The sequence below is a fragment of the Acinetobacter gandensis genome, from assembly GCF_001678755.1.
GTDB lineage: Bacteria > Pseudomonadota > Gammaproteobacteria > Pseudomonadales > Moraxellaceae > Acinetobacter > Acinetobacter gandensis.
Genome location: NZ_LZDS01000012.1, coordinates 170130 through 227800, shown reverse-complemented (window position 1 = coordinate 227800; position 57671 = coordinate 170130). Strand labels below are relative to the sequence as shown.

50 protein-coding genes, 7 tRNA genes and 1 riboswitch (2 of these 58 cut by a window edge) are annotated in these 57671 nt (G+C 40.8%); of the genes, 29 read left to right on the top strand and 28 right to left on the bottom strand.

Annotated features, from left to right (window positions below; all coding sequences use genetic code 11):
* On the bottom strand, positions 1-1216 hold the 5' portion of the coding sequence (gene thiC, locus A9J31_RS06150; protein ID WP_067763110.1) for a phosphomethylpyrimidine synthase ThiC. The gene continues 680 nt to the left of window position 1, outside the view; the window shows 1216 of its 1896 coding nt (coding positions 1-1216); its start codon is at positions 1214-1216; its stop codon lies beyond the left edge, outside the window.
* A 94-nt stretch (positions 1217-1310) separates the two neighbouring features.
* A riboswitch (TPP riboswitch) is annotated at positions 1311-1437 on the bottom strand.
* 151 nt (positions 1438-1588) lie between these two features.
* A complete protein-coding gene (locus A9J31_RS06145) occupies positions 1589-2542 on the bottom strand; it encodes a hypothetical protein (protein ID WP_067763108.1) in 954 nt (317 codons plus the stop codon).
* A gap of 332 nt (positions 2543-2874) precedes the next feature.
* Here A9J31_RS06145 and abuO point away from each other — a divergent pair, with 332 nt between their 5' ends.
* Entirely contained in the window at positions 2875-4230 is a 1356-nt protein-coding gene (gene abuO, locus A9J31_RS06140; protein ID WP_067763106.1) for a multidrug efflux outer membrane protein AbuO, read from the top strand.
* Positions 4231-4313: 83 nt separating this feature from the next.
* Complete coding sequence (gene phoU, locus A9J31_RS06135; protein ID WP_067763104.1) at positions 4314-5030, top strand: phosphate signaling complex protein PhoU; 717 nt, start codon at positions 4314-4316, stop codon at positions 5028-5030.
* 71 nt (positions 5031-5101) lie between these two features.
* Here phoU and A9J31_RS06130 read toward each other — a convergent pair whose 3' ends face one another.
* On the bottom strand, positions 5102-6898 hold the full coding sequence (locus tag A9J31_RS06130; RefSeq protein WP_067763101.1) for an ABC transporter ATP-binding protein: 1797 nt from the start codon (positions 6896-6898) through the stop codon (positions 5102-5104).
* Positions 6899-7056: 158 nt separating this feature from the next.
* Between A9J31_RS06130 and A9J31_RS06125 the strand changes: the two genes are divergently transcribed.
* A complete protein-coding gene (locus A9J31_RS06125) occupies positions 7057-7677 on the top strand; it encodes an alpha-ketoglutarate-dependent dioxygenase AlkB family protein (protein WP_067763099.1) in 621 nt (206 codons plus the stop codon).
* Positions 7678-7927: 250 nt separating this feature from the next.
* Here the strand turns inward: A9J31_RS06125 and A9J31_RS06120 are convergent, their stop codons facing one another.
* Complete coding sequence (locus A9J31_RS06120) at positions 7928-8704, bottom strand: IclR family transcriptional regulator (protein WP_067763097.1); 777 nt, start codon at positions 8702-8704, stop codon at positions 7928-7930.
* 457 nt (positions 8705-9161) lie between these two features.
* Between A9J31_RS06120 and A9J31_RS06115 the strand changes: the two genes are divergently transcribed.
* Genes A9J31_RS06115 through A9J31_RS06105 form a run of 3 tightly spaced genes read left to right on the top strand, consistent with a single transcriptional unit; the run spans position 9162 to position 12493 of the window.
* The gene (locus A9J31_RS06115) at positions 9162-11258 is read left to right on the top strand and encodes an FUSC family protein (protein ID WP_067763095.1); all 2097 of its coding nucleotides are present in this window, start codon (positions 9162-9164) and stop codon (positions 11256-11258) included.
* Entirely contained in the window at positions 11251-11457 is a 207-nt protein-coding gene (locus tag A9J31_RS06110; protein WP_067763093.1) for a DUF1656 domain-containing protein, read from the top strand. The genes A9J31_RS06115 and A9J31_RS06110 overlap by 8 nt, the downstream gene beginning before the upstream one ends.
* A gap of 31 nt (positions 11458-11488) precedes the next feature.
* A complete protein-coding gene (locus tag A9J31_RS06105) occupies positions 11489-12493 on the top strand; it encodes an HlyD family secretion protein (RefSeq protein WP_067763092.1) in 1005 nt (334 codons plus the stop codon).
* A 109-nt stretch (positions 12494-12602) separates the two neighbouring features.
* On the opposite strand, the gene ruvX is transcribed toward A9J31_RS06105, so the two are convergent.
* On the bottom strand, positions 12603-13046 hold the full coding sequence (gene ruvX / locus A9J31_RS06100) for a Holliday junction resolvase RuvX (RefSeq protein ID WP_067763090.1): 444 nt from the start codon (positions 13044-13046) through the stop codon (positions 12603-12605).
* Positions 13039-13593, bottom strand: coding sequence for a YqgE/AlgH family protein (locus tag A9J31_RS06095; RefSeq protein ID WP_067763263.1), 555 nt, complete (start codon positions 13591-13593; stop codon positions 13039-13041). The genes ruvX and A9J31_RS06095 overlap by 8 nt, the downstream gene beginning before the upstream one ends.
* A 281-nt stretch (positions 13594-13874) precedes the next feature.
* Between A9J31_RS06095 and A9J31_RS06090 the strand changes: the two genes are divergently transcribed.
* Entirely contained in the window at positions 13875-14600 is a 726-nt protein-coding gene (locus A9J31_RS06090; protein ID WP_081410280.1) for a hypothetical protein, read from the top strand.
* A gap of 84 nt (positions 14601-14684) precedes the next feature.
* Here the strand turns inward: A9J31_RS06090 and recN are convergent, their stop codons facing one another.
* Positions 14685-16346 (bottom strand): DNA repair protein RecN, encoded by a 1662-nt coding sequence (gene recN, locus A9J31_RS06085; protein ID WP_067763088.1) that lies wholly within the window; start codon positions 16344-16346, stop codon positions 14685-14687.
* A gap of 696 nt (positions 16347-17042) precedes the next feature.
* On the opposite strand from recN, the gene ppnP reads away from it, so the two are divergent.
* From ppnP to A9J31_RS06070, 3 genes are all read left to right on the top strand, one after another.
* On the top strand, positions 17043-17366 hold the full coding sequence (gene ppnP / locus A9J31_RS06080) for a pyrimidine/purine nucleoside phosphorylase (protein ID WP_067763086.1): 324 nt from the start codon (positions 17043-17045) through the stop codon (positions 17364-17366).
* A 175-nt stretch (positions 17367-17541) separates the two neighbouring features.
* The gene (gene rlmB / locus A9J31_RS06075) at positions 17542-18291 is read left to right on the top strand and encodes a 23S rRNA (guanosine(2251)-2'-O)-methyltransferase RlmB (RefSeq protein ID WP_067763084.1); all 750 of its coding nucleotides are present in this window, start codon (positions 17542-17544) and stop codon (positions 18289-18291) included.
* 23 nt (positions 18292-18314) lie between these two features.
* Entirely contained in the window at positions 18315-19235 is a 921-nt protein-coding gene (locus tag A9J31_RS06070) for a DMT family transporter (RefSeq protein ID WP_067763082.1), read from the top strand.
* Positions 19236-19250: 15 nt separating this feature from the next.
* On the opposite strand, the gene coaE is transcribed toward A9J31_RS06070, so the two are convergent.
* From coaE to pilB, 4 genes are read right to left on the bottom strand one after another with little or no spacing between them, the layout of a single operon-like run.
* Positions 19251-19853: a dephospho-CoA kinase gene (gene coaE / locus A9J31_RS06065; RefSeq protein ID WP_067763080.1), complete on the bottom strand. Its 603-nt coding sequence runs from the start codon at positions 19851-19853 to the stop codon at positions 19251-19253.
* 9 nt (positions 19854-19862) lie between these two features.
* Positions 19863-20723, bottom strand: a complete 861-nt coding sequence (locus A9J31_RS06060) for a prepilin peptidase (RefSeq protein ID WP_067763078.1) — start codon at positions 20721-20723, stop codon at positions 19863-19865.
* Complete coding sequence (locus tag A9J31_RS06055; protein WP_067763076.1) at positions 20723-21949, bottom strand: type II secretion system F family protein; 1227 nt, start codon at positions 21947-21949, stop codon at positions 20723-20725. Before A9J31_RS06055 ends, A9J31_RS06060 begins: the two co-directional genes overlap by 1 nt.
* 32 nt (positions 21950-21981) lie before the next feature.
* Positions 21982-23691 carry a type IV-A pilus assembly ATPase PilB gene (gene pilB, locus A9J31_RS06050; protein WP_067763074.1) on the bottom strand — a complete coding sequence of 570 codons (1710 nt, stop codon included), beginning with the start codon at positions 23689-23691 and terminating at the stop codon, positions 21982-21984.
* A gap of 275 nt (positions 23692-23966) precedes the next feature.
* Here pilB and tpiA point away from each other — a divergent pair, with 275 nt between their 5' ends.
* From tpiA to A9J31_RS05990, 12 genes are all read left to right on the top strand, one after another.
* Positions 23967-24758 carry a triose-phosphate isomerase gene (gene tpiA / locus A9J31_RS06045; RefSeq protein WP_067763072.1) on the top strand — a complete coding sequence of 264 codons (792 nt, stop codon included), beginning with the start codon at positions 23967-23969 and terminating at the stop codon, positions 24756-24758.
* Positions 24759-24771: 13 nt separating this feature from the next.
* The gene (gene secG, locus A9J31_RS06040) at positions 24772-25101 is read left to right on the top strand and encodes a preprotein translocase subunit SecG (protein ID WP_067763070.1); all 330 of its coding nucleotides are present in this window, start codon (positions 24772-24774) and stop codon (positions 25099-25101) included.
* A gap of 52 nt (positions 25102-25153) precedes the next feature.
* Positions 25154-25238: transfer RNA gene (locus A9J31_RS06035), tRNA-Leu, on the top strand.
* Between the two features lie 48 nt (positions 25239-25286).
* Positions 25287-25363: transfer RNA gene (locus tag A9J31_RS06030), tRNA-Met, on the top strand.
* 75 nt (positions 25364-25438) lie between these two features.
* Positions 25439-25515, top strand: a tRNA-Met gene (locus A9J31_RS06025).
* A gap of 59 nt (positions 25516-25574) precedes the next feature.
* Positions 25575-25651: transfer RNA gene (locus tag A9J31_RS06020), tRNA-Met, on the top strand.
* A 59-nt stretch (positions 25652-25710) separates the two neighbouring features.
* Positions 25711-25787, top strand: a tRNA-Met gene (locus tag A9J31_RS06015).
* A 90-nt stretch (positions 25788-25877) separates the two neighbouring features.
* Positions 25878-25954: transfer RNA gene (locus tag A9J31_RS06010), tRNA-Met, on the top strand.
* 215 nt (positions 25955-26169) lie between these two features.
* Positions 26170-26694, top strand: coding sequence for a ribosome maturation factor RimP (rimP, locus tag A9J31_RS06005; protein ID WP_067763068.1), 525 nt, complete (start codon positions 26170-26172; stop codon positions 26692-26694).
* Positions 26695-26729: 35 nt separating this feature from the next.
* On the top strand, positions 26730-28214 hold the full coding sequence (gene nusA, locus A9J31_RS06000) for a transcription termination factor NusA (protein ID WP_067763062.1): 1485 nt from the start codon (positions 26730-26732) through the stop codon (positions 28212-28214).
* 10 nt (positions 28215-28224) lie between these two features.
* A complete protein-coding gene (infB, locus tag A9J31_RS05995; protein WP_067763061.1) occupies positions 28225-30918 on the top strand; it encodes a translation initiation factor IF-2 in 2694 nt (897 codons plus the stop codon).
* Positions 30918-31325, top strand: a complete 408-nt coding sequence (locus A9J31_RS05990; protein WP_067763059.1) for a ribosome-binding factor A — start codon at positions 30918-30920, stop codon at positions 31323-31325. Before infB ends, A9J31_RS05990 begins: the two co-directional genes overlap by 1 nt.
* Before the next feature lie 228 nt (positions 31326-31553).
* Here the strand turns inward: A9J31_RS05990 and A9J31_RS05985 are convergent, their stop codons facing one another.
* From A9J31_RS05985 to A9J31_RS05925, 12 genes are all read right to left on the bottom strand, one after another.
* Positions 31554-31955, bottom strand: a complete 402-nt coding sequence (locus tag A9J31_RS05985) for a Na+/H+ antiporter subunit G (RefSeq protein WP_067763057.1) — start codon at positions 31953-31955, stop codon at positions 31554-31556.
* A 12-nt stretch (positions 31956-31967) separates the two neighbouring features.
* Entirely contained in the window at positions 31968-32243 is a 276-nt protein-coding gene (locus A9J31_RS05980) for a monovalent cation/H+ antiporter subunit F (protein ID WP_067763056.1), read from the bottom strand.
* Positions 32240-32761: a Na+/H+ antiporter subunit E gene (locus tag A9J31_RS05975; RefSeq protein ID WP_067763055.1), complete on the bottom strand. Its 522-nt coding sequence runs from the start codon at positions 32759-32761 to the stop codon at positions 32240-32242. The genes A9J31_RS05980 and A9J31_RS05975 overlap by 4 nt, the downstream gene beginning before the upstream one ends.
* A gap of 1 nt (position 32762) precedes the next feature.
* Complete coding sequence (locus tag A9J31_RS05970; RefSeq protein ID WP_067763053.1) at positions 32763-34571, bottom strand: monovalent cation/H+ antiporter subunit D; 1809 nt, start codon at positions 34569-34571, stop codon at positions 32763-32765.
* Positions 34571-34936: a Na+/H+ antiporter subunit C gene (locus A9J31_RS05965; RefSeq protein WP_067763051.1), complete on the bottom strand. Its 366-nt coding sequence runs from the start codon at positions 34934-34936 to the stop codon at positions 34571-34573. The genes A9J31_RS05970 and A9J31_RS05965 overlap by 1 nt, the downstream gene beginning before the upstream one ends.
* A 1-nt stretch (position 34937) precedes the next feature.
* Positions 34938-37778: a monovalent cation/H+ antiporter subunit A gene (locus A9J31_RS05960; protein ID WP_067763049.1), complete on the bottom strand. Its 2841-nt coding sequence runs from the start codon at positions 37776-37778 to the stop codon at positions 34938-34940.
* 349 nt (positions 37779-38127) lie between these two features.
* Complete coding sequence (locus A9J31_RS05950; protein ID WP_067763045.1) at positions 38128-39540, bottom strand: AAA family ATPase; 1413 nt, start codon at positions 39538-39540, stop codon at positions 38128-38130.
* Positions 39541-39589: 49 nt separating this feature from the next.
* Complete coding sequence (locus A9J31_RS05945) at positions 39590-41092, bottom strand: UvrD-helicase domain-containing protein (RefSeq protein WP_067763259.1); 1503 nt, start codon at positions 41090-41092, stop codon at positions 39590-39592.
* A 9-nt stretch (positions 41093-41101) separates the two neighbouring features.
* Positions 41102-41884, bottom strand: coding sequence for a bifunctional phosphoribosyl-AMP cyclohydrolase/phosphoribosyl-ATP diphosphatase HisIE (gene hisIE / locus A9J31_RS05940; protein WP_067763043.1), 783 nt, complete (start codon positions 41882-41884; stop codon positions 41102-41104).
* Between the two features lie 97 nt (positions 41885-41981).
* Positions 41982-43292 (bottom strand): FAD-dependent oxidoreductase, encoded by a 1311-nt coding sequence (locus A9J31_RS05935; RefSeq protein ID WP_067763041.1) that lies wholly within the window; start codon positions 43290-43292, stop codon positions 41982-41984.
* Positions 43293-43413: 121 nt separating this feature from the next.
* Positions 43414-44301: an SDR family NAD(P)-dependent oxidoreductase gene (locus A9J31_RS05930; protein ID WP_067763039.1), complete on the bottom strand. Its 888-nt coding sequence runs from the start codon at positions 44299-44301 to the stop codon at positions 43414-43416.
* A gap of 418 nt (positions 44302-44719) precedes the next feature.
* Positions 44720-45997, bottom strand: a complete 1278-nt coding sequence (locus A9J31_RS05925; RefSeq protein WP_067763037.1) for an O-acetylhomoserine aminocarboxypropyltransferase/cysteine synthase family protein — start codon at positions 45995-45997, stop codon at positions 44720-44722.
* 318 nt (positions 45998-46315) lie between these two features.
* Between A9J31_RS05925 and ettA the strand changes: the two genes are divergently transcribed.
* Complete coding sequence (ettA, locus tag A9J31_RS05920; protein ID WP_067763035.1) at positions 46316-47977, top strand: energy-dependent translational throttle protein EttA; 1662 nt, start codon at positions 46316-46318, stop codon at positions 47975-47977.
* Between the two features lie 62 nt (positions 47978-48039).
* Here the strand turns inward: ettA and A9J31_RS05915 are convergent, their stop codons facing one another.
* Positions 48040-48450 carry a tetratricopeptide repeat protein gene (locus A9J31_RS05915; RefSeq protein WP_067763031.1) on the bottom strand — a complete coding sequence of 137 codons (411 nt, stop codon included), beginning with the start codon at positions 48448-48450 and terminating at the stop codon, positions 48040-48042.
* 349 nt (positions 48451-48799) lie between these two features.
* Here A9J31_RS05915 and A9J31_RS05910 point away from each other — a divergent pair, with 349 nt between their 5' ends.
* Positions 48800-49771, top strand: a complete 972-nt coding sequence (locus tag A9J31_RS05910) for a cation diffusion facilitator family transporter (protein ID WP_067763029.1) — start codon at positions 48800-48802, stop codon at positions 49769-49771.
* Positions 49772-49801: 30 nt separating this feature from the next.
* On the opposite strand, the gene A9J31_RS05905 is transcribed toward A9J31_RS05910, so the two are convergent.
* The 4 genes from A9J31_RS05905 to A9J31_RS05890 form a co-directional block, all read right to left on the bottom strand.
* The gene (locus A9J31_RS05905) at positions 49802-50143 is read right to left on the bottom strand and encodes a zinc-ribbon domain-containing protein (RefSeq protein ID WP_067763027.1); all 342 of its coding nucleotides are present in this window, start codon (positions 50141-50143) and stop codon (positions 49802-49804) included.
* 161 nt (positions 50144-50304) lie between these two features.
* Positions 50305-50380 (bottom strand) — tRNA-Glu (locus tag A9J31_RS05900).
* 90 nt (positions 50381-50470) lie between these two features.
* The gene (gene gltX, locus A9J31_RS05895; RefSeq protein WP_067763024.1) at positions 50471-51979 is read right to left on the bottom strand and encodes a glutamate--tRNA ligase; all 1509 of its coding nucleotides are present in this window, start codon (positions 51977-51979) and stop codon (positions 50471-50473) included.
* Positions 51980-52150: 171 nt separating this feature from the next.
* Positions 52151-52441, bottom strand: coding sequence for a hypothetical protein (locus A9J31_RS05890; protein WP_067763022.1), 291 nt, complete (start codon positions 52439-52441; stop codon positions 52151-52153).
* A gap of 382 nt (positions 52442-52823) precedes the next feature.
* Between A9J31_RS05890 and A9J31_RS05885 the strand changes: the two genes are divergently transcribed.
* The 5 genes from A9J31_RS05885 to ftsI form a co-directional block, all read left to right on the top strand.
* The gene (locus A9J31_RS05885; protein WP_067763257.1) at positions 52824-53825 is read left to right on the top strand and encodes a sulfate ABC transporter substrate-binding protein; all 1002 of its coding nucleotides are present in this window, start codon (positions 52824-52826) and stop codon (positions 53823-53825) included.
* 262 nt (positions 53826-54087) lie between these two features.
* Positions 54088-55107 (top strand): sulfate ABC transporter substrate-binding protein, encoded by a 1020-nt coding sequence (locus A9J31_RS05880; protein WP_067763255.1) that lies wholly within the window; start codon positions 54088-54090, stop codon positions 55105-55107.
* A 187-nt stretch (positions 55108-55294) separates the two neighbouring features.
* On the top strand, positions 55295-56206 hold the full coding sequence (rsmH, locus tag A9J31_RS05875; RefSeq protein WP_067763018.1) for a 16S rRNA (cytosine(1402)-N(4))-methyltransferase RsmH: 912 nt from the start codon (positions 55295-55297) through the stop codon (positions 56204-56206).
* A 10-nt stretch (positions 56207-56216) separates the two neighbouring features.
* Positions 56217-56549, top strand: coding sequence for a cell division protein FtsL (gene ftsL / locus A9J31_RS05870; protein WP_067763016.1), 333 nt, complete (start codon positions 56217-56219; stop codon positions 56547-56549).
* Positions 56550-56561: 12 nt separating this feature from the next.
* A protein-coding gene (gene ftsI / locus A9J31_RS05865; protein ID WP_067763014.1) for a penicillin-binding protein PBP3 crosses the window boundary here: on the top strand, positions 56562-57671 show its 5' portion. 720 nt of this gene lie beyond the right edge of the window; only the first 1110 of its 1830 coding nucleotides appear in the window; the start codon lies at positions 56562-56564; its stop codon lies off the right edge, out of view.

Here is a 57671-nt window from a genome sequence, read left to right as displayed (position 1 = left end):
GTAATTCGCTAAATTGAGCTTCATCGTTGGCATCTTGAATACAGCCTGGTCGTAAGCCATCTCCTAGACTAAATGAAACGTCATAGGCTTTCATGATTTCGCAGATTTCATCGAAATGCGTATACAAGAAGTTTTCTTCATGATGTGCTAAACACCACTGCGCCATGATTGAACCGCCACGCGATACAATCCCAGTGAGTCGATTGGCTGTTAGAGGGACATAACGCAGTAGTACACCTGCATGGATGGTGAAGTAATCGACCCCTTGTTCTGCTTGCTCAATTAAGGTGTCTTTAAAGATGTCCCAAGTCAGGTCTTCAGCAACACCATCAACTTTTTCTAAAGCTTGGTAGATGGGTACGGTGCCAATCGGTACCGGAGAGTTTCGTATAATCCATTCACGGGTTTCGTGAATATTTTTACCCGTTGACAGGTCCATGATGGTGTCTGCGCCCCAACGCGTTGCCCAAGTCATTTTTGACACTTCTTCATCAATGCTCGAACCGAGTGCTGAGTTACCAATGTTGGCATTGATTTTCACTAAGAAATTACGGCCAATGATCATTGGCTCACACTCAGGATGGTTGATGTTGGCAGGAATAATGGCACGACCTTCAGCCACTTCCTGACGCACAAATTCAGGGGTAATTTCAGTTAAGTTTTTTGCCCCGAAGTTTTGTCCGGCATGTTGACGTGCATCGACACCGTCACGTTGACGCTGATTTTCACGAATCGCGATGTATTCCATTTCAGGAGTGATGATACCTTGTTTGGCATAATGCATTTGTGTGACATTGTGTCCGCGCTTCGCTCGGCGTGGTTTTGAAATATGAGCAAAACGGATGTTGGCCGTACGAATATCGCGTAAGCGTTCTTGACCAAATGTTGAGGTTAGGGTGTCAAGGATTTCAGTATCGTTACGCGATTCAATCCAGTTTTCACGGACATTCGGTAAACCTTGATTCAGATCAATCTGTACCGCTGGGTCGGTATAAACGCCAGAAGTGTCATAGACCATAAGCGGCAAGTTTTTTTCGCCGCCTAGACCTGTTGGCGTGTCCGTTAATGCAATTTCACGCATTGGTACCTGAATATCAGGGCGTGAACCTTCAATATAGACTTTACGAGATGCGGGTAAAATTCGTGTCAGATCTTTGGCATCTTGCTCATGTTGAGCAGCGCGATCAGCAGCGGTGAGATTCGTTAATTGGTTCATTGCAATGATCCTTATGAAATGACATCAACGAATCAAGCACGACCAAAAACGTGGCGGTTTTTCCCTGGCAGTACAGGTTAAAATTGTGGCTTCAGTTTTCAGATGGCTTGATTCCTACGCAGGTATTAACCTGATCAGGTTCAACGGTACTCATCCTCAAATTTGGTAAGCCAAATTTAGATGATCTCAGCAGGAAATTACCTGCGCTCCGTCAAGCTTTGGGCGGATATTAGCATGAAGAATCGGCAAATACAGTGTCATTTTTAACAGTTCTTAAACAACAGGACAGTTGCCCAGTTAATTTAATGCTGGCAGCAAGGCAGGCTTAACAACAAAATGGCCTTAAGGTGATATGAATATTGTCTGATGAGATTAAGAAGATGAACTGAGGCACAGCGCATCTTTAAAGCAATCTTTTTTATAATTCGGGGATGGATTTTTTAGTCCAATCGCTGCCTGTACTTGTTGAGCACTATGAGTGGTATTTTGCTCAAGTAGTTTCAGGAATTGGCGTGATTGATCCGCTAAACGTGATTGATTCAGTTTAGCCAGCTTTTCGATTTCTTCTAAGGAGCTGGCTTGAATACTGAGGCGATCTGAAAAATCGTTTGATACCGGTGTATCTTGCATACCAGTAAACAAAAATTGACTGTACAGGTACAACAATTGTTGAGCATCTTTTTGATAAGGACTTTCTGGATACTGCTTGAGATAGTCTTCCCAAAATAAAGCACGTGTTGCAATTTCTTGCGGTTCAATCATGAGGGTTTGTTGTAAAAAGACGGGTTGTAGGTTTTGTTCCGCCAGTTTTTCAATAAAGGCTTGCTCGGCATCACTCATATAAGGTGCAAAGACTTTGGCCAAATATTCAGGGCTGCGACGATACTGTAATTGTCCTGCACCGGCATCGAATAATTCCACATAGGCTTGACCTTTATGTTTGAGAAGGTATTGATCGCGAAGAGTCAATTGCTCGTAATGGCTTTGCTGAATGGTCGGGTGCTGTGCCATATCAAAAGCAAATTGTTCAAAAGCCATTTGCTGCTGTGCAGTGCGTTCAACGTGTAAAAAATTACGATACATTTGGTTAGATAAAACTAATAATTTTTTTTGTTGATCAGCTTCTAATAAAGGTAAACAAACTTTTAAATCTTGGTTAATTTGTTCAAGTGCAAAAGTGGTGCGTTGATCGTCAATTTCTTGCATATTCTTTTCAAGCTTCTGACACAGTAAAGACAAATCCACTGCTTCATTTTGAACAGTTTTTTTGTTCGGAAATTCTTGTGCTGGCTGGGGTTCAGGCTGTTGTTGGCATCCAAGCAACATGCTGAAAGACAGGCAGAGTACGCTGAATTTTACTGGCAGATTAAAAAGTTTTGACACAATGACCCGATGCGATAGAGATGAAGTTTGTCCGATGGAATGCCGACTATTTTATAGATGAAACGGGCGCATTATGTGTACTATTATGCAGTTGTTTGTTACAGCGTTGTGAGTAATGTCGAAAAACACCTAAAAACGCGATAAATTGTCTAAGTTGATGTAAAAAATTAATAAAAATCATACGCAAGTTTGCAGATTTATGATTAGTATCTGCTTAGTTTTAAATTTAAATATTCAGCCTCGGGTATTTGAATGTTAGGAATTTACGAAAAAAAATGAACAAAAAATTGGTTTTAAGTGCCTGTTTACTTTTGACGAGTCCATGGAGTTTTGCATTGGATCTTGTCGAGGCTTACGAACGTGCAAAACAAGCAGATCCCAATTGGCAGGCCAATAAACTGCAATATGAAGCAGATAAACTCAATTTAGGTATTGCGAACGGCAACTTACTGCCGACGGTCACAGTCTCAGGTAATGTTACACGTAAAAATCAAAATGCCAATCAAAGTGGAGCTCAAGCCGGCTTGTTCATGCCTGATAGTACGACGTCCAAACAAATCGCGTTGACTGCGCGCCAACCTTTGTTTCGTTGGGATGCGTGGGAAGGTTTAAAACAGGTTAAAACATCAATCAATCTCAGTGAAATTAATTTAAAAATTCAAAAACAACAGCATTTATTAAATGTTTCAGAAGCGTATTTTAATGTGTTGCGACAACAAGCGCTTACAGTTGCAAATTTACAAGAAGAACAAGCGCTGTCTGAACAATTGCGTATGATGAATGCGAAGTTGAAAGAAGGTTTGGTGGCAAAAAGTGATGTTAGTGAAGCCAATGCACAGTATCAAAATGCGCGTGCCAATCGTATGGCGACCAATGTTCAATTGGTTTTGGCGCAGGAGCAACTACAACAGTTTATTGGGCCATATCGTGAAAATTTAGCCGTATTACGTGAAGATTTTGAATTTCAAAAACCTGTACCGAATAATGTGCAAGCATGGGAAGAATTAGCGCAAGGCCAGAATCTTGGCATTTTACAAGCGCGTTTGCAAAAGCGTTATGCTGAAGATGGCAAGCGCGTGGAAAAGGCTGCACTTTACCCACAGATTGAAGCGGTGGGGACTTATGGCTATAACAAGCAAAGTCCTGAATCGATCATGTCGCAAGACGGTCAATTTGATCAAATTGGCATTGAAATGAATTGGAATGTGTTTAATGGTGGCCGTACACAAAAATCCATACGGCAAGCGGCAGTCAACGTTGAGAAAAGCCAAGCACAAGTCGATGCTGCAATACGTAATGCAGAAACGGATGTAAAAAAAGCATATATGCAGGTTGAAACAGATCAGGCTAAGCTACAAGCTCGTAAAGCTGCAATGCAGTCTTCATCTCAGGTGTCTTTGGCTTCACAAGCACAGTATCAAGAAGGTTTAAAAACCATGGTGGATGTGTTGTTGGCTCAGCGCAATGCATTTTCAGCTCGACAAGATTATTTAAACTCTAAGTATGATTATTTGCTACATGTACTTGAATTGAAAGCATCTGTAGGGAAATTGACTGAAGCTGATTTAGTTGAAATGAATGCATGGCTAGTTGATCAATCTAATCAACCTTCAATTTTGTTAAAGAAATGACTTTCGTCATAAAAGTTTCATAATGAATATGCTTTAATATTGCACGCAATTCTGCCGATTCATATTGCTGTGGAGATCATCCTTTGCCAAATAATCCTGTTTTAAATCATCATATTTCTTCACAATTTAATGAAGAGCTACAGGATGTTCATACCAAATTTATGACCATGGGTGGTTTGGTTGAGCAGCAAGTGGCAAATGCCATTCATGCACTTTTGGACACAGATGCATCTATGGCAATTGATGTGCAGTTTCAAGACAATGCTGTTAACCGTATGGAAACAGAAATTGATGAAGCATTGACGTTGATTTTAGCTCGTCGTCATCCAGCTGCAATTGATTTGCGTATGGTGATCGCTATGTCAAAAGCCAATACCGACTTAGAGCGTATTGGTGATGAAGCTGCAAAAATTGCTCGTATTGCCCAAAGTTTATGTGAAGAGGGTGGTTCACCGCGTGGCTACATGGAAACACGTCATATTGGTAACCAAGTCCGTGTCATGATACATGATGCACTAGATGCGTTTGCTCGTTTAGATGTTGATCAAGCTTTACGTGTGTTACTGGCGGATGCCGATATTGATCGTGAGTATCAGTCTGCGACGCGTACATTAATGACTTATATGATTGAAGATCCACGTCATATTACACGTGTTATGAATGTCTTGTGGGTGTTGCGTTCGCTTGAGCGTATTGGTGACCATGCACGCAATATTTCTGAGCAGGTGATTTATATGGTGAAAGGCTTAGACGTACGCCATACCAGCGTGGAAGAAATTGAACAGAAAGTTCAACGTTAATCACATCTGAACCCCCAGTTCTAAAAAGCCCATCAGTTGATGGGCTTTTTTAATGCAGAAGAGGGGCTTGTTTAACTATGTGTATCTTCATCCTCTTCAAAGGTACGGGCAATTTTTTCAATATTTAAACTTTTAGCCATCGCATCAAAGATCTCTTTATACACACCATCTTGGTGATAAAGCGCGTCATGCTCACCATGCTCAGCTATTTCACCCTCTTTCATGACATAGGTGTAATCCGCATCGATAATTTGCGACAAACTATGAGAAATAATAATGACAGTTCGCCCTTGTTTGATCTCATCTAAACTTTGCTTAATTTGTTCAGTGGCAATCGCATCTAAACTTGCAGTGGGTTCATCTAAGAAAATAATCGGTGGATTTTTTAAGAACATGCGCGCCAAGGCGATACGTTGTTGTTGCCCCCCTGAAAGCATCAGCGCATCGGCATCATAGCCATTCGGCAGTTGTAAAATTTGTTCATGAATTGATGCTTTACGTGCGGCCTGCATCACGTCTTCGGTACTGGCATCGGTTTTGCCGTAGCGGATATTGTCAAAAATGGAGCCTTGGAAAATATGATTTTTTTGTAATACTAAGCCAATATGATCACGAAGATATTGTGTGTCGATATCTTTTAAATCTATGCCGTCAATGGTTATGGTGCCACTTTGCGGTTCAAAAAATTTATCTAACAAACTGATGAGCGTGGATTTTCCTGCACCAGATAAGCCAACTAAAGCAGTAATTTTATTAGGCTGAATGGTCATATTGATATTTTTCAGCGCATGGTGTCCATTCGGATAATAAAACTCGACATTGCTTAAATCGAACTGACCCCGAATATTGGGTTTTTGTGTACCTGATTGTTCGATTTCGTCATCAGCCTCTAAAATCTTAAAGAAACTTTCTGAATAAATCATCGCGTCGTTCACTTCGTCATAAATACGATGTAAGGAGCGTATAGGGGCAGAGACGTTATTGAATAACAAGACGTGAAACATAATCATGCCAATACTCATTTGGCCATCAAGTACAAAATAAGCGGTCAAAATGATAATCAACACAATGCCAATTTGCTCGATAAAGGTCTTTAACCCATCAAACAAAAAACTGATTTGGCGTGTTTGCATTTGGTTGTCTGTGAGTTCTTTTTGTAATTTCAGCTGTTTTTCAGATTCAATACTTTCACGGTTAAACGATTTAATGACGGTGATCGAGTTAATAATACCGAGAATACCCTGACTTTTCTTTTCACGACCATCGCGTAAATTACGTCGCCATCCACCTAATTTTTGTGCTTGTTTGAAGGTGAGCCAGAAATAGATGGGCACAATACAGGTTGCCACCAAGCCAACATAGAAGTTGGCATAGTACATTAAGCCTAAAGCCACAATTGCACTGGTAAATAATGGTAAAATATCAATAAAAAAGATTTGTACCAAACGTGTTAAAGAACCAATACCACGGTCGATACGCGTTTGTAATTTGCCAGCTTGATTGTTGTCATCATTAAAAAAAGCAAGGCGATAGGTCAGAAACTTTTCGATAATGCCTTGGGCTAAATCTTGTGAAACCAAAATCCGCAGTTTTTCACCATAAAATTTTTGTCCAAATTGAACAAAAGCATTGATGATTTCTTTGCCTAATAAGATCACGCTAATGGTGATCAGAATATGCCAACCTTCAGCTAAACCTAAGCCTTGTTCGACTAGGCGATTAATACTATCAACAGCGTATTGCAAGGTGAGTGCATTGACCTGCGCGGTAAAAGAACCAATCAAGGTCATGATTAAAGTTGCAATTACCAAAATACGGTATGGTCTTACAAACGGTCTGAGCTTCTGAAACACATTCAATAAATTCATAAGCGATTATTTTTATTGTGAATAATAAAATTGAGTCTATGCCTGAAAAAATCATGCGACAAGTGATGACTTTGTATTGATTTGTGTCTGCATTCATTGAGTTAAACTAAGCACTCATCATTATATTTTTGTGTGTGTTCTGAATGTAGGTGCTTCAAATGAATTTAGACTTATTCAGTCCGATGCAGCAAGACAATATCTTGCCTTATGATGGGCAAGTGCAAGACTATGGCCTAATTTTGAATACACAGGACAGTAAAAAGTACGCACAGTATTTTTTACAGCATTTGGCCTGGCAACATGATGAAGTAATCTTACATGGTCAATACTATAAAACGGATCGTAAAGTGGTATGGTATGGCGATGCTGAGTATCAGTACCGTTATTCAGGCATGTATAAACAGGCACTGATTTGGCAACCCGCCTTGTTGCGTTTAAAACAACATATTGAAAAATTGGTGGGGCACGAATTTAATTCCTGTCTTGCCAACCTGTATGAAAATGGGTCGCAGGCGGTGGGTTGGCATAGTGATGATGAACCTTCTTTAGTGTCTCCGGATCAACAAGTGGTTATCGCCTCATTAAGTTTTGGTGCGAGCAGAAAATTTTGTTTTAAACATAAGTCGACTCAAGAAAAAGTTGAGATGATGTTACAGAGTGGGCAGTTGATCGTGATGCGTGGGCAAACTCAACGTCATTGGAAACATGCCATTATGAAGTCGACTAAAATTACAGAACCAAGAGTAAATCTGACTTTTCGTTATTTTTATCCTGAATAAGGATGTAATGGAAGGTGTAATTTAAGGCATAAAAAAGCCCATACTGTGATGAGCTTTTTTAATTTCTCTGAGGAGAATTAAATTAGGAACGCTGTATTCAATGGTATAAATGAACACAAGAGCTGCTAAAGAACGATAATCATATTATGAGAATTTAAATTAAAAATATAATTATTAAATTCAATTAAATTGATTGATTCCTCAGATTAAACAAATTTAATCTTTACAACGAGACTAAATCTGTACAGATTTATAGGCTCTCATCCTCTTCAGTCATCGCGCTATATTTTTTTTCAATACGCATCGCGCTGTCTTGCATCATTTCCACCAATTTTTGAAAGTTCATAAATTCAAAACGGTTTTTAGATGCTAAAAGTGTCAAAGCTAACGGTGGCTCTTTACTGGAAAATTTGACTGGAATAGACAGGCTCGACATATTCGGATCGACTTCACCATTAGAAAAATAATAGCCCTGCTTCTTGATCTTCTTCATCAGTAGCATGAACTCTTCTTCACTGTGGGCGAAGCCAACCTGTGCTAATTCATCAGAAAAGCGTTGGTAGTAATCTAAAATCCGCTGTTTAGGTAGTTGTGACAAAATCACTTTTGCAGATGACCCTTTATACATTGGGCGAGGGCTGCCGCGACCATAAGCCAATGCGGTATAGTCTTTGTACAGTTCATGATGCACATCAATGCAAGAATCTAGATTCAGGTGGGTCAACAGGCAGCATGATTCTGTACGCTGCACAATTTCTTTCATGAAAGGAATACTGATTTGCACCAATGGATCTGTGGTGCGAGAGATAAAATCTAAAACAGCAATTTTGGAACCGAGAATGTAATCCCCTGAAGTGCCACTTAAACGTTGTAACAACTCAGCAGACACCAGCTCTTTTAAATAACGGTAGCTCGTTGGTTTAGATAACCCCAATTCTTCACTAATAATGTCTACATTAATGACAGGACGTGAGACGGAGTATAAATCGAGCACGGTGAGAATTTTACCAAAACTGGAGAGCGCCATAAGAACCTGCTTGGTCAAAATAAAAATAAAATCAGTTAAGTTACTTTATAACAAATTGCGCGCGGTGATGCTGTGCTTTTCTACGTAACACATCGATGTGGGCATTAAATGATGATTGTATGGTTAAGTTCGATAATAAATCATCAGTCGAAAGTAGAATTATTTGTTATAAAAATACATAAATTATCAGATTAAGATATTTTAATTGACATTTATAGTTATATTTGAAAAAATTGGTTCGAAAATATCCTATATTGATTAAATAATCTGCATTGAGATAATGCGGTGAGATATTTTCTATTATTCCTATTCAAGTGACTGATTCCACTCACGAATAGCTTCTAAATTTTTGAACAAATATTCATCTAAGTCCCGATGGTTTGGGCAATTCATTGTGTGCTTCGCGACACGATGTGATGACTTATTTGCTTTAAAAGATGCCTCATAGAGAATACATATGTTGCTAACGAAACAAATACTCGCTTTTCGGCCCAATCGTTTGGACTGGATATTTGCGTTTAAAACGTTTACAGCAGGGATGTTGGCTTTATATGTGGCATTCGAACTGAATTTAACTTATCCCATCTGGGCGATTGGGACGGTATTTGTTATTGCAAATCCATACTCAGGTATGACGTCATCGAAAAGTATCTATCGCGTTTTAGGGACTTTTTTAGGTGCTGCTGTGTCAGTAGTGGCCATGCCACATCTGATCCACATGCCCGTCTTATTTACCGTATTTCTAGCGGTTTGGGTGGGCTTTTGCTTATATTTATCATTACTTGACCGTACACCCCGTAGTTATGTGTTTTTGCTGGCAGGTTATACCACCGTCATCATTTGCTATAACGTGGTGTACTTCATAGATACCGCTTCTATTTTTGATATGGCGGTAGGCCGCTTTTTAGAGATTACTGTCGGTGTGGTCTGTAGCGCACTGGTGGGCACCACAATTTTTCCAATGCATATTGGCCCAGCAGTAGAAGGCCGAGTTTTAAAAACTTTTCAAGATACCAAAGCGATTTTTGACCGTATTTTGCAAGATGCATCAGAGCTGGATAATTATTCTAAGTCTTTGGGAACAATAGCCCGTGATATTGCCGATATTCATGTTATGGCAGTGCATTTATCCTACGAAAAATCGACTTTGCAAGGGATGACTCGCCCGCTACAGGAAATGCTACATCAACTCAGTTTGTTGGTGTGTAATTTGGTGGCGATGTCGGAGCGCATCAAACAATTGGATGAGGTCGATGGACGCTATCGTCTACATTTGGCCAAAGCACATGCGCATATTTCTGATTTTTTACAAGATCGGCATGAGATTGATGAAGCTACGCTGAATCAATTACCAGAACATTTTGAAGCAGATTTTGATGCAATTATGGCGAATTCACATCCGTCTCAACAGATTATGTTGGGTAGCTTAAAAATGGATATCCGCCATTTTATTCAAAATGTGCGCGCGGTGAAATTGTTGTGGCAACGTATTCAATGCGGTGATTCAACCTTGCCCGCAATGTTAACGCCAATGAATACGACGCCTTATCCAACATTACATCGTGATGCGGGCGTGGCGATTCGTGGTGGAATTTCAGCATGTTTAATTGTGTTGATTGCTACGGTTTTTTGGATTGTCAGTGGCTGGAAAGCAGGCTTTATGATGGCTGAGATGGCGGCCATTAGTGCATGTATTTTGACGTCCATGGACAACCCTGTACCTGCTTTGAAAATGTTTATCCGTGCCAATTTATATGCAGGGGTGATGGTGTTTATATATGCCTACGGCATATTTCCGCATGTGACTGTATTTTGGCAGTTAATCGTGGTGCTAGCGCCATTTGTAATGTATTGCCTGATGTTGTTTTTACATCCACCGCTAACAGGAATTGGTTTGCCATTATTAATGGGAACCATCATGGGGCTGAACCTCCAGAACCGTTATAGCCTCGATCAAGTATTTTTCTTTGATGCTTCGATAGGGACAGTCATTGGTCCCATTATTTCAGTATTTATCATTCATCTGGTTCGTGCGATGTCTCCAGATATTACAGCACAGCGTATTTTAGCCCTGCACTATAAAGCTATACGTCAAGCGTTGTATTTGCCGTATGGGCTGCAATTCCGTATTCATTTACGTAGCATGCTCGACCGTATTGGGGTGTTAAACAGCAAAATTGTGCAATCTGATCCATTAAAACAATACATTCAATTGGCTTTGGTAGAATCCAGTGCAGTGGTTGATTTACCGCGTTTACAAGAGTTGAAAAATAAATTTGATGTAGAGCATCCGATCGTGGTGGCTTTAGAAGACCTGCAACAGGATTTAGATGAATATTTCCGTGCTAAAGAGAATGCTCAACATCATTTGATTGCTGATTTACAGCAGCAAATGATTGAAAAAATACAACAGTTGCATGTCGCAGCTTCTGAACTTGAACAACAAGATATAAGTCTGAGAATTCAATATTCTTTAAATAATATTCAAAGTAGTTTGTGCCATGTTTTGCACAGTTACCCAGCTAAACTGAAATCGGGAGTGTGTAATGGGTGAGCTCAATATCTATGGCGTTTATGTTCCGATTTTATTGATACAAGCCGTGTTGGCGTATGTGTTACTGCGCATTGTCATGTTAGGTGGGGACCGTTTGGTGGAACAGGGGTGGATTGCGCAACCGAATATTTTTTACCTGTGTGTATTTGTCGTTTTGCTGTGGTTGGTGCATTACGCTTTTATTTTGTGCCAAATCTAGGCCGATGTTCTGAAATGATTGAGGTGAATTCATGAATACTGTCAACGTACGTAAATTCGTACGCCCCATTTTATTAATCATTGTGGTCTGCGTGGCATTAATGGCTTTAAAACATATTTGGGATTATTACAATTCTGAACCATGGACACGCGATGGTCGTGTACGCGGAGATGTGATTCAAGTTTCGTCAGATGTTTCAGGCTTGGTTACAGAGGTCTTGGTACAAGATAATCAGCAAGTGAAAAAGGGACAAGTACTGTTTCGTATTGATGTGGCACGCCAAGCTTTAGATGTCGAACAAGCAAAGTCTGATTTAGCAAAAGCCAAAGCTGAACTTGCAGGCGCAGAAGCAGAATTGGCGGCATCCAAAGCCAATTTGGTGAAATCACAGGCCAATATTCATTTGGCAGATAAAAATGCCAACCGCTATGCCAACTTAATGGATGGAGCAATTTCCAAACAAGAGCAAGATCAAATGTTTGCAGCGCGTGATCAATCACATGCTGAACATGAACAATCTACTGCAGCCATCGAGCAAGCCAAAGCCAATGTGATTCAACAAAAAGCATTAATTGAAGTGGCTAATAGTAATTTGCATTTAGCGCAGTTGAATTTAAAACGCTCTGCTGTGATTGCGCCGAATGATGGCACATTGTCGAATTTTGAATTAAAGGCAGGGAATTACGTCAAAGTTGGGCAGGCGGTTGCAGCATTAATTGATCGTGAGCAAATGTACGTGGTGGGCTATTTTGAAGAAACCAAACTAGATAAAATCTATGTTGGTGCGCCTGCAAGCGTTCAGCTCATGGGGAGTTCAGAGACTTATAAAGGGCATGTACAAGGTGTGGCAAGTGGTATTGAAGATCGTGAACGTACTTCAACAAACGGTCTTTTGGCCAATGTCAATCCAACCTTCAGTTGGGTGCGTTTAGCACAACGTGTTCCTGTGAAAATTGTATTGGATGAAGTGCCACATGATCAATTGGCCTTTGTGGCGGGACGTACTGCGACTGTGCATATTATCGATAAAAAATAAAATCAAAGACTGTTCATTTTCAATCATTTTATAAATTTCAGCACTAAATCATCATAAAAAAGCATCCTCAAGGGGATGCTTTTTTATATCGGTTAATGCTTTTTTCAGCTTAAGGTTTTACCCCAACTGGATTGCGATACCAACTTTCTATAAATAACGCAGCTGCGATACTGTCGGCTGAAATATTTTTACCGCGACCTTGCGCTTGGTAGTGTCCCAATTCATCCCGTGCTTCACGTGTAGTTAATCGTTCATCTACCATTAGGGTTTCAATATTGGTCTGATGACGTAAACGGCGCGCGAATTTACGTGCCCGCGTTGAAAGTTCAGATTCACTGTCATCCATATTGAGAGGTAGGCCAATAATGAACAAATCGGGTTGATATTGCTTCACAATTTTAAGCAAGTTATCCCAATTAGGAATACCATCTTTCATCGGGAAGAGCGGAAGTGGATTGGCGCTTTCAATCAGTGCTTGTCCTACTGCCATCCCTGTTTTCTGTGTGCCAAAGTCGAAGGCCATAATCATTTGATGCGTTGCTGTTTCAGGCATGTCCAATCTCAGACGATAACCACATACGGTCAACCCCCATTTTTTTATAGGCGGCATCCCAACGGTCGTCATAAGGTAAGTTAAAAATTAAATCCATATCTGAGTCGCAAATGAGCCAATCACCACGAGTGATCTCTTCTTCAAGCTGGTTTTTACCCCAACTGGCATAGCCTAACGCTACTTGATAACGACCAACACCTTCATTGTGGGCAATTGCATCTAAAATATCTTTGGATGTGGTTATACAAACATTTTCACCAATTGCGATCGATGAATGCCAAGTCGGTTGACCGGTGTGAAGAACAAAACCTGCTTCTGGGCGTAAAGGGCCACCTTGCAACACTTCATGAGGTCGCACATTATCCGCCTCAATTTCGAGATCATTCAAGAGTTCTTTAATTTGCAAGCCAGATGGACGGTTAATAATTATGCCTTGAGCACCATCTTCGTCATGACGCGCAAGGTAGATCACGGTATTGGCAAAAAAATCGTCGCTCATGTCTGGCGGAGCAATTAGGCAGCGATGCGTCAGGTATTGTTTTGTCACCAGGGGCATTCTCCTTTTATTCTTGGTGGAGCCAAGTATTGTTTTACTTGATGCTTTCAACTTACAAGAGAAATACGTATTCACCAAATGATTTTGTAAAGAAAGATAGAATTTATCACCGGATAGGCTGGTTTTATCTGAGTAAAAATGATGAATTGGGCAGTGAAATGGCTATATTCAGATACGTATTTACATCATAACCCTGCATAATCCATTCGAGCTGAGTTGCTAAAATAGTCTTTAAGCAAATGATATGTATGTTTAGAGATTAGGGTGATTAAATGAAAATAAGTCATAAAATGATCGTTTTAAGTTTTTTGGGTTGTATTTCAAATGCATCCTTTGCTGATATTGCGACACTACAAAAGCAAGAGTCTAAAGTCATTCAACAATTTCAAAAATCTAATTTTTATGAAGTGAATACTGATATTGAACAGGCCGTAGTCAGACTCATTGCCAATGATCCAAGTAGCTTTAAACATAATTTTGCCCAGTTAGAAAAACAAGGCTATGTGCATATCCAGTATTCACCTGACAAAAAACTGAAATTTTATAGTTTTGATGTTTCGGGTGGTGGAACGATGGGTGAGTGGAGTAATTATGTACAATATGCTACCGCTAAAACTCAGCACTTAGATGAATTTGAATCAGGTTATATCAATCAAATACAGCCAGTACGTGTTCAAAATAAAACTATTTATTTGGTACGAAGCTACTATAAAGGCGATAGTTGTACCGGTGTACATCATTTAAGAGCAGTAGAAATTGGCCCGAAGCAATTACTCAAATCCTATGTATTCAACACCAAGCAAAAGAATTTGCATGAAATATCCGTTGATTACGATTGTCGTTATGATCAAGAGCGTAATAATCAGCAAAATTATATAAAAGTTGCTGCTAAGCAGGTTGATGTAATGCTGTTAAATCAGAAGCTACAACCACAGCATCGTTATTTACGCTATAGCTTGGGTTCAAAAGGATTTGTTTATCAAGGTATTGTTAAATAAAAGTATTTTTTATTTAATTAGAAAACTTCGTCTATAAAAAGCCTTGGTCATGTTTGAACAAGGCTTTTTTAAATCATTAAAATATTAACTGTGTTGAAACTTTAATTGACGTAAGTGCTTGGCGTGTTGCAATGTGGTATCGCTTATTTCGACACCGCCTGTCATGCGTGCTAATTCTAGGATGCGCTGTTCTTCTTCCAAGTCCACAATTGTACTGCTAGCTGGGTCTGTCTGAAGTTTTTTCACCAACAGATGTTGATCAGATTGCGCTGCAACTTGGGCCTGGTGAGTAATACATAAAATTTGCACATGTTGAGCAAGATCAGCTAAGAGACGGCCAACGATTTCTGCTGTACCACCACTGATCCCGACATCAATTTCATCAAAGACTAAAACTTCTGAGTCGGTTTTCTCTGCATTCATGACTTGCATGACCAATGCAATACGGGATAACTCACCGCCTGAAGCAACACGTGCCAAGGGTTGTGCTGGTATACCTTTATTGGCAGTGAATAATAATTGTATGAAACTTAGACCTTCACTGGATGCTTGCTCTAAAGGCTCAAATTTAAATTCAAAATGGGCTTCAGGTAGCGCAAGTTGTTTAACTTGCTCAGTGAGTTGCTTCGCGAGCGAAGTTGAACCTTCACGGCGAATATTATCCAAATGCTGTGCTTTGGCTAAAAAGTCTTGATGTGAAACTTCGACTTGTTCTGCAAGGGTTTCAGGATCTTCCAATTGATGTAATTGTTCAAGCTCGGTTTGCCACTGTTCGTACTCGGCTTTTAAATCTTCTGGCTGGGTACGATATTTACGTGCTAGGCGATGGAAACCTTCAAGTTGAGTGTTCAATTCTTCCATACGCTCAGGATCGAAACTTTGACGATCCATGAATTGACGTAAATTTGCTGTGGCATCTTCCATCTCACTTTGTGCATTCAGTAGTGAAGCATGAATTTCTGAAAGTTGGTCACTTCGCCCTGCATGTGATTCGAGACGGCGTAAAATGGAAGAAACTTCTTGATTGATATTTTGTTCTGCTTCATCTAGCGCATTTAAGCTATATGAACAATCTTGCATGATATGTTCATGATGGCTGAGGCGATCAAATTCTTGTTCAATTTCTTTGTAATCTTGCTGAACCGTGTCTTCAAGTTCTTCGAGTTGTAATTCAAGCGTTTCAATGCGCTGTTTACGTGTCGCTTGAGCATCTAAGGCTGCTTGATGCTGACGAATATCTTTTTGCCATTTACTATATGCATCACGCACATTTTGTGCAGGCTCATACAAGTTGTAATAACGGTCTAGCCAATGCTTTGGATAGGGCGGTTCTAGTAACTGCTGCTGACTATGTTGGCTATATAATTGCACCAAAAGACGGCCAATTTCTTTTAATTCAGATAGGCTGCTTGGTCGGCCATTAATCCATGCTTTACTACGTCCTGTAGCAAAAATCACACGGCGTAAATGGATTTCACCTGATTCATCATCCAGTTCATGTTCTTTTAACCAAATCGCCTCAGCACTATTGTCTTGGTAGCTAAAAGTAGCTGTGACATCGGCTTTTTCTGATCCGAAACGTACATAATTGGTATCGGTACGCTCACCTAAACATGCTGATAATGCATCGAGTAGAAGTGATTTACCTGCACCTGTTTCACCGGTTAGAACATTAAAACCTTTTTCGATATCAATGGCTAAATGGTCGGCTAAAGCAAAATTGATCAGAGTTAAGTGTGTCAGCATAAACGCATCCAAGCTGCGAAAAGTGTAGGTTAAAGATAGTCAGAATTTGTTTTTGTCACAAGATCAGTTTTATTTTTTGATGAACTAAAACAGTCATATTCTATCTGAAAATGATGATAAAAATATAACTTCAATGTGCTAGAGCGTCATTCGGATAAATACAATTTTTTTAACGATGTATTTTTTAGCATTTGAGTGATGGACTGCATGGCTAAATTTTTTTTCATATTTTGAAGGAATCTGGCTAAAGCGAATTGGGGATTGGGCTTCGATACTTTTCATTAAATTGAAATGAGGCTGGATAAAAATAGCCATGTGCTTAATGGTGCTAATTAATTGTTCGTTCAGTATTTATTAAAATGAGATCTGTAAAGATTTTATTGGTTGTTCAATTTTAATATTGGGTAATGATAAAAGGTTTTTCAATAGTTGGTTTATATTTAAATTTAATACACAAAAATGCTCTGCAACTTTAGTGGATGATCCCTGAAAATGCATTTGTCAGCTAAGGGGGAGTTGATTTAGACTTTCGAAAAATCAATTGCTTTGACCCTGAAATTCATGCTGTTGGTTCAAGGATGAGTTTATAGAAAATATTGATTCACGCTTCATCAAACACAGATTGATTAGTTGTTGCAGCACAATTAAACTACATCCATCAAAATATTATAAATATGCTTTATCTGGAGAAAACGCATGTCAGCTCAGTTTGATCATGTATCGGTAATTAAGAAATCAAATGTTTATTTTGGCGGTCTATGCATCAGCCATACTGTGCAATTTGAAGATGGAACAAAAAAAACACTGGGTGTTTTACTTCCAACTGAACAAGCTTTGACATTTGAAACACATGTGCCTGAACGTATGGAAATTATTTCAGGTGAATGCCGTGTTCAAATTGCGGATAGCGAAGAAAGCGAATTGTTCCGTGCGGGTCAATCTTTCTATGTCCCTGGCAACAGCCGTTTTAAAATTGAAACTGATGAAGTGCTTGATTATGTATGCCATTTAGAAGGCTAATCACTACACTGATTTAGACACAGTTTTTTTAACCTGAATCGGTTAAACTACTGTTCAAGCATAAATCCTGTAAAGCTTGCTTTGCAGGATTTTTCTTTTTGGATATATGTAAGTTCAGAGGGTTATCCACTCTGTAGCTCAGTTAGATTGAAGTTTGCAAATTTAGAGGTCGTTCATGGCAAAACCGGAATATTTTTATGGCGTTCATGCAGTGGAGTCATTACTGGAACTCGAGCCAGAACGTGTTTTAACTTTGTTTGCTTTAAAAGGTCGTGAAGATCAGCGTTTACAACGTATTTTTGAATTGGCTGAACCTTTTGGCGTATCTATTCAAAAAGCCAGTCGTGACAGCTTAGAAAAATTAGCAGGTCAACCCTTTCATCAAGGCGTAGTGGCTGCCGTTCGCCCGCATCCTGTATTAAATGAAAAGGATTTAGATAGCTTACTTCAAGCTAAACCAAATGCTTTACTTCTGGCATTGGATCATATTACCGACCCACATAACTTAGGTGCGTGTATTCGTACAGCAGCGGCAATGGGTGTGGAAGCAGTGATTGCACCACGTGATCGCTCAGCAACTTTAACGCCGACTGCACGTAAAGTTGCTGCAGGTGGCGCTGAGAAAGTGAAGTTCATTCAGGTTACGAATTTGGCACGTACTTTAGGACACATGAAAGAAGAATTTAATGTGCGTGTTGTTGGTACGATGTTGGATGAAAAAGCACTCCCAATTCAACAGTTTGATTTTAAAGACACAGGTATTTGTGTGGTAATGGGCGCGGAAGATACTGGACTACGTCCAATTACCCAAAGCCAATGTGATCAAACTGTTTACATTCCAATGGCGGGCAATCTACAAAGTTTGAATGTGAGTGTCGCAACCGGTATGGCATTGTACGAAGCATGTCGCCAACGAAATCTTTAATGAATACTCGATAGAAACTTAATATGTCTCCCCAAAAGCAAGGTTACCTGTATGTCCTGATTACGATGTGTATTTGGGGTGGGTTTACCTTAACGGCACGTTTAAGTGCCAATTGGGGCATTAGTGCTTGGGATATTACCGCGCTGCGGTTTGCTCTAGCCTTTTGCATCCTGCTGCCGATATTAATTTATAAAAAAGATACGGCTTTTTTATGGAAAAAAGAGCCGTTTATCTTGGCAATGATTGGCGGGGTGACATATTGTTTGACTGCCTATAGCGCATTTCATTATGCACCAGCTGCACATGCTGCCATTTTTCTCAATGGTTGTATTCCATTATGTACAGCCTTTGCGGCTTTTCTTATCTTTAGACAGCCACTAGATAAACATACTTGGATCAGCGTCTCGATTATGCTGAGTTCCATTGGTGTTATGAGTTATCTGATGTATATGGAATCAGGTGTAGCTTTTGGTTTAGGTGATTTGCTATTTTTCATCAGTGCAATCTGGTGGGGGATATTTACCGTACTGTTAAAGCAGTGGAAACTATCGGCATGGCATGCAATGTCTGGTGTGGCGATCTGGTCCGCTATTATTTTTGTGCCCATCTATTTGCTATTTTTCCCGAAACATTGGTCTGATCCTGAGCCGATGCAACTGATTGGTCAGGTCATTTTCCACGGTATTTTTGTGGTAATCATCGCAACATTAACTTATGTCGAAGCGATTAAGCGATTGGGTGCATTTAAGGCAGGAAGTATTGTGACTTTGGCGCCTTTTATCGCAGCAGTTTTGGCAGTGCCTTTACTGGATGAGCCTTTGAGCGTGGCTATTATTTGTGGTTTGCTCGGGATGGGTATTGGTGCAATACAACCATGGAAATGGTTGGGCCGGCAAGATACTTTAGAGAAGCAACTACAGCAACAAAAAAAGCAGTCTGAGTGAGACTGCTTTTTTATATCAGTGGATTTCAGCCTGAGCTAAATACTTAAGATGTAATGGTCGCAGTTGAGCATAGAGATGCTCTAAATGACCATCATTCAATACCACGTCATTGGCATGCTGAATTTTTTGCTCGCGTGGCATTTGAACTTGAATAATTTTTTGAATCTGCTCAACACTTTGCCCATCACGACTGGATGCGCGCTGAATTTGTAATTCTTCCGTGGCATCAATGAGCAGTGTATGATCAGTTAATTCATGTTGATTGGTTTCAAACAGGAGTGGCGATACCAAAATCACATATGGACTTTGCGCTGCTGCTAATTGTTCAATAATTGCAGTGCGAATTGCAGGATGCGTGATTTGCTCAAGTGTTTGACGGGCAGATGGATCTTTAAAGATATGCTCGCGTAATGCAGAACGATTCAGTGCTCCATTTTCAAGAATTACCCAATCACCAAAGATGTGTCGAATTTGGACTAGAGCAGGTTGTCCGACTTCAACAACTTCACGTGCCACTATATCTGCATCTACAACAACAATATTCTGAGCTTCGAACCATTGGCTTGCAGCGGACTTGCCACTGCCAATCCCACCTGTTAATCCCAGAATAAAAGTCATTGTTTTACCTTATTGGCCTAAATAGATTTTCATGATTTGATCACCCCAAAGAAAGGCAATCCAACCCGCAATGGCAATATAGGGGCCAAAGGCGAATGGCTGATTTTCTTTACGGACTTTCAAGAGAATGATCCCGATAATGGCACCAACAAGGGAGGAGAGCAAGACAATCAGTGGAAGTAAAAACGGTCCCATCCATGCCCCAAGAGCGGCTAGTAACTTGAAATCACCGTAGCCCATGCCTTCTTTACCAGTAATAATTTTAAACAGGTAGTAAACAATCCAAAGACATAAAAAGCCAATAATATAGCCCCAAATTGATGAAGTTGGAGAGGTATAGATTGCGTAGCTATTAATACCTAAACCGAGTGCAGCAAGTGGTAGGGTATAACGGTCAGGGAGTAATTGAGTGTCAAAATCGATAAATGTGAGTGCAATTAGAACATACGTTAAAACTAGACCAAATAACATCTGTAAGGTTGGTCCAAATACAGCGACAACAGTGATACCACAAATGGCTGTTAATAACTCAATGAGTGGATAGCGGATGCTAATTGGATTATGACAATCACCGCATTTTCCACGAAGGACGAGCCAACTAATGACAGGAATATTTTGATACCAACGAATCGGTGTCTGACATTTTGGACAAGTCGAATTGGGCTTACTTAGCGTGATTTTATTTTCATCAATGATTGGTTGTTCTGGGTGAAGGAAAAGTTGGCAATCAGTACGCCACTCTTGTTCCATCATTTTAGGTGTACGGTAGATCACTACATTGAGGAAACTACCAATACAAAGACTAAAAAGCCCAACCGCGATATACAGCGCAATTGGGGTGTTGATGAGGTAAGTTATTAATTCTTGCATTAAACCACAGAACCCATTTGGAAGATTGGAAGATACATTGCAATCACAAGGCCACCAACAAGCACACCGAGTACCGCCATAATTAATGGTTCCATCATTGATGTAAGACCATCAACGGCGTTATCTACTTCATTTTCATAATGTGTTGCAACTTTATCGAGCATGGCATCGAGAGCACCAGATTCCTCACCAATTGCGACCATTTGAATGGCCATTGATGGGAATTTATCCGTAACACGCATGGCAAATTGAAGTTGTTGGCCAGTTGCAACATCTTCACGAATTTTCATGACTGCAGTCTCGTATACGACATTGTTAGTTGCGCCTGCTGTAGATTCCAGCGCATCAATGAGTGGTACACCAGCAGCAAATGTGGTCGCTAATGTACGACTATAACGAGCGATAATTGCTTTGTAGACCAAATCACCAAAAATAGGTGCTTTGAGAGCAGCTTTATCTAAGAAGTCACGGAAGGCTTTACTACGCTTTTTTATTTCCAAAAAAGCTGTAATTAAAAGTCCGACACCTAATAAAAAGATGAACCAATATTTTTGAAACCAATTTGACATATTTACGACTAATTGAGTAAATGCGGGAAGGTCAGCACCAAAAGAACTAAATAATTCTTGGAAAACGGGTACTACTTTAACCATTAATATGATTGTTACAATAATAGCAACAACAATGACAGCGATTGGATATTTCATAGCTTTTTTAATTTTTTGCTTGAGCAATTCGCTTTTTTCTTTATAAATCGCTACGCGATCTAACATGGTTTCTAAAGCACCCGATTGTTCCCCTGACTCCACTAACGAGCAAAATAAATTGTCAAAATATTGAGGATATTTTCGCAGCGCACCCGCAAAGGTATTCCCCCCTTCAACTTCACCTTTAATACCGAGCACAACTTCACGCATAGTTGGGTTTTCTAGGCCTTCTGCCACGATTTCAAAGCCTTGAACCAGTGGAACACCTGCTTTCATCATGGTGGCTAATTGACGAGTGAAAATCGTAATATCTAAAGTGGAAACTTTTTTCTTCATCAAACCTTCAAGAATGTTTTTACGCTTTTCTCGAATAGTTTTAATGGTAATGCCTTGTTTACGTAATGTTACTTTGGCTAAAGCCATATTACGTGCGGGCAATTCCCCTTTAATTTTCACCCCTTTGCGATCTACACCTTCATAACTGAAGGTTGGCATCATCTGCGCTTTTTTTACAGCCATGAATTTATCCTTATTTTTAAATACTAATTCACTTACTCACTGGTTACACGATTGACTTCTTGAAGTGAAGTCACCCCCTGCATAACCTTAATTAAGCCTGAACGGCGTAAATTGTTAAAACCTGCTCTGTTAGAAGCTTCAGAAATTTGCAATGCATTTCCGTCTTCCATAATAATTTTTGAAATTTCAGGTGTAACTTTCATTACCTCATAAATACCGACTCGACCTTTATAACCTTCGCGGCATTCAGCGCAACCAACCGGTTGATAAATTTTGAAATCAGGAGTCGCTAAATCATCTTCAGTAAAGCCAAGTTCTAATAAACTTTGCTTTGGAATATCTACAGATTCTTTACATTGGCTACAAAGGCGTCGTGCAAGGCGCTGTGCAATCACCAAATTGACAGATGTTGCAATATTAAATGACGGCACACCCATATTTCTAAGGCGTGTCAGTGTCTCAGGTGCACTGTTGGTATGTAGCGTAGACATCACCATATGGCCGGTTTGCGCTGCTTTAATGGCAATTTCGGCAGTTTCTAAGTCACGAATCTCACCGACCATCACAATATCTGGATCCTGACGCAAGAATGACTTTAATGCGGCAGAGAACGTCAGCCCGACTTTATTGTTGACGTTAACTTGGTTAATTCCTTCTAAGTTAATTTCGACAGGGTCTTCGGCAGTTGAAATATTGGTGTCTTCACGGTTTAAAATATTTAAGCCAGTATAAAGTGACACTGTTTTACCGGAACCAGTTGGGCCGGTGATCAGCAACATCCCTTGTGGTTTATCCAATGCCTGCATAAACAATTCTTTTTGATCCGGCTCATAACCCAGTGCATCAATGCCGAGCATGGCGCTGGATGGATCTAAAATACGTAATACGAGTTTTTCACCAAATAGAGTTGGTAATGAGTTAACACGGAAATCAATCGCCTTACTTTTCGATAGTTTTAATTTGATACGACCATCTTGCGGGACACGCTTTTCTGAAATGTCCATTTGTGACATCACTTTTAAACGTGATGCTAAGCGTGTTGCGAGTTGTAGTGGAGGGTTGGTGATGGTACGAAGTACACCGTCGACACGATAACGTACGCGATAGGTTTTTTCATACGGTTCAAAATGCAAATCTGATGCGCCCATACGGATCGCATCAACCAATAGTTTGTTAATGTATTTTACAATAGGTGCTTCTTCACCTGTCGCTTCTTCTTCATCAGAATCGGATGGTTCAGGAGCATCACTTTCTAAATCAAGATCAAAATCATCATCAAAATCAAAGGTACTTTCTTCAGCAAAATTTTGCTCGATTAACTTTTCGAGTTTGTCATGCTCAACAATAATGGTTTCAGTATTCAGCTTGCTGCCGAAACGAATAGCATCTACTACTTCTACATTGGTTGGATTGCTGATTGCAACAAATAGCAGGTTGCCATGTTTGAAAATCGGTAAAATACGATGCTTGGTAATCAGTTTGTCTTCAAACTCATCACGAATAATCAAAGCAGTATCATAGGTTGAAATATCAAAAACAGGTTCACCGAACTCCATTGAAATGGTTTCGGCGATTGTGCGGGGAGAAAGCTGATATTCATGAATCAAATGTGGCACGATATCTTGCTTGGCTTTTTTTGCATTTTGTAATGCAGCCTGCATTTTTTCAGCCGATAGATGTCCCTCATCAACTAAGCGACGAACAAACCCCGTAAATCTTGGTGAACCTTGAACTGCAGTCATGCTTTTGTGTGCCTATGCGTCAGTCTGTTTATAATTGGTATAGCAAAATTATACTTTTGTTGCATAAAAATACCATATCTGAAAGTGTTGTCACTAGCTAAGAATTGGTTAAAAGCATGAACCAGTCCTTAAATCAGCTTAATTATTTTACAGAAATGATGAATGGCTTAAGTCACTTAGCGCAAATGTGACGCTAAAAGTATGGAAAATTATCTTCAAAAAAATGATTTACGTGTAGAATGTGCCCGATTTCATCTTTGTTATGTGGGATAGATATGTCGGGTTCGACGATTACGCCTTGGGTTGTTGGTAACTGGAAAATGAACCCAATGCAGGCCGATGCCAGCGCGCTTCTTCAAAATTTTAAACAATTATTGAATAATCAAAATATTGTAGAAGAAAATTGTCATATTGGTATTGCACCAGTGGCGATTGCATTGACGGCTGTGCGTGATTCGCTGAAACAGGCAAATCGTACTATTTTGACAGTTGCACAAGATGTTTCACGGGTTGCAGGCACAGGCGCATATACAGGCGAGATCAGTGCTGAATTGTTAAAAGACAATGCGATTGACTTTGTACTGGTAGGTCATTCTGAGCGCCGTGAAATATTCGATGAACAACCACAAATATTGAATGAAAAAGTAAAAAATGCTTTAAATGCAGGGCTAACTGTCATTTACTGCGTGGGTGAAAGTCTTGAGCAGCGTGAAGCTGGGCAGGCAGAGCAAGTGGTCTTGCAACAAATTTGTGATATTGCTGCAGTAGTAAATGCAGAGCAATGGAAAAATATTGTGGTTGCTTATGAGCCTATTTGGGCGATTGGAACGGGGAAGACAGCTTCTCCTGAAGATGCTCAAGCAATGCACGCAAAAATTCGTCAAGGTTTAAGTCAAATCACCGCAGAAGGCCAAAATATGGCAATTTTGTACGGTGGTAGTGTTAAGCCTGAAAATGCAGTAGAGTTGGCAGCCTGTCCAGATATCAATGGTGCACTGGTCGGCGGTGCATCGCTGAATGCTGAGTCGTTTTATAAAATTGCTCAAGCATTTGCAAATACAAAATAATTAGGAGTTCAGCATGCATACGTTTGTGCTGGTGGTACATATTATCTTAGCTGTATTAATGATCGTGCTGATTTTAGTTCAGCATGGTAAAGGCGCAGATGCAGGTGCATCGTTTGGTGGGGGTGGTGCTGCGACTGTGTTTGGTGCATCCGGTTCGGGTAATTTTATGACCCGTCTGACTGCGATTTTGACGGCACTTTTCTTTGTGACCAGCCTAACGCTTGCGGTATTTGCAAAAAAACAAACCACCGATGCATATAGTTTAAATGCGATTTCGTCGGCACCAACTGCACCTGCAAAAGTGGCTGAAACTTCGCCAACCGCACCAAAAAGTTCTGAATAATTTATTTAGACCTTTCTTTTTTGACGTGTTGCGACTAGAATGCGTCACAGCTGCGGTGGTGGTGGAATTGGTAGACACGCTACCTTGAGGTGGTAGTGCTTTCGGGCGTGGGGGTTCAAGTCCCCCCTTCCGCACCAACTTATGAATCCAGAATATAAGTTGGTGTATGCAGCGAACTCTGTTGATGCGGGATGGAGCAGTCTGGTAGCTCGTCGGGCTCATAACCCGAAGGTCGTTGGTTCAAATCCAGCTCCCGCTACCAATCAATTCTATTTTAAAGACGCAAACTTTTTAATGGGCAGCTTTTAAAGCTGAGAGAACTATTTGTTTTTGTTGTTGCGGGGTGGAGCAGTCTGGTAGCTCGTCGGGCTCATAACCCGAAGGTCGTTGGTTCAAATCCAGCCCCCGCTACCAATCTTATATAGTCACAATCTATATAAGCAGTTTTTAACTGAAGATTATTGTGATGTTGTTGCGGGATGGAGCAGTCTGGTAGCTCGTCGGGCTCATAACCCGAAGGTCGTTGGTTCAAATCCAGCTCCCGCTACCATTCTTATATAGTCACAATCTATATGAGCAGTTTTTAACTGAAAATTATTGTGATGTTGTTGCGGGATGGAGCAGTCTGGTAGCTCGTCGGGCTCATAACCCGAAGGTCGTTGGTTCAAATCCAGCTCCCGCTACCAATCCTCTGAGATGTAACTCAGTGGAGCAATCATTTAGCTTGTTTTAGATTGAAAATAGCGAATGAATTGTATATAATTTTTACATGTTGATGCGGGATGGAGCAGTCTGGTAGCTCGTCGGGCTCATAACCCGAAGGTCGTTGGTTCAAATCCAGCTCCCGCTACCAAGTTTCTAAAAAGAGGCTCACAACTAGGTGGGCCTTTTTGCACAGTGGGCTTTGGTTTTCTGTGTAATAATGGGGCGATTACGCCCTTTTTTATTGGCTATCGTGTAGTGTCGACAGTATTTTGGTCAAACCGTCATGTTTCACTACTACTATAGTTTTCATCGGTCAGTAGTGGTCATCTCGACCATCGAATCGCGCAAATTTGACGAGAGTAAATGAAGCTATCAAATAAAACTCAAGCACTTCAGGACTTAATTGCCCCAGCTGTGCAAGCATGTAATGTGGATCTTTGGGGGATTGATTTTCAGCCTCAAGGTAAACGTTCTCTATTACGTATTTATATCGACCGCGTAGATGTTGAAACCACTGAGCCTGTCTTAAATGAAGACGGTGAAGTAGAGCAGGGTCGTGGTATTGGTGTGCAAGACTGTGTACGTGTAACTCAGCAAGTGGGTGCAATGCTTGATGTGCATGACCCAATTTCGGGTGAATATGCACTTGAAGTGTCTTCACCTGGCTGGGATCGTCAATTTTTCAAATTGGAACAAATGACATCGTACATTGGTCAACAAGTTGCGCTTCGTCTGATTAGTGCAGTGGAAAATCGTCGTAAATTCCAAGCAAAACTTGTATCTGTCGATCTTGAAAATGAAATGATTCAAGTGGAAGTGGAAAAAGAACAAGTATTGGAAATCGACAGTCACAACATCGATAAAGCAAATTTGATCTACCAAGATTAATTCAATAAAAAAGAATCTGAACGAATAGGTGACTTATGGCTCGTGAAATTCTTACCGTAGTAGAAACGGTTAGTAACGAAAAAGGTGTAAGTCGTGATGCAATTTTTGAAGCACTTGAACAAGCTTTAGTTGCAGCGACTAAGAAGAAATTCTACGAGGGTACTCACTCGGAAGAAGCTCGTCTACGTGTAGAAATCGATCGTAAAACTGGTGATTACAGTACTTTCCGTCAATGGGAGGTGGTTGCCGATGAAGATCACGAAATGCCAGCATGCCAAGATGCGATCTCTGATGTAGATCCTGCAAAATGGGCAATTGGTGATATTCGTGAACTTGAAGTTGAGTCAATTGACTTCGGTCGTATTGCTGCACAAATTGCAAAACAAGTAATCGTTCAAAAAATTCGTGAAGCAGAACGTGCGTTAATTGCTGATGCTTACGAATCTAAAGTGGGCGAATTAATTTACGGTGAAGTGAAAAAGCAAACTAAAGACGGTTTCATTATCGACTTAGGTGACAATGCTGAAGCTTATCTTGCGCGTGAAGAAATGATCGCAAAAGAAATTTTACGCCCTAAACAACGTGTAAATGCGATTTTGTTTAACGTAAACCGTGAAGGTCGTGGCGCTCAGTTATTACTTTCTCGTTCTAAACCAGAAATGCTAATTGCATTGATGAAGAAAGAAATTCCTGAAATTGCTGAAGAAATCATTGAGATTAAGGCTGCTGCACGCCAACCTGGCGTTCGTGCTAAAATCGCTGTGAAAACAAACGATCACCGTATTGATCCTGTAGGTGCATGTATTGGTATGCGTGGTACACGTATCCAAGCTGTACAATCAGAGTTAAATGGTGAGCGTATTGATGTTGTTGTATGGTCTGATGATCCAGCTCAATATATCGCAAGTGCTTTAGAGCCAGCAGATGTATCAGGCATTGTGATCGATGAAGAAGAGCGTACAGCTGATATTATCTTCGCAACGAGTGATCAGCTTGCTCGTGCGATTGGTTCACAAGGTCAAAACGTACGTTTAGCGTCTGAGTTGACTGGTTATAAGCTCAATATGATGCTTGAAGATGAGTATCACGCACGTCAACAAAACGAAGCACAACAATATTTAGATATGTTTGTGTCTCGTCTTGATATTGCGGAAGACTTGGCGATTGCATTGGTTGAAATGGGCTTCACATCACTTGAAGAAATTGCTTATGTTCCTGCGGAAACATTCGACGAAATCGAGTTAGATGCTGAAACTGTTGAAATGCTTCAAGGTCGTGCGAAAGAAATTGCATTGGCTGATGCACTACAACAACAGGAAAACATCCAAGAGCCAAGCGCTGAGCTTGCTGCGATGGAAGGTGTGACAAAAGAAATCGCGTATGCGCTAGCCGCTCGTGGTGTGGTAACTGTAGATGATCTTGCAGATCAGGCAACTGACGATATCTCTGATATTGAAGGTTTGGGTGCTGAGAAAGCAGGTCAACTCATTATGAAAGCGCGCGAATCATGGTTTAACTAGGAGGTAATATATGACGGACAAGTCGATAAATGAGTTAGCTCTTAGCGTGGGTCGTCCAGTTGAGAAGCTACTGGAACAGGTTCGTGATGCAGGTTTACCGCAAAGTAAACCTGACGATATTATCTCCACTGAACAACAAAATGCCCTCGTTAACCATTTGAAAAAAGTTCATGGTCAGGATGCGGGCAATGCAGGACAAATCACGTTGAAACGTAAAACTACCAGTACTGCTAAAGTTGCGAGTACATCGGGTAAGGCAAAAACGATTAATGTAGAAGTGCGTAAAAAGCATACATTCGTTAAGCCAGATCCTGAACAGATCAAAGCTGAAGCATTAGCGAAAGCACAAGCTGAACAAACTGCCCGTGCACAAGTTGAGCAAAAACCTGCTGCGAAAGCTGAAGAAGTGAAACAACCTGTATCTAAAGCTAAACAAGCTTTAGAAGCAATGCGTGCTGCTGCGAAGCAAGAACACGCGAAACAGGAAACGCCTAAAGCTGCAGTTGTTGTTAAACGTAAGTCAAACAACAAACCAATTACCAAGCCTGTTGAAACTTTAGAGCAGAAAAAAGCACGTGAAGCGCAAGCTGCTCAGTTAAAAGCTGTAGAAGAAGCTGCACGTCGTAAATCTGCTGAAGAAGCACAACAACGTACGCTTGAACAAATGCGTCAAATGGCATCTAAGTATTCTTCTGAAGATTCAACTGCAACCATTCGTGTTGTAGATGATTCTCCGCTTGCTGCAGGCCTTGTAGGTCAGGCATATGAAGATTCATTTGCGAAAGAAGACCGTGAAATTAAACGTGGTACAAACACCAACAATTCACGTTCACCGAAAAAAGGCAGTCGTCGTGGTGAAGAGCAATCTTTCCGTGATAACTCACATAAACGTGGTTTAAAAACAAGTCAAGCGAACAAGCATGGCTTTGAAAAACCAGTTAAAAAACAAGTTTATGATGTTGAAATCGGTGAAACAATTGTTGTTGCTGACTTAGCTGCGAAAATGGCGGTTAAAGTTCGTGAAGTTATCAAATCACTGATGAAAATGGGTGAATTGGTTACTCAGAACCAAGCGATTGATCAAGAAATTGCTGCATTAATCGTAGAAGAAATGGGTCATAACCCAGTTCTTGTATCTGATACACAAGCAGAAGATAACTTACTTGAAGCTGCTGAAGAAGCGCGTGGTGCTCAATCTACACGTGCGCCAGTGGTTACAATCATGGGTCACGTTGACCATGGTAAGACATCGCTTCTTGACCGTATTCGTCGTGCTAAAGTGGCACAAGGCGAAGCAGGTGGTATTACACAGCATATCGGTGCTTACCACGTTACAACGGACAAAGGTATCATTACTTTCCTAGATACTCCGGGACACGCAGCATTTACTGCAATGCGTTCACGTGGTGCGAAAGCAACTGATATCGTGGTTCTCGTTGTTGCAGCGGATGATGGTGTAATGCCACAGACTGCTGAAGCAATTGATCATGCGCGTGCAGCGGGTACACCTATCATTGTTGCTATCAACAAGATGGATAAAGAATCTGCTGATCCAGATCGCGTATTGAACGAATTGACTGCTAAGCAAATCGTACCTGAAGAATGGGGTGGTGACGTTCCTGTAGCGAAAGTTTCTGCTCACTCTGGTCAAGGTATTGATGAACTTCTTGATTTGATTTCAATCCAAGCTGAAATGCTTGAGTTGAAAGCATCTGAAGAAGGTGCAGCACAAGGTGTTGTTATTGAAGCACGTGTTGATAACAGTCGTGGTGCGGTTACATCAATCCTTGTACAAAACGGTACATTGAAAGTGGGTGATTTAGTCCTTGCTGGTGCATCTTATGGTCGCGTTCGTGCGATGACAGATGAAAACGGTCAACGTATTAAATCTGCAGGTCCTTCGATTCCAGTAGAAATCTTAGGTCTTCCAGAAGCACCTATGGCTGGTGACGAAGTTCTTGTTGTAAGCGACGAGAAAAAAGCACGTGAAGTTGCCGATGCGCGTATGGATCGTGAACGTCAAAAACGTCTTGAGCGTCAATCTGCAATGCGTCTTGAAAACATCATGGCGTCTATGGGCAAGAAAGATGTGCCTATCGTGAACGTTGTTCTGAAGACTGACGTACGCGGTACATTAGAAGCGCTACATGTTGCGCTTGCTGAGCTTGCGACTGACGAAGTTAAAGTACGTATTATTGGTTCTGGCGTAGGTGCAATCACTGAGTCTGACGTAACACTTGCTGAATCTTCTGAAGCGGTTCTTCTAGGCTTTAACGTACGTGCGGACAACGCTGCGCGTCAAAAAGCAGATGCAGATAGCATTGACATTCGTTACTACTCAATCATCTATCAATTGATTGATGACGTGAAAGCGGCAATGAGTGGTAAATTAGCACCAGAACATCGTGAAACGATTCTGGGTGTTGCTGAAGTACGTGAAGTGTTCCACTCAAGTAAATTTGGTGCTGCTGCTGGTTGTATGGTACTTGAAGGTACATTACACCGTAATAAACCGATTCGCGTATTACGTGATGACGTGGTTGTATTCCAAGGTGAGCTTGAATCTCTTCGTCGCTATAAAGAAGTGGTTGAAGAAGTTCGTGCCGGTATGGAATGTGGTCTTGCGGTGAAAGGTTATAAAGACATCAAAGCACAAGATAAGATCGAAGTGTACGATGTTCAATTAATTAAACGGAGTCTTTAATGGCGGGTAGTCAACGTCTGAAGCGTATGGCGGATACAGTACAACGTGAGTTGTCAGAACTGATCCGTCAGGAGCTGAAAGATCCACGCTTAGGTGGTCTTGTGACCATCTCTGCTGTGAAGGTGAGCCCAGACTTAGGATATGCCGAAGTTTATGTAACCGTGATGGGTCGTGAATTAGGTGATGAACAAAGTGAAACGGCAAACAAAGAAACTTTAGATGTTTTGAATAAAGCATCTGGTTTCTTACGCCATGAACTTGGTCATCGCATTAAGACACGTATTACGCCGCGTTTGCGTTTCCATTACGACAAAACAAATGCTTATGGCAACTACATGTTTGGTCTAATTGCTGAAGCTGTGAAGGATCTACCTCCAGCTGAAGACGCAAAAAAAGATGATGAATAATTCAGATTTCTGAATGTTAAAAAAGCCACCTTCGGGTGGCTTTTTTGTTACTGTATTCGTTTTAAAATGTATAAGCTAGGACATTGATGTTGAAGATTATCATTTAAAATAGGTGACTGAATTATTCAATTTATCAAGAAACTTAGAGCGCATGTAAAAGAATAAGCTGTTCAAATCTTCATCACGAAGATTAATGAATTTATTTATCAAAAAAAATATGATCTGGTCTTATGCTAGATCATCAGGTTTTGAGTTGGCTTTTTGATGGAAAGCGCGTCGTCGTGTACGTTGCCATGGTAAAGGACGATTTAAGGCTTCAGGTGCATCACCACTTAAAGAACGTAAACGTAAATGCAACGCTGCTTGTGCTATAAGATTTGCAGATACTGGTGCAGTGATAAATGCAAAAAGAGTAATCAACAGTTCAGCAAAGCCGAAACGTCCTTGAAACGCAGCATAAATAATTGCAGCAATTAAGAAGCTACCTAGTCCAAGCGTACTCGACTTAGTGGGTGCATGTAGACGCATGAATAAGTCGGGCAAACGAACCATACCAATACCGCCGACTAACATAAAGAACGCACCAATAATCAAAAAGATAGATACGATAATTTCCATAATCAATTGCATATTCGCGTGCTCCTAGTCGATGACATGGCCAGTGGTAAAGTAACGAGCCAACGCAGCAGTTGAAACGAAACCAAGCATAGCTACAAGTAATGCACCTTCAAACATAGATGTGCTGGCCCAGTAAATACCGAGGATAACAATTAAACAGGTTGCATTTAAAAAGAGAGTATCCAATGCCAAAAGACGGTCGACGATAGAGGGACCCATCACCAGTCGAATTAAGCACAGCAACATAGAGATCGTTATTGCAACCATACAGATGCCGAGAGCATAAGGTAAAAAGGTCATGCGGATTCTCCGGTGTCGACACCAAAAATTTGGATCAAAGGTTGCTCATAACGGGCTTTAATGGTTTGAATTTCAGCATCAGGATCATCAGTACTCAAAGCGTGGACAAGGATGTCACCACGATCTTGGTCAATCCCCGCAGTAACAGTGCCAGGTGTAGTGGTAATAATCATCGCTAGTAAAGAGTTGACTTCTTCGTGTTGGGTATCTAAAGGAACGCGAAACCATTTTGGATGAAGTTTATTTGTCGGCCCAAGCACCAATTTCGCTACATGAATATTGCTGACAATAATATCCCACAACACCACAAAAAATAATTTGCTGGCAGCCAACCAATTAATATTTGGTGTGTGATCAATGAAAGGGCGGACCAAACGTGGAATAACCACAGCTAAGAGTAAAGCCATACATATTGTAGCGGCATCTAAGCTATGCGCTAACATGACCCAGCTCGCACCAACCATCACTGAAACCAAGGGATGGGGGAACCATCTATTCAGCACAGAAATTTTAGCCATATTAAGGTGCCTCCATTGGTTTTAGTTGAGTATCGTCAGGTTGTTGTTCTTCCGCATCTTGTTCCAAAATCTGAAGTTGTTTGTACTCAGAAAGATGTTCACCTTGTAATGTTTCTGGTGAGATTAACACAGGGATTAAGTGCGCATTTGGATCCGCTGATTCACCACCATACTTGGTTTCAGGTAAATTTTCAGGATCATAAGGTTGAACACTAATGACTTCGCCTTGTTCATCTTTTTTCAATAACAAATCTTCATACAACGCATTGTTTTGAATTTGCTGTGCGGTCTTTAGGGTGTAGTCATAAATCGGTGCAGCAAAGACCATATAGGCAATCAGACCAGCCAAGAGTAAATAAATGGTCTTATCATTACGTAATGGTGCACGATTTGGTAAAGCTTGGTAGCGTTGATATTCCTCAGTATTTATATCTTCTTCGGGACGGGTTGCACGCCAAAATAAAACGAAACCAACACGTGTGAAAGCCATAATGCTTAATAAGCTTACCAATAAAATACACAGAATAATGATGATTTGGTACGGTGAATTTGCTGTTGCTTGCAAGATAAATACTTTGCCTAGGAAGCCACTAAATGGTGGTAAGCCAGCCATCATCAGAGCAATAATGAAATAGCACATTGCAACTGCATTATGTTGTTTCATTCGTGGTGCAATTTTAAAGTGATCTTTAAATTCACCGCGTTGCGAGGTAATCCAGCCGGATAAAATATAAAATGCCGCAGCAATCACGGTACTATGAATTAAATAATATAGACCGGCAGCCCATGCATCGGTATTGAATAGTGATACCGCCACTAAAATAGTACCGACTGAAGACAAAATCATAAAGCCGACAAAGCGACGTAAGCGATCTGTACCGATGGCGCCATAAGCACCATACAGTGATGTGATCAAACCAATTGGTAATAACCATTGCTGTAAAATTTCACGGCTTAAAGCATCATCGAACACAGTACCGTTAACACGAATAATGGCGTAAATACCGACTTTGGTCATGATGGTAAACAGCGCGGCTACAGGGGTTGTTGCAACAGCATAAGTTTTTGGTAACCAAAGACCGACAGGCAGCATGGCTGCTTTAATCCCGAATACGATAAATAGCAGCAGTGCGCCTGCTACGGCCAATCGATGTTGATCAGATTCAAGCAGTGGCATTAACCGTGCAACATCAGCCATATTCAAACTGCCGACACTGCCATAAATCATGCCGAGGCCAATCAAGAACAGGGCAGAAGCAAACAAGTTGATAGTGACGTAATGAATGCCTAACTGAAAGCGTGCTTTGCCTTGTCCGTGCAGTAACAGGACATAGGAAGCCATCAGTAAAATTTCAAAGAATACAAATAGGTTAAATAAATCGCCTGTTAAGAATGCACCGCAGAGACCCATCAAAAGGAAATGGCACATTGCATGGAAATAACGTCCACGTTCGTCCCATTCTTTGCTGGCAAACCACATCACTGGTACAGCCAGTGCATAGGTTAATACCAACATAAATGCCGATAATCGATCTAGTACCAGTACAATGCCAAATGGTGCAGCCCATTCACTCAGGTTATAAACCAAAACTTGATCCGACTCAGCAATAACGAGATAACTAATAGCCGTGATCAGACCGAGTAATCCAGAAACATAGCTAATACCACGACGCCACGGTTGACGCCAATCGTGTGCCAAAGAGCCGGAACCTGGATTGCCCAATAACACCAAAATAAAAGCAGTGAATGCAGGAATTAGAATACTAAAAATGGGGCTATGTGTAGTCCCAAATTGGATGAGATTAGTCATTAAGGCTCATCCTCCCGTGGGTCAATCTGCGGTATTTCTTCTTTTGAGTCAACGTGGTCTGTTCCAGTTTCATAACGACTGCGTAATGCAAGCTGTACAATAAAAGCGGTAGTGGCAAAACCAATTACGATTGCGGTTAATACCAATGCTTGTGGTAAAGGGTCGGTCGCTTTGGTTGTTTCGGTCAAAACGGCTGGTGCATTTACTGTAATTCGTCCCATCACAAATAAGAACAAATTTACAGCATAGCCAATCATGGCAAGTCCGAGCACCACCGGAAATGTACGTGCACGAAGAATAAGATATACGCCTGTTGCAGTTAAAAGCCCAATGGCAGAGGCAAGTAAAAATTCTAAACTAATCATTTTATTCCCCTCTTGGTACTGGACCAGACATGCTCGAGTGACGCGAGTCGCCTAATACTGAGATCATTAACATGGTCGCACCGACCACTGTAATGTAAACACCTGTATCGAATAGTGCGGCAGATGCTAAATGCATTTCACCCAAAATAGGCGGTGAGACATAGATATGTGCACTGGTCAGGAATGGACGTCCCCATAGCCATGCGGCGATCCCTGTTAGTCCCGCAACTGTTAGGCCAATGCCAATCCAAACTTCATATAAGCGACCAGACTTGGCACCAATCAGCTGCTCTGCACGGTCTTGACCGAGCGCGATATATTGAATGACCAATGCCAATGAGGTGATTAAGCCAGCAATAAAACCCCCGCCGGGTAAGTTATGGCCGCGTAGGAAAATATATAAACTTACCACCAAAGCCAGAGGTAAAATCCATGATGAGGTGATACGAAACATCAGTGGCGAAGGATTAAATCGGAAAGTTAAACCTTGAGTAATCGTTGTGCCATGGGCACGCATCCCATCCATCATGCACAATGTTCCAATTGCAGCGATGCCAAGTACGGTAATTTCTCCGAAGGTATCGAAGCCACGGAAATCGACCAAAATAACGTTAACTACGTTGGTACCACCACCCAGTGGAATCGATTGTTGCATGAAGAACCACGAAATTGAATTGTGGTCACGGGTCATAATTAACCATGAAATCCATGCAATCCCTAAACCAGCAATGATTGCAATGATGGCATCTCGCCAACGACGAGAGACACTCGACTCATACGGGGTGAGTTGTGGTAATAAAGACAAACTCATCAACAACAACACAGTGGTGACCACATCAACGGTAATTTGTGTCAAAGCCAAATCAGGCGCAGAGAAACAAATAAAGACCATGGTCACGACAAGGCCAACCGCACCACTAATCAGTACGGCTTTAATGCGTTCATGGTGGAACCACAACATCATCCAGCATGCAGAGAAGAGTAATAACCAGAGTACGATTGCTATAGCAGAGGCATGGGTTTGTTCACGTGTTCCTGTGCCGATGCCTTGCATCCAAAATGGCACTGTGACTAATGCGACAGTAAAAATCACGATCCACAATAAATAGCTTTGTAATTTGCCATTTTCCGTAAAGCGACGGAATTTACGTGAGGTCAGCAATAAGTGCTTAAGGAACAGCTCGAATAAGACTTTGCCTTGGAGCTTTCCAAGCGTAGGGTCTAAATCAATTTTGCGTAATTTGCCATTTTTTGCGAGTGAGAAATAGAAAATCAATCCACCAATAAGGGCAATTGCGCTCATCAATAAAGGAGTATTAAAGCCATGCCAAATCGCTAAATGTGTACCTTCAAAGGCAGCATTTTGAATGCTTGAACGGGTACTACTATTGACGATATTTTCAAGTAATAGGGCAGGGGCTAAACCAACTAAAATGCATAGTATTGCGAGCAGCGTTGCAGGTGCACGCATGCCAAAAGGTGGCTCATGAGCATCTTTATTTGGAACTTCTTTACCTAGTGGACCATCGAAAAATACGCCATGGACAAGGCGTACCGAATATGCCACCGCAAAAATACCGGCAAATGTCGCAACGATGGCAGAAATGACCATTACTGGGCCAGAAAGATTGGCCAAAAGTTCCGTAAAGAACATTTCTTTAGAAAGAAAGCCGTTGGTGAGCGGGACACCTGCCATTGATGCAGCGGTAATCATGGTTAAGGTTGCTGTAAACGGGAGCAGTTGCCATAAGCCTGAAAGCTTACGTAAATCGCGTGTGCCTGACTCATGGTCAATGATCCCTGCAATCATAAACAAGGCAGCTTTAAACGTTGCATGGTTAATGATGTGGAATATCGCGGCAGCAACGGCTAGCGGTGATCCAATACCGAGCAAGCAAACAATTAAACCTAAATGACTAATCGTTGAATAAGCGAGTAAGCCTTTTAAATCTTCTTTAAAAATAGCAAAGAAGGCCGCCATACACAGCGTAAATAAACCAATAAAGGTGACGATGTTGTGGTAAAGCGCTGCACCTGCAAAAATAGGGAGCAATCGCGCTAATAAAAAGATACCGGCTTTGACCATCGTTGCAGAGTGTAAATAGGCAGATACTGGCGTTGGTGCAGCCATGGCATTCGGTAGCCAAAAATGGAATGGGAACTGCGCACTTTTGGTGAATGCACCCATTAAAATCAGCAATAAGGTCGGTACAAATAAAGCATGTTGTTGGATTTCAGCGCCCATCGTTAAGATTTGGTCGATTTGATAAGTGCCTGTGATTTGTGCCAAAAGCACAAAGCCACCCAACATACATAAGCCGCCCATACCTGTGATGGTTAATGCCATTCGCGAGCCGCGCTGTGCGGCTTCGTAGTTGCTCCAATACCCCACCAATAGGAAGGATGAAATACTGGTCAGTTCCCAGAAAATAAGTAATAAAATTAAATTATTAGACAATGAAATGCCGAGCATGGCTGCCATAAACAGCATGAGCAAAACATAAAGTTTACTGAGTGAGTTTTTCGGGCTTAAATAATAGTAGGCATAAATAAAAATCAGCGTGCCGATGCTAGTAATCAACAGTGAAAATAGTAAACCTAAAGCATCGAGTCGAAAGCTAAAATCAATCCCAGCTTGGCTTAACCATGGCCAAGTTTGAATGATCGTTTGCCCATTAAATACGTCTTTGGCTTGGGTCAGAAGTAAAATGAGACTGCTGAGGCTAACGCCAATCGCCCCGAAAGCGACTACCCCGCGAGAGAATTGCTTCAACCACGAGACAAGTGTTGTGCCCAGTATTAACGGTAACAATATAATAATCGGTAGCACACTCGTATCCATTGTCATGATTAGGTTGTGAAACCTAGGTGAATCTCATCTTTCAAGGATTACAGGACAGCAAGGAGCAGTCCAAAAATTCAATCTTGAAAGCCATGTGTGTCAAAAAAATTAAAAGCAAGCTGTGTTGCGCAGCTTGTGAAACGATAGCAAATTCCGATGTTACTATGAAATTTGCAAATAAAACCGATCATATTACATGCGTAAAACAACATCAATCTTTTTATGATGCACATGACGATTATACGCCTACGAAAAATGTCTGGGGCTTAGCCTTGGACATATTGTTTATTTAGGCGGCAATTAGTTTAACTGTTTTGTTGGGGTTGAAATAATGTCATTGTGTTATTGATCAGAGCGTTTGGGGAGTGGTTTGGTCCCCAGCTTGCGTTAATAATCGAATGAGTTCTTGTTGCTGAGATTCAGATAATTGAGTTTGAATTTGTTGCAGTATATTTTGCAGATTTTCAGTTGAATGTTGCGGTTCTTTTAATTCGACACTCGCAGCTTTGTCATCATTTTCTTTGGCTTCAATGTGATCCACTTGGTCGAGCTTTAATTGTTGATAAATTTGCTCATAGGTTTCCTGCATTTTCTCAGGTTCAATGCGATTGAGTTTTTTATTGACCAAATGCAGACATTGAAAGCGAGAAGCTTGTTCCAATAATTCAGGTCGATTACCAGTGGCAATGATTTGTAAGCGCGGGAAAGCCTCATTCAATCGTGTCAGAATACTTTGCGCCATATTTTGATCGAGCTGATGATCAATCGCATCAATCAATAAAATACCGTCACCTTCTTGGCAAGGATATAGACTGTGTGGATTGAGCAAACATATACGGCGGACGATATCACCAACTAATGCGACTAGGTTACGAATGCTATTTGAAAGTTGTTGGAACAACATTTCTTTACCTTGATAAGTCACCATCATCTGCAATTTGGGATGATATTGCAGATAAATATTACTGATTTCGGGCAATACTATTTGCAGGGCTTGTTTCAGTGAACGTAAAGCAGGGGCGTGCAAGTCAGCTTGCGCTTGCATGAGCTTTTGGCTAAAGAAACCAGTGGTTTCATTGCTTTGTTCTTGTACGGCACTTTTATGATTGAGAAGGTCTTGAATGAGTTGTGCACTTTGTGCATTTTCAATATCAGAAATTTCACGAAACCACTCAAAAAAGCGAATAAAGGTGGTAAACGGAATCGCAGATATCTCATAAGCATGTGCAGCTTGAAAAATGGCTGGGTTATTTTTATTGAGAATATTGACGTCATTTACAAATCGCTCAGCAGGATAGTAGGCAATTAATGGCAGTCCAAGCAAAGGGTCTGCCTTTAATGCCTTTTGATATAAACTCACCATACTTTCGAGTTGCTGTGTTTCGACTTTACTGATGCCAACCGCTTGGCTATTTAAGGTTTTATACAATTGCCATGAACAGGCTTGTGGGTCGATTTCTCGTTGGTCACTTGAGGGTTGAAAAGAGCCAATTTCTTCGGGAAAGTGAACCTGAATATCGAGTTTAGATTGTAAGCGCGCCAACATTATATCTTGATCGAGCATGACTACGCCTGCGGTACGTAAGTCTTTATAGCGCGCAGCAAACCATGTGAGCGCTTGATAGCTAAAACGTAATAGAGAGGTTTTCCCTGAGCCTTGATCACCCAAAATTAAAGTAATAGGGAGATCGTGATAATTAAAATTAAGTTTGATGTCAGTAAAATGTAGGGTGTGCTTAAGTTGGATTGAATCTATTTTCATAATGCACCTTTTACTGACTTATTGTTTATTCACCTTTTTATACATCATATCAGCTGACGGCTTGAGCTAAGGACTTGGGCATTTGTCGTTTTAAATGCTGCACCAAATCATAAATATGATGGATATTTAAGCTTACTTTAGCACGTGTGCAGGCAACGTAAAGTAATCGTAACTCTTCGTCACTAATTTTATAGTCTTTTTCATTTAGCTTAAATTGGTAGTCATCTTCAATATGCACACGATCCCATTCCAAACCTTTGGCTTTATGTGCAGTCGAAATGATGTAATCAGCTTGATCAATTGGGGTAATTTTCGCTAATGCTTTTTTGAGCGGATCTGTACCGTGATCGTCGACCAATTTCACCAAGGGCTTAATGTCACTACCATCATTGGTTTCGCAGTATTCATGTACATCATGCCATGAGTTAAACCATGCCAATTCAGGTACATCGACCACACGCTTGCCTTGTTTCAGCATCGCGGCTGCATCAACAAAACGATTTAATCGTGCATGATCGGCTTGTAGACTTACTTTCTCGCCTTTGACTAATCCTGCTAAGAGTAATTCCATGGCACGTGCATTGGTGCGACATAAAATAGCATCCCGCATTTTGGTGTGGGGCTTGTTGACCACTTTGGAATTGACATGTGGATTGCCAAGTAAAGGCACTGTCTCATTGAGTGCGCCTAGTAAGGCATTGGCGTTAAAAGCAATTTCTTCACCAAAACGAAATGATGTTGTTAGACGAGACTCGGGTAAGGGTAATTGCTGCATCGCGTTGACAGCGCCACGCCATGCATAAATTTGTTGGTGTGCGTCACCGACATAAATAACTTGGGTATTACGTTGTTTAAGTAAAATTCCCAGCATTAATGGATCAGCGTCTTGTGCTTCATCAAACAAGACATAATCGGCAGGAATATTCGGTTCAGACAAAGCCCATAATTTTAGGTAAATGTCATGACCAATCCCCGCAGCATGATTTGGATCGATGGATTCGAGCCAACGTCGTTCTACAGCTGGATATAAATGCTTTTGTAATTCAGTAATATCATCTGGATGTAACCAACTCGGCGCTTGTAAATGGCGTGGAGCTGGGTACTGTGAACTGGTGGAGCAGAAATAACTCACAGCATTAGCCACCAAACTAGCAAGGCGTGACGGCATCAACACATATTTTTCATAGCGTCCACCCATCATGCGACGTAAGGTAATTGGGCTAAGACGATATTCTTTGGCAATAAAACTTGGGCTTAAACGGGGTAAGCGTAGTTTATCCGTCACTCCACGTGGAACACTGCGATAGGCCAAAGAGTGGAACGTACGACAGTCAACATGGTTGTGAAAACGGTTTTGTGCCTCAGTCGCAATGGCTTTATTGAATGCCAAGTACATACCACGCCGCTGCGGCATGGCATCACTGATCATTTGCAGTGTGGTGGTTTTACCTGTGCCAGCATAGGCAATCACTTTAAAAGATTTGCCCAAGCGTGCGTTATCTATGGCAGTTGCTTGCTCATAGGTGGCGGTCGGTTTCTTAATATCTGACACAGGCAAGACTTAGTGACTACGGTTGGCTTTTTCAACCAAACCTGATAAACCTTGACGGCGTGCCAATTCATTTAACACCAATTGAGGGTCGAGGTCGAAGTAACCTAACATCACAATGGTATGGAACCATAAATCAGCCACTTCATAGATCAAATCATTTTTATGATCTTCGTTGGCTTCATTTTTAAAGTCTTTGGCAGAAATAATGGTTTCAACACTTTCTTCGCCGACTTTTTCTAAAATCTTGTTTAGGCCTTTATGGTACAACTTCGCCACATAAGATGAATCTGGATCCGCTTTTTTACGCTCCGCCATCATCTGACCTAGGTATGACAGAACATCTACTTGCTCTGAAGTCGCATTTGAGGCATTCATAGCAAGCGTATGTGGATTTGTTGATTTCTCACCATAAATTTGGCTTGGGTCTTTAATTTGTGCATCCACAATTTCCCAACCATTTGGTGTCAATTTGCGGTAAAAGCAAGATTCACGACCGGTATGACAGGCGATACCACCATGCTGCTCAATTTGTAGAATGATCACATCCGCATCACAGTCTAAGCGGATTTCATGTACAGTTTGAAAATGACCAGACTCTTCGCCTTTGTGCCATAACTTATTGCGTGAACGTGAGAAATACACCGCTTGGTTTTTCTCAGCAGTTAGCGCTAAAGCTTCACGGTTCATCCATGCCACCATCAACACTCGACCTGTTTGATGATGCTGTGCAATAGCAGGCACTAAGCCTTGTTCGTTAAATTTTACTTCATCGAGCCATTGCACGTTGTTCATGAGAATTTCACCAAATAATATTCAAAAATTAAAAAGCTACAAGGTCAGTAGCAACCCCATAGTGTAAGCCATCGTGTCTTTGATGGGGAGTTAAATCTTAATCAAATTTTAAATCGACAAGTAGCTCGTTGGTCTGAATGATGGGTCTACGCGCAATATCAGCATAATTCATTTGTCCAAATGCACCTGTTTTTAGTCCTGAAATGGTGATGGCCATTTCCTTACGGAAAAAGGGCAGTTGATACATTGCGCGAAAAGAAAGATCACGTAAGGGGCCCGTCCAAGCATGATTCGACTGATAAAATGGCGTTAGTAAGCGACTAAAAAATTGATAAAAACGAACCGATGATAGGCGCAGTTCATGATATCGCTGCCAAAGCGCTTCGTGGTTGAATTCCTGATTACTTTGGCTTATTTGCATTACGGCCTGGCTGATCGCCCATGCATCTAGTAAAGCCATATTGGCGCCTTGTCCAAGTTGAGGGCTCATGGCATGTGCTGCGTCACCCATTAGACCAATTCGACCCTCGCCAAGTTTACTTAAAACCACATCACGATAGTTGGCCGAGAGCCAAGCTTGCTGATGATCTGCGTGTGGAATGAGATGTTCTAGCCATTCGGCTACTTTAGGCCAATGTTTTGAAACATCATGCAGCCATTGTTGTTGCTGTTTTGGTGTTTGTAGAAAACTTTCAAGTTGATTGCTTGGCAAACTCCAAAAAATACTCGAGAGGCGTTGTTCAGGCTGATTCGGAACCGCTCCTGTGGGCATAACACCCATCATGATGTTCGAGCGATGATAGAACTGATGTAGGATTTGAGGGTTAAGTACTTCACATTCCGGCACAATAATCCACTTGGCACCCCATGGATAAGGCTTATTTAACTTAACCCATGTCTGTGGCCGAAGTTGGCTACGTGCGCCATTGGCGATCAGTACCAAATCACAACGGTGGGTGAATGAATAGCCCTGAGTTGTTCCAATTAAACTGACGCTATCATCTCGTTGCTCTAACTCAGCAATCTCGTGCTGCATATGCCATTCGATATGATTGGTATATTCACGGGCTTTGGACTCGAGTACATGACATAAGGTGGCACGGTGAATCCCTAAACCATAGAAACGTGGATCTGCTTGTTTATAATGGCTATTAATCAGCAGGTCACCACCAGAAAGTTGGCCTTCTAAACCGCTGACCATCGTACCCAGTGTCAGTGCATGTTCTAATACACCCAGATGTTCAAAAACGGCGAGTCCAGCGGGTTGTAACAGTAATCCTGCACCCACAGGCTCAAGTTCACTGACTTTTTCATACAGATGGATGTGATGACCTTGTGCTGCTAGGAGTGATGCAGCAGCTAAACCTGCCGTACCTGCACCAATAATAGCAATATTTAGATTTTTCATTCTTTTGATCGAGTTAAGTCATTATTTTAAGCTATAGCTTCAATCTAGCAAAAAAGCACACTCAAGACGAATAAAAAAAAGTCCCAAATGGGACTTTTAAATTATTTGGTGGGTTAGCTGATTACCAATGCTCACCCGGGAATAAGCGAGCATATGCTTTTTGTACCCAATTCAACTTTTGTTGTTGTCCAACAGAGGCAGAAGAGCTTGGGAATAGGTTATAACCAATCGACATGAGTTTGTTGTTGATGTCCGGCGCGATAGAGTAGGTAATGGATGCCAAGCGTCCCAAATTTGTTGCCACTTTTTTCGGGCGTTTTACAATCGCATATGCAATTAAATCAGCAGCTTGTTCTGGCGAAAGTGTTGGTACGTATTTATAAATTTTTGTTGGTGCAATCATTGGTGTACGAACCAAAGGCATATACACCGAAGTAATTGCAATGTTGTGAGAATGAACTTCTGCACTTAAACAACGACTAAACGCGTCTAACGCGGCCTTCGAAGCTACATAAGCAGAGAAGCGCGTTGCATTCGCCAACACTCCAATCGAACTGATATTGATAATGTGGCCTTCACGACGAATCATCATTTTAGGCAATAAATTCATCACTAAACGTACAGCACCAAAATAATTTAACTGCATGGTACGTTCAAAGTCGTGGAAGCGATCCGTAGATTCGTGCACAGCACGACGAATTGAACGGCCTGCATTATTAATCAGAATATCAATGTGATCGACTGACGCTAAAATCTGTTGTGCAACGGCATCAATCGAATCCATATCATTTAAGTCACATGGAAAGACATCAGCCTTACCACCACTGGCTTCAATTTCTTGTTTAACGGCATCCAGCGTTTCTTTGGTACGAGCAACCAATAGAACATGAGCACCTGCATTGGCAAGGCGATGAGCTGTGGTTAAACCAATACCACTAGATGCACCTGTGATCAAAATGGTTTTGCCGTTTACACGGTCAACAAAGCGGTTTTCGAGTCTTGAATTCACAATAAGGTTCCCTGTTCAATCCATATTTTTGTAGTCATTTATCGGCCTGTTGGCGTCAAGCGGAAGGCTATTTTTGATGAGCTGTATGATAACGATTTAAATAAAAAAAGCTAGAATATAAGTTATTGATAATCCAGTGTAATTTAGAGTTTTTACTCTAAAATAAAATAGCGCGTTAAGCGATTTTTAGCATATAAATCCGTGAAAGAGAAGCGCTTTCTAGCAAAGCATAGATACAAATATTTTAGTCAAAATAATAAATCTAAATTTGTAAATGGCATACGGATGACCGTGCTGTTTATTTGAGCAGTTTTTAAAATGAAATTTTTAGTAATTTAATTTTTGAAAAGTAAGAGAAATAGATTTTTAATTCATACAAAAAAGGCCTCAATACAGAGGCCTTGTTGATTTTTCTAATTTAAACTTGAGCCAATGCTTGCTCTAAATCTGCAATTAAATCATCAGCATGCTCAATGCCTATCGACAGACGAACCATATCGATGCTTACTCCAGCTGCTTTTAATTCTTCTTCATTAAGTTGGCGATGCGTGGTTGTTGCTGGATGACACGCTAAGCTTTTCGCATCGCCAATATTGACCAAACGTGTAAAGAGTTGCAGCGCATCAATGAAGCGTGTGCCCCCTGCAAGACCATCTTGTACGCCAAAAGAGAGAATAGCTGAAGGTTTTCCTTTCACATATTTTTGCGCCAAAGCGTGCTGCGGATGATCTTTTAAACCTGCGTAATTGACCCATTTCACTTTTGGATGCGCTTGCAAATACTCTGCAATTTTTTGCGCATTTTCAGTATGGCGTTCCATACGTAAACTTAAAGTTTCCAAGCCTTGCAGAATCAAAAAAACATTATGTGGGCTAATCGCAGCACCGGTATTACGTAGTGGCACTACGCGTGCACGGGCAATGTAAGCGGCTTCGCCTAATGCCTCGACATAGTTGACACCGTGATAACTTGGATCAGGTGTATTCAATGCTTTAAAGCGCTCAGGGTATTTACCCCATGGAAATTTACCGCTATCGATAATAATGCCACCAATGGAATTACCATGACCCCCAATGTATTTGGTCAATGAATGCACCACAATATCGGCACCAAATTCAAAAGACTTTTGCAGGACTGGAGTTGCAACCGTATTGTCAACAATGACAGGCACACCATATTCATGCGCAATTTTTGCAATGGCTTCTAAATCAATAATATTGCCAAGTGGATTGCCAATCGACTCGACAAAAACCAGTTTGGTCTTTTCATCAATGAGGCTACGCAGGGCTTCGGGATTTTGATAATCGAAAAATCGAACTTCAATGCCTTGCTTTGGTAGGGTATGGGCAAATAAATTATATGTGCCACCATAAAGCGTCGAAACGGAAGCAATATTGTCACCTGCTTCGGCAATGGTTTGGATGGCATAGGTGATTGCCGCCATACCTGAAGCCAAAGCCAATGCACCAATACCACCTTCGAGTGCTGCAACACGTTGTTCTAGCACTGCAGTGGTTGGGTTCATAATACGGGTGTAGATATTACCCTGAACTTTTAAATCAAATAAATCTGCCCCATGTTGAGTATTATCAAACGAATATGATGTTGTTTGATAGATCGGAACCGCAACAGCTTTGGTGGTTGCTTCCGGGGTATACCCTGCGTGAATCGCTAAAGTTTCATCTTTATATGTCATGTTTACTTCATCTTTGTGAGTTAATTTTTAATCAGTCTATCATTTATTTATATAAGTAAAAGTGCATATGTTGTAAAATATTTAGCAAATTTATTCATATATATGAATAAATTTCAGCTAAAGATGAGTGAAATTGAATTAAAAATATCGTGATTATTTTTTATCCAGCATTAAACTTGTAACAATGCATTGAAGCCGCGTGTGAAACCTTATTTTTTCGCGACTTTATGCGTATAATAGTCGATTATTTTTTCGCTCATTTGAGCAGGGGCAACTTTATGTTGTTCCGTATATGGTTTGACTATTGAGGAGTCCTACGTGGCCCAATATATTTACACGATGAACCGTGTGTCGAAAATGGTTCCGCCGAAACGCGAAATCCTAAAAGACATCTCTTTATCATTTTTCCCAGGCGCAAAAATTGGTGTGCTTGGTCTAAACGGTGCAGGTAAATCTACCTTGCTTCGTATTATGGCGGGCGTAGATAAAGATTTCTCAGGTGAAGCACGTGCGCAACCAGGTATCAAAATTGGTTACCTTGAGCAAGAACCACCTTTGGACGAAACCAAAGACGTACGTGGTAACGTGGAAGATGGTTTGCGTGAACCACTTGATGCTCTTGCACGTTTAGATGAAGTTTTCGCTGAATATGCAGCTGAAGATGCTGACTTTGATGCACTTGCAAAAGAGCAAGAGAAGTTAGAAGCAATTATCCATTCTTGGGATGCACACAACATTGTGAACCAAATGGACCAAGCTGCGGCTGCGTTAAACCTTCCAGCTTGGGATGCAGACGTATCTAAGTTGTCAGGTGGTGAACGCCGCCGTGTAGCACTTTGCCGCTTGTTATTGTCTAAACCGGACATGTTGCTTCTAGACGAACCTACGAACCATTTGGATGCTTCTTCAGTATCATGGTTGGAACGTTTCTTGAAAGACTTCCCAGGTACAATCGTTGCCATTACGCATGACCGTTATTTCTTGGATAACGTTGCTGAATGGATTCTTGAGCTTGACCGCGGTATGGGTATTCCATACCAAGGTAACTACTCTTCTTGGTTAGAGCAGAAAAATGCGCGTTTAGAGCAAGAACAGAAGCAAGAAGAATCTTTTGCTAAAGCATTGAAAAAAGAACTTGAATGGGTTCGTTCAAATGCCAAAGGTCAGCAAAAGAAAAACAAAGCGCGTATGGAGCGTTTTGAAGAGCTTAACTCTCGTGAATTCCAACAGCGTAACGAAACCTCAGAAATCTACATTCCACCTGGTCCACGTCTAGGCAATAAGGTTGTAGAAGTTGAAGGCATCAGCAAATCGTTTGGTGATCGTACGCTTTATAAAGACTTATCATTTGTTGTTCCACCATGTGCCATTGTGGGTATTGTGGGTGAGAACGGTGCGGGTAAAACCACACTATTCCGTATGATGACAGGTGAGCAACAACCTGATACTGGTACTGTGGTACTGGGCGAATCAGTAAAAGTGGCTTACGTGGGTCAGATTCGTGACACACTAGATGATAACAAAACGGTTTGGGAAGAAGTTTCTGGCGGTTTAGATATCTTGAAGATTGGTGACTACGAAATTGCATCTCGTGCATATATCGGTCGCTTTAACTTTAAAGGTCAAGATCAGCAAAAACGCGTAGGTCAATTGTCAGGTGGTGAACGTAACCGTTTACAACTTGCGAAAATCCTACAAATGGGCGCAAACGTAATCTTACTCGATGAACCATCAAACGACTTGGACATCGAAACTTTACGTGCACTTGAGGATGCAATTCTTGTATTCCCAGGTACAGTGATGGTGATCTCGCATGACCGTTGGTTCCTAGACCGTATTGCAACACATATCTTGTCATTTGAAGGTGAAACACCAGAATTCTTCACGGGTAACTACCATGAATTTGAAGAATTCCGTCGTAAACGTGATGGTGATGACCTTGTTGCGAAGCGTCAAAAATACCGCAAAATTGGTAACTAAGTTCCAGTTTTAAAATAAAAAACCAGCCTGCGGGCTGGTTTTTTATGAGTATAAAAAGGAAACTAAAAAGTGAGTTCTTCATAAGCTTGGTTGAGTGCATGAAGGGCAGAGGAGTGTCCTTGCGCTGCAGCTTTGTTTAACCATGCTTGTGCATGCGAATAATTTCGATCTAAACCAAGTTCACCATTTAAATAACCCACACCTATTCGGTATTGAGCCTCTTTATGGCCTTTTAATGCAGCACTTAAAAAATTCCACATTGCGTTGCGATAATCTATTGGTGATTGATCTTCTGATTCAATAGCATGATGAATTAGAAAATCTTGATGGCGCTGAATAGCCAATTGTTCAAAGTAAGTACCTTGTGTATAGTCGTTTTCAGCTTCTGGTTTCAAAAGATGCATTCCTTGCAACTTCGAATTTTCATGTTGAAATAACACGCCAGAGATCTTTTGAAGAGCTTGTTTAATCATCATTAAACTCCTTTTCCCTGTGGTTGGTATATCTCAGTTGAGATATACGGCAGCGGACTACATGAGTTATATTTGTTGTAAACATGTAATACCTAATGAGAAAAGTATCACGCTTTTATTCGGAAGTTAATACTGATTTTAAAAATATTTTTTCTTCTAATTTCAATAAAATAAATCTAATTTTAAATCATATGAAATTTATTTTATTTCCACCTCTCTCGCTTTAGTCCTTTGGAGTATTTGACGACATGTGACGGTACTCTAGCGCATAATTTTGATGTAATTTTATAACGTTAAAGACTCCTGCTAATCTTAAAGTTAAAAGAATTTTTATAAAGGTCAAATTTAAATGGCAGAGCATCATGGACATGACCATAGTCATGCCGTTGTGACGGAAGGTAATGTAAAAAAACTCAGTTTTGCTTTGGCACTGACGACAACTTTTTTAATTGTTGAAGTCGTGGCAGGTTTTATCACTCAAAGTCTAGCGTTGCTTTCAGATGCCGCACATATGTTCACCGATGCTGCTGCACTGGCCATTGCATTGGTGGCAATCAAAATTGGCAAAATGCCTGCCGATAATAAACGTACCTTTGGCTATCAACGCTTTGAAATTTTGGCTGCCTTATTTAACGCCCTCATGTTATTTGTTGTGGCTATCTATATTTTATACGAAGCCTATCAGCGTTTTTCGACACCACCTGAAATTCAAAGTATGGGGATGATGATTGTTGCTGTAATTGGTCTCATCATTAATTTAATTTCGATGCGTATTCTATTTTCCAGTTCACAAGAAAGTTTGAATGTGAAAGGGGCTTATTTAGAAGTGCTCAGTGATGCTTTGGGCTCAGTAGGTGTCATTATTGGTGCCGCAGTGATTTATTTCACTGGGTGGATGTGGGTCGATACGGTCATTGCGGTGTTAATTGGATTTTGGGTATTGCCACGGACTTGGATTTTATTAAAACAAAGCATCAATATTTTATTGGAAGGTGTGCCGGAAGAAATCGATATTGAAAAATTACGTAATGATCTTTTGGCATTGAAAGGGGTGGAAAGTATTCACCAATTGAAAGTCTGGGCAATCACATCGAAAAATGTACATTTAACCGTGCACTTGTATGCGCCAGAAGCAGATCGAAATGCTTTGTATTTTGAGGCGATTGATATGCTACAACATCAGCATGGGATCACGGAGATGACCTTGCAGATCGAAGAAGATGAATGTGTGGTACGCCATCACACCCATAACTCTGATCATGCCCATGGACATCATCAAGACGATCACGCGCATTCACATGATCAATCACATCAACATTGAGCTGATGTGATTTTTGATTAAGCTAGAAAATTAGATTTCCCACTCATGATTGCATTCTCGGCATTTCCATTTCTTTTGCGATTGCATGAAACCTTGCATAGAAATTTTGAAATCTGGCAAATCGCGGTAGAACATAAAACCAGCAATCACACAAACAATAAAGACAACCACAGTAGCGCTTTGTAATGTCGTTCCAGCGCCATCACCAAAGATCCACATTGCGATGCTGATTAATACCAACAGTAATAAAATAAATACTGCTGGAATCAACATGATTAAACTTTTTGGAACAACAGGGCGTGCGACAGGTGCACCTGCTTGTGCCTGAGGCATAATTTTAGGGCTTTGGCATTTTGGGCAACGGTATTGCATTACAACTCCATAATTTTAATCTATGACTTATTCTAATCTGAATAACGCAGAAAGCAAAAATACCAAGGAAAGTTCTGACTATAAATTTTAGGCAATAAAAAACCCAAGTCATAATGCTTGGGTTTTTTATTAAGACCATTTCAAAGAAATAATCTTGAATATGGCGTCCCTACGGGGATTCGAACCCCGGTTACCGCCGTGAAAGGGCGATGTCCTAGGCCTCTAGACGATAGGGACAAGTGAGGCAACTTTGATTTGGTTAACACCATCTCTCTGTATGGGCGCTATATTAGGGGGATAACGCCCACGCGTCAACTAAAAATTCAATTAAGCTTCATCAACTGCATCATTTTTCGGCAGTTTTAAGCTTTCATTGAGTTTTTCCCACGCTTTTGTTTCTTTTTTACTCGGACCACCTACAATTTCAAGTGCATGACGTAAACGTGCGAAGGTCAAGTCAGGGCCAATGGTGACCATAGACTGCATTACAGGTGTAGATGAGGTTGAGCCTGCAATCGCAATAAAGAACGTTGGCATAAAGTCACGCAGTTTAATGCCCATTTGGTTCGCTAAATCCATTAGTGTTTGGCTTACCGTGTCATTATTCCACGTGAATAAACTTTCAAGGCGCCAAATGGCAAATTGTAGGCTTTGACGTACTTGTTCTTCAGACAATTTTTTACTTTCAAATTGTTCTTTAGACAGGGTTGGGAATTGGTTGAAATAGAAACCAGCCCAATTTACTGCTTCAGACAATAAGTTAATACGTGGTTGAATCGCGGCAGCAATATCTTCCAGCGTTTGACGGTCTGATTTCCAAGCTAACAGTGTATTCAAAAGTTCAGCAGGGGTAAGCCCTTTAATCCATTGACCATTCAACCAGTTGAGTTTTTCAACATCAAAGATTGGGCCACCCAAAGACACACGTTGAATATCAAAATGTTCAATCATTTCAGCCAAAGTGAATTTTTCACTTTCATCTGGCATAGACCAGCCCATACGACCCAAGTAGTTCAAAAGAGCTTCTGGTAGTACACCAATATCTTTGTAATAGTTGATTGAGGTTGGGTTTTTACGTTTAGACAGTTTTGATTTGTCTGGGTTACGTAATAATGGCATGTGGCAAAGCACAGGCATTTCCCAACCAAAGTATTTATAAAGCAACTGATGTTTAGGCGCAGATGGAATCCATTCTTCACCACGGATCACGTGGGTAATTTCCATTAAATGGTCATCAACAACGTTTGCTAAGTGGTAAGTTGGTAGGCCGTCAGTTTTCAATAGAATTTGCATGTCAACTTGTGCCCATGGAATTTCTACTTCGCCACGTAATAAGTCATTGAATTTGCAAATACCTTCTTCAGGGACTTTCATACGAATAACATGAGGCTCGCCTGCAGCTAAACGGCGTTCAACTTCTTCAGCAGTATGTTTTAAACCACGGCCATCATAGCGAGGTGATTCGCCGCGTTCTTGTTGTTCAGCACGCATTTGATCAAGTTCTGCTGCCGTTGCGAAGCAGTAGAAAGCATGGCCTTTTTCAACAAGTTCCAATGCATATTGTTTATAAATGTCCATACGCTCCGATTGACGGTACGGCGCATGTGGCCCGCCGATATCAGGACCTTCAGACCAATTAAGACCTAACCAACGTAGTGAATCTAAAATCATTTTTTCAGATTCAGGGGTAGAGCGTAATTGGTCAGTATCTTCAATACGAAGAATAAATTCACCGCCATGCTGTTTTGCAAAACATAAGTTAAACAATGCAATGTAGGCAGTCCCAACGTGTGGGAAACCAGTAGGAGAAGGTGCGATACGAGTACGAACAGTCATAATCAGCTATTAATCAGAATGTAAATTAGGGACTATTATAACGAAAAAGCCTGATCACTTAATGCTTAATTCAACATTCAATGATCAGGCTTATCTTGATGCTCGGAGGGGAGAGAACCAATGGTTATAAATTTATGCTGAACTCAACAATCTAGAGATAAAATCTGTAGATTAAGAGTTGCTGCCAGAGAAAATGGCTTGGACAAAACGTGAAAAACTTTGGTTTTGTGATGCAAAAAAGCTTTGTGATGGTGGTGCTTTAATCGAAGTTAGCACTTTTAAATTATCGTCTGTACGACCTTTTGCTTCCGATTTTTGCTGATTAATGGCCTTCTCAATCAAAGAAGTGCGTTCAGCAGGCATAGTTACTTTATTTGAAGAACTATGTGTAACCGCACAAAAACCTGTTTGCGTTGTCAATGCGATGCCCAATCCAAGGCACACTGCATAAGAAAATTTCATGTCCAAATCTCCCCTTATTTGGTGATGGAACTTTATATTTTGCAATATCGTTTTAATATTTAGACTACGATTTAACCATCTTTGGTAATTAAAAAGTAGAAATACGTCACAATTTTTACAAAAAAACTAAAAAAGTCGGTTTTAGAGTTACCTAAATAGACTGTTTTCTACAGATTTTCGGTAGTTGTAACAGACAACTGTGAAGATAGCATGGAGGGAATTTTGATAATGGCTGAGATTTAGCAATTTTTCTGCATTTGATGGCTGTTTTTTGGATATCTAAAAAATAGAAATACTACTGAAATAATAATATAGATTGCTGATTGTTAATATTATTTTAGATTTATATAGTGCGTTTAATCGTCAGTATAAGTTGAATCAAATGAAAAAAATAATTGCTTCTGGGGTTTTGGTTTTATTGAGTGGTGTGGCTACGCAGGTATATGCCGCAAAAGATTTTTTAAATGTATCTTACGATCCGACCCGTGAGTTTTATCAAGAATATAATCAGGCATTTGGTCAGTATTGGAAACAGCGGACAGGTCAAGAAATTAACTTTAAACAGTCGCATGGTGGTTCAGGTAAGCAAGCCCGTGCAGTCGCTACAGGACTACAAGCCGATGTTGTGACCTTGGCATTGGCCAACGATATTGATGAAATTGTGGCTACCGGTCAGATCAATAAGAATTGGCAAAAACAATTTCCGAATAATTCTGCACCTTATACCTCGACCATTGTATTTTTAGTACGTAAAGGCAATCCAAAGAAAATTAAGGATTGGAATGATTTAACCAAGCCTGGCGTTGAAATTATTACACCGAATCCGAAGACGGGTGGGGCACCACGTTGGATTTATTTATCTGCTTGGGGGTATGCGTTAAAACAACCGGGTGGTAATGACGCGAAAGCGAAAGATTTAGTCAAAAAACTATATAGCAATGTCAAAGTGTTAGATTCAGGTGCGCGTGGCTCACTGACCACTTTCGCAGAACGCGGTATTGGTGATGTGCTATTGTCTTGGGAAAATGAAGCATTATTAGCAACACAAGGTTTAGGTAAAGATAAGTTTGATATTGTTTACCCATCGATTTCGATTTTGGCAGAACCCTCTGTGGCAGTTGTTGATAAAACCGTTGATAAAAATGGCAATCGAAACTTAGCTAAAGGCTATCTCAACTATTTATACTCACCAAAAGGACAGGAGTTAGCTGGTAAATATTACTTCCGTCCACGTGATGCAAAAGCGACTGCGAAATATGCGGCACAATTTCCAAAAGTACAAACCTTTACGATTGATAAAGTATTTGGGGGATGGGCAAAAGCACAGAAGACACATTTCGTAAATGGTGCGATTTTTGATCAAATTTATAGTGAGAAAAATTAAGTCGATGTATGGATTGATCTTTTTATTTAGCTAAATTTTTTTGAAACGGATAATTTGTTATCCGTTTTTTTGCATATGCAATCCATAAAAACCTATATATGCATAATAAGTAAAGTGTTTTTGATATTTTAGTAATAAAAACAATATTTTAAAAAATAAGATCTATAAATACTAAGCTCTTTGAAAATACATATCTGAATTGCGATTTATGATTTTATTTCATATATTTAGCACCATTGAAGATAACTTTATGCTGGCTGATATGAAAACTCAATTTAAAGCCTTGATTAGTGCTGCCTTATTGGCAACAGGTGTGGCATTTACTACAACAACAGCACAAGCTGCTGACCGTGAATTCTTAAACGTATCTTATGATGCAACACGTGAATTTTACGACGAATTTAACAAATCATTTGGTGCTTATTGGAAAGAGCGCACTGGAAATACAGTTGCATTCAAACAATCACATGGTGGTTCAGGTAAGCAAGCACGTTCGGTTGTTGATGGCTTAAAAGGCGATGTAGTGACTTTAGCTTTGGCGAACGACATTGAAGAAATCGTCAAGTCAGGTCAAATTCAACCAGGTTGGCAAAAAGAGTTTCCACATAATTCTGCACCATATACATCAACCATCGTGTTCATGGTACGCAAAGGCAATCCGAAAAAAATTAAAGATTGGTCTGACTTGAACAAACCGGGTGTACAAATTATTACGCCTAACCCGAAAACTGGTGGCTTACCACGTTGGGTTTATCTATCTGCTTGGGGTTATGCTCTAAAACAACCAGGTGGCAGCGAAGCGAAAGCGAAAGATTTTGTCGGCAAAATGTACCATAACGTCAAAGTGATGGATTCTGCTGCACGTGCATCAATGACAACTTTTGCTGAGCGCGGAATTGGTGACGTGTTATTAACATGGGAAAATGAAGCATTAGTGACGCAAAAAACATTGGGTAAAAATAAGTTTGATATTGTTTATCCATCAATGTCTATTTTGACTGAACCTTCGGTTGCGATTGTTGATAAAACTGTGGCGAAAAATGGCAATAAATGGTTAGCGCAAGGTTATATCAACTACTTGTATTCACCATTGGGTCAAGATATGGCAGCACGTCATTTCTATCGTCCACGTAATGCAGAAGTATTAGCCAAATATAAAGCACAGTTCCCAACTTTAAAAACATTCACCATTGATGAAGTTTTTGGTGGTTGGTCTAAAGCACAGCAAACCCACTTTGTGAATGGCGCAATCTTTGATCAAATCTATAACAATAAGCGTTAAGATTTAATTCAGATTTTTCTATTTGCTTTAAAAAACCTCCTTTGGGAGGTTTTTTTATTAAATGGCATAAAATAAAAACGGTTTTCTCTATGGAAAGTAATATTTCTGTACAAAAAGACGTTTGGAGCTTTGCTAAAACAAGGTAATAATGTGCAGTTACATTTTTAGCTGTGTTGAACGAACCCTTATGTCGCATATTTCTGTATTACTTCATGAAACTGTTGATGCCTTACTGGCAGATCGCAATACAGGAATTTTCGTAGATGGGACTTTTGGACGTGGCGGACACACCCGTTTATTGCTGTCTAAATTAGATGAAAATGCACGTGTTTATGGCTTTGATAAAGACCCTCAAGCATTGGCTGTCGCTGCCGAATTAGAGCAAGAAGATCCGCGTTTTAAAATTATTCATGCCAGCTTTGCGGATTTAAAACAAGCATTACAAGATCGTGGTATTGAGTCTGTAGATGGCATCATGGCGGACTTAGGGGTATCTTCACCTCAGCTTGATCAAGCTGAACGTGGTTTTAGCTTTATGAAAGATGGTCCTTTGGACATGCGTATGGATAACTCGCAAGGCCCAACAGCGGCACAGTGGTTGGTAGATATTGAAGAAGAAGACCTGGCGAATATTATTTTTAAATATGGTGAAGAGCGTTATAGCCGCCGTATCGCCAAAGCGATTAAAGCAGCGGGTTATATTGAAACCACTGGTCAATTGGCAGAGATTGTAAAAGTTGCGCACCCGAAATGGGAAAAAAATAAGCATGCTGCAACACGTACTTTCCAAGCAATCCGTATTGCTATTAATAAAGAACTCGACGATATTGATATTTTCTTGCCTCAGGCAGTGGAAATGCTTAAACCTGAAGGAACACTTGCAGTGATTAGCTTCCATTCATTAGAGGATCGTTTAATTAAACAATTTATTCAAAAAGAATCGACATTGGCAGAAGATACAGGCTGGGGCTTACCACAGAAACGTGAAGATACCCGCCGTTTGAAAAAAGTATCTCGTATTAAAGCTAGTGATGAAGAAGTAAAAGCCAACCCACGTTCGCGTAGTGCTTGGCTTCGAGTGGCAGAGCGTTTAGCTTAAAAGGCAAAGAATGAAAACCGAAGCGATAGAAAAAATAGCGAATAAGCTGCAAACAAAAAAAGTCGTTGTTTATGGCATTTTGATGGTGTTGGTTTTTATCAGTGCCATTATGGTGGTATTCCAAGTGTTTGAATATCGTCAAGATTATCGTAAGCTTAGTACGTTTATGCGTGAACGAGACGACTTAAATGCAGAGTGGGGGCGCTTACTTATCGAACAACAAACTTTCGGTGCAACTGCGCAAATTGGAACACGTGCGGTGACTCAACTACGTATGTATTCACCACCAGTCGCTCAAACGGTTGTTATTTCATTGCCACAAACTCCAGAACAGAAAAAATAGGCTAGCTGTCACATGGTTGAGAAAAGAAACAAACAAGCTCCACGTAAAAAACAGCAGTCTGTAACAGGTAAAACAGCGATTGCTGTGGAAATGTGGCGTTACCACCTCATGTGGGCGGTTGTTTTACTGTGCTTTATTGCACTCGTAGGACGGGCTTTTTATGTGCAAATTATTAATAAAGACTTTTTGCAAAATAAAGCCAATGCCAAAATTTTAAGAACTGAAACGCTCAAAGCCATGCGTGGTGTTATTTACGATCGTCATGGTGTGCCTTTGGCGATTAGTACACCGATCATGAAAATCGTGATTGATCCACGTGATTATTTTGATAATAAAAAACTGTTTGAAGAAACCACAGCCGAACTTGCCAAAGATCCAACCAACCGCAAACTTAAGCGTCAATTGCCAGATAAAAATTTAAATTTGGATGAGTTAGCGGATGCTGTGGGGATGGATCGTGCAGAACTTAAACGTAAAATGAATGAGCGTCCACGTTCACGCTATTTAGTCTTACAAAAAGAAGTTCCTCCGCAACAAGCTGAATTGATCATGAAACGTGATTTTCAGGGAGTCTATACCGAAAAAAACTACAAACGCTATTACCCGCAGCCTCAGCCCAATTCACAAATTATTGGTTTGACCAATAGTGAGGGAATGGGAATTGAAGGTTTGGAAATGCAGCTTAATCAACGTCTTTCTGGTGTAGATGGGGCGCAGCAAATTGTGCGTGATAAAAAAGGCAATCGTGTTAAAGACCCTGAAATTGTCAAAGAAGTCGAATCTGGGGAAAATATCACACTAAGTATCGACTCGCGCCTGCAATACATTATGTATCGTGAGTTGACTGCGGCAGGTGTGGCAAACAATGCACGTTCAGCAACCGCAATTGCAGTTGATGTGAAAACAGGTGAAATCTTGGCGATGACCTCATGGCCATCGTATAACCCGAACGACAAGAAAAGTTTAGGTAATAAAGATGCAATGCGTAACCGTGGCGCAGTAGATTCATTTGAGCCGGGTTCGACCATGAAGCCAATGACCGTTGCGATGGCTTTGGAAAGTGGTAAATATCAGCCGAATACCGTAGTCAATACCTCGCCAGGTTCGATGCGTGTCGGTAAT

Excerpts from the sequence above, each read along its gene's own strand:
- A9J31_RS06145 (WP_067763108.1), bottom strand. The coding sequence starts at position 2,542 with ATGTTGCTTGGATGCCAACAACAGCCTGAACCCCAGCCAGCACAAGAA.
- abuO (WP_067763106.1), top strand. The coding sequence starts at position 2,875 with ATGAACAAAAAATTGGTTTTAAGTGCCTGTTTACTTTTGACGAGTCCA.
- A9J31_RS06130 (WP_067763101.1), bottom strand. The coding sequence starts at position 6,898 with ATGAATTTATTGAATGTGTTTCAGAAGCTCAGACCGTTTGTAAGACCA.
- A9J31_RS06125 (WP_067763099.1), top strand. The coding sequence starts at position 7,057 with ATGAATTTAGACTTATTCAGTCCGATGCAGCAAGACAATATCTTGCCT.
- A9J31_RS06120 (WP_067763097.1), bottom strand. The coding sequence starts at position 8,704 with ATGGCGCTCTCCAGTTTTGGTAAAATTCTCACCGTGCTCGATTTATAC.
- A9J31_RS06115 (WP_067763095.1), top strand. The coding sequence starts at position 9,162 with ATGTTGCTAACGAAACAAATACTCGCTTTTCGGCCCAATCGTTTGGAC.
- A9J31_RS06110 (WP_067763093.1), top strand. The coding sequence starts at position 11,251 with ATGGGTGAGCTCAATATCTATGGCGTTTATGTTCCGATTTTATTGATA.
- A9J31_RS06105 (WP_067763092.1), top strand. The coding sequence starts at position 11,489 with ATGAATACTGTCAACGTACGTAAATTCGTACGCCCCATTTTATTAATC.
- ruvX (WP_067763090.1), bottom strand. The coding sequence starts at position 13,046 with ATGCCTGAAACAGCAACGCATCAAATGATTATGGCCTTCGACTTTGGC.
- A9J31_RS06090 (WP_081410280.1), top strand. The coding sequence starts at position 13,875 with ATGAAAATAAGTCATAAAATGATCGTTTTAAGTTTTTTGGGTTGTATT.
- recN (WP_067763088.1), bottom strand. The coding sequence starts at position 16,346 with ATGCTGACACACTTAACTCTGATCAATTTTGCTTTAGCCGACCATTTA.
- ppnP (WP_067763086.1), top strand. The coding sequence starts at position 17,043 with ATGTCAGCTCAGTTTGATCATGTATCGGTAATTAAGAAATCAAATGTT.
- rlmB (WP_067763084.1), top strand. The coding sequence starts at position 17,542 with ATGGCAAAACCGGAATATTTTTATGGCGTTCATGCAGTGGAGTCATTA.
- A9J31_RS06070 (WP_067763082.1), top strand. The coding sequence starts at position 18,315 with ATGTCTCCCCAAAAGCAAGGTTACCTGTATGTCCTGATTACGATGTGT.
- coaE (WP_067763080.1), bottom strand. The coding sequence starts at position 19,853 with ATGACTTTTATTCTGGGATTAACAGGTGGGATTGGCAGTGGCAAGTCC.
- A9J31_RS06060 (WP_067763078.1), bottom strand. The coding sequence starts at position 20,723 with ATGCAAGAATTAATAACTTACCTCATCAACACCCCAATTGCGCTGTAT.
- A9J31_RS06055 (WP_067763076.1), bottom strand. The coding sequence starts at position 21,949 with ATGGCTGTAAAAAAAGCGCAGATGATGCCAACCTTCAGTTATGAAGGT.
- pilB (WP_067763074.1), bottom strand. The coding sequence starts at position 23,691 with ATGACTGCAGTTCAAGGTTCACCAAGATTTACGGGGTTTGTTCGTCGC.
- tpiA (WP_067763072.1), top strand. The coding sequence starts at position 23,967 with ATGTCGGGTTCGACGATTACGCCTTGGGTTGTTGGTAACTGGAAAATG.
- secG (WP_067763070.1), top strand. The coding sequence starts at position 24,772 with ATGCATACGTTTGTGCTGGTGGTACATATTATCTTAGCTGTATTAATG.
- rimP (WP_067763068.1), top strand. The coding sequence starts at position 26,170 with ATGAAGCTATCAAATAAAACTCAAGCACTTCAGGACTTAATTGCCCCA.
- nusA (WP_067763062.1), top strand. The coding sequence starts at position 26,730 with ATGGCTCGTGAAATTCTTACCGTAGTAGAAACGGTTAGTAACGAAAAA.
- infB (WP_067763061.1), top strand. The coding sequence starts at position 28,225 with ATGACGGACAAGTCGATAAATGAGTTAGCTCTTAGCGTGGGTCGTCCA.
- A9J31_RS05990 (WP_067763059.1), top strand. The coding sequence starts at position 30,918 with ATGGCGGGTAGTCAACGTCTGAAGCGTATGGCGGATACAGTACAACGT.
- A9J31_RS05985 (WP_067763057.1), bottom strand. The coding sequence starts at position 31,955 with ATGCAATTGATTATGGAAATTATCGTATCTATCTTTTTGATTATTGGT.
- A9J31_RS05980 (WP_067763056.1), bottom strand. The coding sequence starts at position 32,243 with ATGACCTTTTTACCTTATGCTCTCGGCATCTGTATGGTTGCAATAACG.
- A9J31_RS05975 (WP_067763055.1), bottom strand. The coding sequence starts at position 32,761 with ATGGCTAAAATTTCTGTGCTGAATAGATGGTTCCCCCATCCCTTGGTT.
- A9J31_RS05970 (WP_067763053.1), bottom strand. The coding sequence starts at position 34,571 with ATGACTAATCTCATCCAATTTGGGACTACACATAGCCCCATTTTTAGT.
- A9J31_RS05965 (WP_067763051.1), bottom strand. The coding sequence starts at position 34,936 with ATGATTAGTTTAGAATTTTTACTTGCCTCTGCCATTGGGCTTTTAACT.
- A9J31_RS05960 (WP_067763049.1), bottom strand. The coding sequence starts at position 37,778 with ATGGATACGAGTGTGCTACCGATTATTATATTGTTACCGTTAATACTG.
- A9J31_RS05950 (WP_067763045.1), bottom strand. The coding sequence starts at position 39,540 with ATGAAAATAGATTCAATCCAACTTAAGCACACCCTACATTTTACTGAC.
- hisIE (WP_067763043.1), bottom strand. The coding sequence starts at position 41,884 with ATGAACAACGTGCAATGGCTCGATGAAGTAAAATTTAACGAACAAGGC.
- A9J31_RS05935 (WP_067763041.1), bottom strand. The coding sequence starts at position 43,292 with ATGAAAAATCTAAATATTGCTATTATTGGTGCAGGTACGGCAGGTTTA.
- A9J31_RS05925 (WP_067763037.1), bottom strand. The coding sequence starts at position 45,997 with ATGACATATAAAGATGAAACTTTAGCGATTCACGCAGGGTATACCCCG.
- A9J31_RS05915 (WP_067763031.1), bottom strand. The coding sequence starts at position 48,450 with ATGATTAAACAAGCTCTTCAAAAGATCTCTGGCGTGTTATTTCAACAT.
- A9J31_RS05910 (WP_067763029.1), top strand. The coding sequence starts at position 48,800 with ATGGCAGAGCATCATGGACATGACCATAGTCATGCCGTTGTGACGGAA.
- A9J31_RS05905 (WP_067763027.1), bottom strand. The coding sequence starts at position 50,143 with ATGCAATACCGTTGCCCAAAATGCCAAAGCCCTAAAATTATGCCTCAG.
- gltX (WP_067763024.1), bottom strand. The coding sequence starts at position 51,979 with ATGACTGTTCGTACTCGTATCGCACCTTCTCCTACTGGTTTCCCACAC.
- A9J31_RS05890 (WP_067763022.1), bottom strand. The coding sequence starts at position 52,441 with ATGAAATTTTCTTATGCAGTGTGCCTTGGATTGGGCATCGCATTGACA.
- A9J31_RS05885 (WP_067763257.1), top strand. The coding sequence starts at position 52,824 with ATGAAAAAAATAATTGCTTCTGGGGTTTTGGTTTTATTGAGTGGTGTG.
- A9J31_RS05880 (WP_067763255.1), top strand. The coding sequence starts at position 54,088 with ATGAAAACTCAATTTAAAGCCTTGATTAGTGCTGCCTTATTGGCAACA.
- rsmH (WP_067763018.1), top strand. The coding sequence starts at position 55,295 with ATGTCGCATATTTCTGTATTACTTCATGAAACTGTTGATGCCTTACTG.
- ftsL (WP_067763016.1), top strand. The coding sequence starts at position 56,217 with ATGAAAACCGAAGCGATAGAAAAAATAGCGAATAAGCTGCAAACAAAA.